Source organism: Faecalibacterium sp. An192 (assembly GCF_002160175.1).
GTDB lineage: Bacteria > Bacillota > Clostridia > Oscillospirales > Ruminococcaceae > Faecalibacterium.
The window spans coordinates 1-51549 of sequence record NZ_NFKB01000022.1; the positions used below are offsets into that span (position 1 = coordinate 1).

The 51549-nt window shown below is 60.0% G+C and carries 40 protein-coding genes; 21 read left to right on the plus strand and 19 right to left on the minus strand.

The genetic code is table 11. The annotated features are described in order from the left end of the window. Positions 1-47 precede the first annotated feature (47 nt). From B5F27_RS08205 to B5F27_RS08215, 3 genes are all read left to right on the plus strand, one after another. Positions 48-725 carry a helix-turn-helix domain-containing protein gene (locus tag B5F27_RS08205; RefSeq protein ID WP_087366350.1) on the plus strand — a complete coding sequence of 226 codons (678 nt, stop codon included), beginning with the start codon at positions 48-50 and terminating at the stop codon, positions 723-725. Between the two features lie 32 nt (positions 726-757). Then, on the plus strand, positions 758-1624 hold the full coding sequence (locus B5F27_RS08210; RefSeq protein ID WP_275533110.1) for an IS3 family transposase: 867 nt from the start codon (positions 758-760) through the stop codon (positions 1622-1624). 1758 nt (positions 1625-3382) lie between these two features. Next, complete coding sequence (locus B5F27_RS08215; protein WP_158098219.1) at positions 3383-4192, plus strand: helix-turn-helix transcriptional regulator; 810 nt, start codon at positions 3383-3385, stop codon at positions 4190-4192. Positions 4193-4863: 671 nt separating this feature from the next. Here B5F27_RS08215 and B5F27_RS08220 read toward each other — a convergent pair. The 8 genes from B5F27_RS08220 to B5F27_RS08255 all read right to left on the minus strand — a co-directional run bounded on the left by B5F27_RS08220 (position 4864) and on the right by B5F27_RS08255 (position 17264). Further along, entirely contained in the window at positions 4864-5697 is an 834-nt protein-coding gene (locus B5F27_RS08220) for an HAD family hydrolase (protein ID WP_242962130.1), read from the minus strand. A 12-nt stretch (positions 5698-5709) separates the two neighbouring features. Then, positions 5710-7458, minus strand: a complete 1749-nt coding sequence (locus B5F27_RS08225; RefSeq protein ID WP_087366362.1) for a glycoside hydrolase family 3 N-terminal domain-containing protein — start codon at positions 7456-7458, stop codon at positions 5710-5712. Between the two features lie 25 nt (positions 7459-7483). Beyond that, positions 7484-8809, minus strand: coding sequence for a carboxylesterase family protein (locus tag B5F27_RS08230; protein ID WP_087366365.1), 1326 nt, complete (start codon positions 8807-8809; stop codon positions 7484-7486). Positions 8810-8825: 16 nt separating this feature from the next. After that, positions 8826-11051, minus strand: a complete 2226-nt coding sequence (locus B5F27_RS08235) for a glycoside hydrolase family 2 TIM barrel-domain containing protein (protein WP_087366368.1) — start codon at positions 11049-11051, stop codon at positions 8826-8828. Between the two features lie 73 nt (positions 11052-11124). Next, a complete protein-coding gene (locus B5F27_RS08240; protein ID WP_158098221.1) occupies positions 11125-12753 on the minus strand; it encodes an extracellular solute-binding protein in 1629 nt (542 codons plus the stop codon). A 196-nt stretch (positions 12754-12949) separates the two neighbouring features. Then, a complete protein-coding gene (locus tag B5F27_RS08245; RefSeq protein ID WP_087366374.1) occupies positions 12950-15232 on the minus strand; it encodes a helix-turn-helix domain-containing protein in 2283 nt (760 codons plus the stop codon). Between the two features lie 135 nt (positions 15233-15367). Beyond that, positions 15368-16261, minus strand: coding sequence for a carbohydrate ABC transporter permease (locus B5F27_RS08250; RefSeq protein ID WP_087366377.1), 894 nt, complete (start codon positions 16259-16261; stop codon positions 15368-15370). A 28-nt stretch (positions 16262-16289) separates the two neighbouring features. Next, positions 16290-17264 carry an ABC transporter permease subunit gene (locus B5F27_RS08255; protein ID WP_242956899.1) on the minus strand — a complete coding sequence of 325 codons (975 nt, stop codon included), beginning with the start codon at positions 17262-17264 and terminating at the stop codon, positions 16290-16292. Between the two features lie 279 nt (positions 17265-17543). Here B5F27_RS08255 and B5F27_RS08260 point away from each other — a divergent pair, with 279 nt between their 5' ends. The 5 genes from B5F27_RS08260 to B5F27_RS08280 all read left to right on the plus strand — a co-directional run bounded on the left by B5F27_RS08260 (position 17544) and on the right by B5F27_RS08280 (position 24103). After that, positions 17544-20003 carry a glycoside hydrolase family 3 N-terminal domain-containing protein gene (locus B5F27_RS08260; protein ID WP_087366383.1) on the plus strand — a complete coding sequence of 820 codons (2460 nt, stop codon included), beginning with the start codon at positions 17544-17546 and terminating at the stop codon, positions 20001-20003. 299 nt (positions 20004-20302) lie between these two features. Next, complete coding sequence (locus B5F27_RS08265) at positions 20303-20680, plus strand: helix-turn-helix transcriptional regulator (protein WP_087366440.1); 378 nt, start codon at positions 20303-20305, stop codon at positions 20678-20680. Continuing rightward, positions 20677-22683, plus strand: coding sequence for a recombinase family protein (locus tag B5F27_RS08270; RefSeq protein WP_242962131.1), 2007 nt, complete (start codon positions 20677-20679; stop codon positions 22681-22683). Before B5F27_RS08265 ends, B5F27_RS08270 begins: the two co-directional genes overlap by 4 nt. Then, positions 22628-22873, plus strand: a complete 246-nt coding sequence (locus B5F27_RS17195) for a hypothetical protein (RefSeq protein ID WP_242962132.1) — start codon at positions 22628-22630, stop codon at positions 22871-22873. Before B5F27_RS08270 ends, B5F27_RS17195 begins: the two co-directional genes overlap by 56 nt. A 186-nt stretch (positions 22874-23059) precedes the next feature. Then, positions 23060-24103 carry a hypothetical protein gene (locus B5F27_RS08280; protein ID WP_144066501.1) on the plus strand — a complete coding sequence of 348 codons (1044 nt, stop codon included), beginning with the start codon at positions 23060-23062 and terminating at the stop codon, positions 24101-24103. A 95-nt stretch (positions 24104-24198) separates the two neighbouring features. Here the strand turns inward: B5F27_RS08280 and B5F27_RS08285 are convergent, their stop codons facing one another. Next, positions 24199-25230 (minus strand): SpoIID/LytB domain-containing protein, encoded by a 1032-nt coding sequence (locus B5F27_RS08285; protein WP_087366389.1) that lies wholly within the window; start codon positions 25228-25230, stop codon positions 24199-24201. Between the two features lie 308 nt (positions 25231-25538). On the opposite strand from B5F27_RS08285, the gene B5F27_RS08290 reads away from it, so the two are divergent. From B5F27_RS08290 to B5F27_RS08305, 4 genes are all read left to right on the plus strand, one after another. Beyond that, positions 25539-26903, plus strand: a complete 1365-nt coding sequence (locus B5F27_RS08290) for a citrate synthase (RefSeq protein WP_087245413.1) — start codon at positions 25539-25541, stop codon at positions 26901-26903. 6 nt (positions 26904-26909) lie between these two features. Then, complete coding sequence (locus B5F27_RS08295) at positions 26910-27674, plus strand: hypothetical protein (protein ID WP_087366392.1); 765 nt, start codon at positions 26910-26912, stop codon at positions 27672-27674. Between the two features lie 173 nt (positions 27675-27847). Further along, positions 27848-28879, plus strand: a complete 1032-nt coding sequence (gap, locus tag B5F27_RS08300; RefSeq protein ID WP_087245417.1) for a type I glyceraldehyde-3-phosphate dehydrogenase — start codon at positions 27848-27850, stop codon at positions 28877-28879. Positions 28880-29120: 241 nt separating this feature from the next. Next, positions 29121-30752: a hypothetical protein gene (locus tag B5F27_RS08305; protein WP_087366396.1), complete on the plus strand. Its 1632-nt coding sequence runs from the start codon at positions 29121-29123 to the stop codon at positions 30750-30752. Positions 30753-30829: 77 nt separating this feature from the next. Here the strand turns inward: B5F27_RS08305 and B5F27_RS08310 are convergent, their stop codons facing one another. Then, positions 30830-31741, minus strand: coding sequence for a sugar phosphate nucleotidyltransferase (locus B5F27_RS08310; protein ID WP_087366398.1), 912 nt, complete (start codon positions 31739-31741; stop codon positions 30830-30832). A 410-nt stretch (positions 31742-32151) separates the two neighbouring features. On the opposite strand from B5F27_RS08310, the gene B5F27_RS08315 reads away from it, so the two are divergent. The 3 genes from B5F27_RS08315 (at position 32152) to gpmI (ending at position 35817) form a co-directional block, all read left to right on the plus strand. Continuing rightward, on the plus strand, positions 32152-33360 hold the full coding sequence (locus tag B5F27_RS08315) for a phosphoglycerate kinase (protein WP_087245423.1): 1209 nt from the start codon (positions 32152-32154) through the stop codon (positions 33358-33360). Positions 33361-33474: 114 nt separating this feature from the next. Continuing rightward, positions 33475-34245, plus strand: coding sequence for a triose-phosphate isomerase (gene tpiA / locus B5F27_RS08320; RefSeq protein WP_087245425.1), 771 nt, complete (start codon positions 33475-33477; stop codon positions 34243-34245). 39 nt (positions 34246-34284) lie between these two features. Continuing rightward, positions 34285-35817: a 2,3-bisphosphoglycerate-independent phosphoglycerate mutase gene (gpmI, locus tag B5F27_RS08325; RefSeq protein ID WP_087366401.1), complete on the plus strand. Its 1533-nt coding sequence runs from the start codon at positions 34285-34287 to the stop codon at positions 35815-35817. Between the two features lie 404 nt (positions 35818-36221). On the opposite strand, the gene B5F27_RS08330 is transcribed toward gpmI, so the two are convergent. From B5F27_RS08330 to B5F27_RS16525, 6 genes are all read right to left on the minus strand, one after another. Beyond that, positions 36222-37163 carry an ATP-binding cassette domain-containing protein gene (locus B5F27_RS08330; RefSeq protein ID WP_087245429.1) on the minus strand — a complete coding sequence of 314 codons (942 nt, stop codon included), beginning with the start codon at positions 37161-37163 and terminating at the stop codon, positions 36222-36224. Beyond that, positions 37156-38202, minus strand: a complete 1047-nt coding sequence (locus B5F27_RS08335; protein WP_087245432.1) for an ABC transporter ATP-binding protein — start codon at positions 38200-38202, stop codon at positions 37156-37158. Before B5F27_RS08335 ends, B5F27_RS08330 begins: the two co-directional genes overlap by 8 nt. Before the next feature lie 22 nt (positions 38203-38224). Next, on the minus strand, positions 38225-39166 hold the full coding sequence (locus B5F27_RS08340; RefSeq protein WP_087366404.1) for an ABC transporter permease: 942 nt from the start codon (positions 39164-39166) through the stop codon (positions 38225-38227). Then, positions 39166-40116 (minus strand): ABC transporter permease, encoded by a 951-nt coding sequence (locus B5F27_RS08345; RefSeq protein ID WP_087245436.1) that lies wholly within the window; start codon positions 40114-40116, stop codon positions 39166-39168. The genes B5F27_RS08340 and B5F27_RS08345 overlap by 1 nt, the downstream gene beginning before the upstream one ends. After that, entirely contained in the window at positions 40116-42134 is a 2019-nt protein-coding gene (locus tag B5F27_RS08350; protein ID WP_087366408.1) for an ABC transporter substrate-binding protein, read from the minus strand. Before B5F27_RS08350 ends, B5F27_RS08345 begins: the two co-directional genes overlap by 1 nt. A gap of 182 nt (positions 42135-42316) precedes the next feature. Then, positions 42317-42607, minus strand: coding sequence for a hypothetical protein (locus tag B5F27_RS16525; RefSeq protein ID WP_144066502.1), 291 nt, complete (start codon positions 42605-42607; stop codon positions 42317-42319). On the opposite strand from B5F27_RS16525, the gene B5F27_RS08355 reads away from it, so the two are divergent. Genes B5F27_RS08355 through B5F27_RS08365 form a run of 3 tightly spaced genes read left to right on the plus strand, consistent with a single transcriptional unit; the run spans position 42606 to position 46500 of the window. Next, complete coding sequence (locus B5F27_RS08355) at positions 42606-43028, plus strand: hypothetical protein (RefSeq protein WP_087245439.1); 423 nt, start codon at positions 42606-42608, stop codon at positions 43026-43028. The genes B5F27_RS16525 and B5F27_RS08355 overlap by 2 nt on opposite strands. An 11-nt stretch (positions 43029-43039) precedes the next feature. Next, positions 43040-45616, plus strand: coding sequence for a TetM/TetW/TetO/TetS family tetracycline resistance ribosomal protection protein (locus B5F27_RS08360; RefSeq protein WP_087366411.1), 2577 nt, complete (start codon positions 43040-43042; stop codon positions 45614-45616). A 2-nt stretch (positions 45617-45618) separates the two neighbouring features. After that, positions 45619-46500, plus strand: a complete 882-nt coding sequence (locus B5F27_RS08365; RefSeq protein WP_087366415.1) for an NAD(P)H-hydrate dehydratase — start codon at positions 45619-45621, stop codon at positions 46498-46500. Positions 46501-46542: 42 nt separating this feature from the next. Here B5F27_RS08365 and B5F27_RS08370 read toward each other — a convergent pair whose 3' ends face one another. Further along, a complete protein-coding gene (locus B5F27_RS08370) occupies positions 46543-47004 on the minus strand; it encodes a methylated-DNA--[protein]-cysteine S-methyltransferase (protein ID WP_087366420.1) in 462 nt (153 codons plus the stop codon). Between the two features lie 80 nt (positions 47005-47084). On the opposite strand from B5F27_RS08370, the gene B5F27_RS08375 reads away from it, so the two are divergent. From B5F27_RS08375 to B5F27_RS08385, 3 genes are all read left to right on the plus strand, one after another. Further along, positions 47085-47822, plus strand: coding sequence for an NAD-dependent protein deacylase (locus B5F27_RS08375; protein WP_087366423.1), 738 nt, complete (start codon positions 47085-47087; stop codon positions 47820-47822). A 75-nt stretch (positions 47823-47897) separates the two neighbouring features. Beyond that, on the plus strand, positions 47898-48524 hold the full coding sequence (locus B5F27_RS08380) for a hypothetical protein (RefSeq protein ID WP_087366427.1): 627 nt from the start codon (positions 47898-47900) through the stop codon (positions 48522-48524). A gap of 84 nt (positions 48525-48608) precedes the next feature. Beyond that, positions 48609-49571, plus strand: coding sequence for a D-2-hydroxyacid dehydrogenase (locus B5F27_RS08385; protein ID WP_087366430.1), 963 nt, complete (start codon positions 48609-48611; stop codon positions 49569-49571). Positions 49572-49660: 89 nt separating this feature from the next. Here B5F27_RS08385 and B5F27_RS08390 read toward each other — a convergent pair whose 3' ends face one another. Then, the gene (locus B5F27_RS08390; protein WP_087366433.1) at positions 49661-50848 is read right to left on the minus strand and encodes a hypothetical protein; all 1188 of its coding nucleotides are present in this window, start codon (positions 50846-50848) and stop codon (positions 49661-49663) included. 3 nt (positions 50849-50851) lie between these two features. Then, positions 50852-51337, minus strand: coding sequence for an RNA polymerase sigma factor (locus B5F27_RS08395; protein WP_087245454.1), 486 nt, complete (start codon positions 51335-51337; stop codon positions 50852-50854). Positions 51338-51549: the final 212 nt, after the last annotated feature.

Here is a 51549-nt window from a genome sequence, read left to right on the forward strand (position 1 = left end):
TGATATGCTCCCTATAACAGAGACACTGAAATAGGGAAAGGGTTAAAATGAGCAAACGAAAAGAGATTGATCCAGAGTTTAGAATCTGGCTCATTGAGGAATGTCTTGCAGGACGAATGCGAGGACGGGAGGCTGCCAGACGAGCAGGTGTTTCTTTCACCGGAATGCGAAAGTGGATCAGCTTGTACAAAATGGATGGGCCTGCAGCGTTTGCATCTTCAAATGTCAAGAGGACTTATAGCGAGGAAATCAAGAAAAAAGTCGTAAAAGATTATCTGAATGGGAAAGGCAGCCTCCAAAAGCTCTGCGAAAAATACCATCTTCGTAGTCCTGACTTGGTCAATCAATGGGTAAAGTCGTATAATGATCATAAAGATTCCAAGAAAGACTCAGGAGGTTTCTTTATGACAAAACGAAAATCTACGATTGATGAGCGGCTTGCTGCCGTAAAAGAATATACAGAAACCGGAAAGCCTTACGAACAAATTGCAAGAGAAGGAGGATTCTCTTATCGGCAGGTCTATGAGTGGGTACGAAAATACCGTAAATTTGGGATAGCAGGTCTGGAAGACCGGCGTGGAGAGCGGAAGATCTCTCAAATGCCTCGTTCCAAGGAAGAAGAACTTGAAAAGCGTATCGCAGAACTGGAACATGAAAACCATCTGCTGAAACTGGAATGTGAACTGCGAAAAAAAGTGGAAGAACTGGAAAGGGGGAATCGCTGAGACAGTTTCATCTGGAAAGGCAGTACGAAGCTATTCGTATCTGTACGGCTGACAATCTTGGTTCCGTTCGGGAAGCTTGCCGCTGCTTGTTGGTGTCTCCTTCTGCCTATTACAAATGGAAGTCGGGAAATTCCGGCCAGAGGTTTCAGGAAAACAAGCACATTGCTTCGCTGATCGAAAAAATTCACATGGACAGCCCGGATAAAGGGTATCGCCGGATCCACGATGATCTGAAACGCTTTCACAATGTCCACAGCAACGACAAACGCATTCTGCGGATCTGCCGCAGTCTTGGAATCCAGTCAACCGTTAAGTTTCATCCGGCAAGCTGCACCAGACAGGCGAGAACACCACAGCATTACTCTGAAAACATTTTGAACCGGGAATTTCATGCAGAAAAGCCAAACGAAAAGTGGCTGACAGATGTGACGGAATTCAAGTATTACGAAGGTCCCAGAGTTAAGAAAGTTTATCTGAGCGCTATCCTTGACTTATATGACAGACGTATTGTTGCCTTTGCGATTCGGGATACAAACGACAACAAACTTGTGTTCGACACTTTTGCAAAGGCAGTCCAGAGAAATCCTGATGCGCATCCTATCTTCCACAGTGACCGTGGATTTCAATATACCAACCGATACTTCTACCAGCGGTTGGTCAATGCTGGCATGATACAAAGTATGTCTCGTGTTGGCCGCTGCATTGACAATGGCCCTATGGAAGGATTTTGGGGCATCTTGAAGCGAGAGCGTTATTATGGAAAGCGTTTCACGAGTCGTACTGAACTGGTGAAAATGATTCGCAGTTATATCCATTATTACAATACGAAACGTCTCCAGCGTAACCTTGGCGTTTTGACACCGATGGAAAAGCATGACCTTTATTTGAAGGCAGCTTGAGATGATTTTTGTTGATTTATTTCGTTGTCCTCTTGACGGGGTGCACACCAAAATGATAACTTGATCCAACGGGCACAGTATGGTAGAGTTGCTGTCCGAACTTTAAAAGAGTGAAGTGGTCGGATTCGTTTTGAATCCGACCACTTTAACGTACTGATTTGCTCTTGAGATGAAACCACCTAATTTTCAGTAAGTCAAAATAGGGACTTGATCGAAACCCGATGGTCTGGGTCATTTTGACCCAGACCAGTTCAGTACTATAAAGGATTGCGTATATAGCACGTTTTGGGAGTTTCGCTATGTACGTGCGTACGGAGTTGGGACATGTACATAGCAGTGGAAGGTGAGTATCTCGGAGTTTCGATAAATTAACGGATAAAATCTGTCTGTTGATTCTTTCACATCCAGCTCGAACTTCTATTGTGCAAGATCAAGTGGTCAAAATGACCACTTGATTACAGGGATTGGAATCAACGCAGATGCACTTCCTAAAAGGTTATCTAATAAAAAGACCGTGGACATTTTGTCCACACCTAGTTCAGAGCATTAAAGTTTTCAGAGATCTTCAGTGGCACTGGACATTTTGTCCAGCGCCATCAAAATCGAGTTGTCACCGTGACAACTTGGGTTGGTGCTGGTCAAATTGACCGACACCACTTTATCGTCATGAAGAATCGCGTATATAGTGCGTTTTGGGGTTTTCGCTATGTACGTATGTACAGGTTCTGTACGTACGTACATAGCAAAAGGGTGAAATTCTCTCATCTATCGGATTTTGGCTGTTCCCAAAGTGGGAACAGGCAATTCTGCTGTTTAGTTCAGAACTCAGGCTGTGGATTTTATAGGTGTGTTCAAGTTGAACACACCTACTTTGGACCCATAAAGCGCTGTGCCTGGAGGATATTTGCCGTAGCCATTGTACGAATCTCGTACATAGGTACACAGCAAAAAGGGCAAGTTCTCCCATTCTCCCACATAAAGGAAATCCTCTGTAAAATGATGGGGTCGGTGATTCGCCGTCCCCTTTCTGGCAGGGTAAGAATGTTGTGCTTCACGACTTCCATCTAATCCGGAACAGTGGGGGTGATTTTTCAATTGGTTGTGACCAAATTGGTCACAACCAATTCAAGGGAGTAACAAACGGTTACACCCTCTGGAGCCTTTCACCAAATAGGTTTGTACTGACCTTGTACATACGTACATAGCGAAAAGGCCAAGTTTTCCCCTATACAGAATTACCGGCCTCAGGATGGGAGAGTGGGCTTCGGCTGGACTAGGACTTCGATTCCCAGATAGCCGCATACGCGGCGGCCTGTGGCATCGGAAAAGAGAAGGTGTACCCTGATTCGGGGTACACCTCCTTTTGTGTCTGGATGGGGTTGTGCCGGTCCTGTCAGGTGCGTAACGTTTCGTTAGATACCTCCTTTTCATCAATCTCTGCCGGTCTCCCTCATCGCTTCTGACAGGCAACCGCTCATTTCTGAGGGCGCTGTGCCATCCCTTTCGGGCGCTCGCTCCGGGTGGAGGTCGTCGCGGTTTTGGCGGTAAGGACGGTCATTCACTTATCTGTGAAGGCTATTATAGCAGGAAAATTCTGATTTCCTGATTTTTCCATAAATTAAAATAAAGGCGCTCTGATAGCCGTTTTCCACGATTATAGACAAGACGGATATGTGTTCGAAACATCGGGGAATTCGTTCTTTCGACCCCGTTCGACAGGTCGAATATGGTAAAATAAAAAACAATGGAGGTGAAGCAATGCAGACGAAACTGACCACGGGAGAACGACTCACCGATCTGAGGCGGGAGCATAACCTGACTCTGGAACAGGTATCCGAGCAGACGGGGCTTGTAAAGTCCACCCTCAGCAACTACGAAAACGACAAAAAGCCGGATATCAACCTGGGGGCATTGGAGAAGCTGGCGGCGCTCTACGGCGTAGGCTTGGATTATCTGCTGGGATTGACCGAAAACAAAAAACACTCAGGGACAAGTCTTGCAGACCTGCACCTGAGTGATGACGCAGTGGATGTACTGAGCAGTGGAAAGATTAACAACCGGCTCCTGTCGGAGCTGATTGGCCACCCTGAATTTGCCCGGCTGATGGCCGATATGGAGATCTACGTGGATGGCGTAGTGTCCATGCAGATCCGCAATCTGAACAGCTTGCTGGAATCCGCCCGAACTGCCATTCTGGAGAAGTACCATCCCAAAGAGGACAACACCCTATTGACTTTAAAGGCCGCCCAAATTGACGAGGATGAATACTTTGCCCGTGTGGTCAGCGACGATGTGGAGCGCATCCTAAAGGATCTGAAACAGGCACACAGTGGAGACCAGGGGAGTGCTGCTGCGGATGATGCCGCCTCGCTCAAAGAGTACATTGAAACCATTTCCGGGACAGAAGGCAGCGATTTCCAGAAATGGATTATGATTTTCTGTAAGCAAATTCGCCTGCCTTACAATAAGCTAACCGACACCGAAAAGCAGTGGCTGATTCAAATCAGCCGAAAATCGAGCCTCCTAAAAAGCGGGACCAATCAGAGAGGAAAGCACCCAAGAAAGTAATAGGTGAGTACTTGGCACGAGAGAGCCTGCTGCGGCGGGGCTTTATATACCTTTGTTCCGCAGACAGCAAAAGGCTGGCAGCCTGTGCTTTTAGGCACAAACTGTCAGCCTTTCTTTGTCGCTTATGCTGCCCCTCAAGGGCTCCTTGTGCGCCAGGAAAGCAGGGCGGAACCGCCCTACGCAGCTGCCATCTGCTGCACAAAGGTATAACACACTAGACTTTGGTTCCAAAGTCGTGTGCCAACAGGGCTGCTGCTCGCCCCTATTGGAAACCCAGAGTCAAAGAGGGGACACCCCTCTTTGAAATCACCCTGGCCTTTTCGTATTCCAGATCAAGCATCGAATACACAAAGCCCTCAGCACCGGTCAATGTATTTTTCCGGTGCTATTCTGTGCGGGCACGAAATCCAGATTGCCCATATCTCCACCCATTCCCATTCATGCTCAAAAGTGCGGTGTTGTTGCAGAAGTGAAACCAAATAAAAAACCCGGACTCACCCAAGGCAGGAAAGGGGAGTCCGGGTTTCTCTGTTTTGAGAACAGAATGGGGATGTGTCCTCAGTCAGAAAGAGAAGAAAAAAGGATAAAAAGAGTTGAGAAAATGTCAGAAGGAGCCGGTCTCCGCCGGCGGGCGGTGCAGCCTGCCGGCCATGGGTGAGAAAAGGAGAAGATTACAGCAGGTTCTTCTCAAAACGCCTGGCCATTTCCTCGCCGTAGGGGCCATAACCGCCGCTCAGCAGGGCGGGCAGGGCTTTGGCGGTGAACTCGGCCCAGCTGTCCGCCTCGTGGCGGGCCAGGATGGGGTAGAACAGAACCCCGTTTTTCTGGGCGGCGGCCTGGTCGCCGGGGGCGTCCCCCACCATCAGGATGTGGGCGGGGTCATAGCCCTTGGCTTTCAGCTGGGCAATGCAGGCGGCCTTGGAGCCGCTGTCCTGGCAGCAGAGCACGTCCACCGAGGGCAGCAGGCCGCAGCGGGTCCATTCTTCTTCCACAGCTTCCCGGTTGGCGCTGGACACAATAGCCACGTCCGCCGCTTGATGGGCGGCAGCCAAGGCTTCGGCCACCCCGGGGAAAGGCTTCTTATCGCTCTCGGGCAGGGCGTCGATGGCGGCATTGACCTTTTTGGACCAGGAGAGGGCCTTGGCCAGGCAGGGCCCCTTGGCGGTTTTGGCGGCCTCGGCGATGGCCTGGTTGGACATCTCAGGGGCATGCTCGGCCCAGGCGGCCAGCTCGGCCACCCCTTCAATGGGACGGTAGACCTTGTCGATCTCGGTCAGGGCCATGGCCAGACCCTTGAACCGGTTGATGCCACGGGTGCCGGAATAGAGGTTAATGGCGTTCCAGCGGTTCAGAATGGGTGTAGCCCATTCTTCCAGCCCCCATTCCTCCACCATGCAGGGCCCGAAGCAGCGGAAATGCTTGATGTCCATGGTATCCATGGCGCAGCCGTCCGAGTCCACGCAGATCAGGTAATCTTTTTGTTTGGCAAATGCTTGCAGGGTCACAGCGGTTCCTCCTTACAGGCGGGTGTCCCAGCGGTCACAGAACACGTTGTCCTCGGCGGTGCCGCGGAATTCGCTCTGGCCGGTGATCTTCTCGATGGCGGCCCGGATGTGGTTGCGCTTGGAGCCGTAGGCATTGATGAAGGTGTGAATCTGGGGCAGGTCAATCAGATGGTTGGTATAGTTGAGGCTGATGGCCACAGTGGGGATTTCTTCATTATACCACGGCAGTTCCAGACTGTGGTTGCAGCTCCACCGAACCCGGACATCGTTTTCCTGGGCATAGCCCTTGACGTTGACCACAATCAGGGCCCAGTCGTGAGTCTTAATAAATTCCTCCCGGCTGGAATGGCCCAGCATCTTGACAAAGTTCATGGGGGAGACGCCGTTTTCTACTTCCAGGGCGTGGAAGTTGGGGCACAGGTCCACCTCAAAGCCGGCCTTTTCCAGTTCCTCCTTCACCACCTGTTTCACGGGGTCGCCCTTGTAGCCCTTGGAGGTGGGGGTGGAGCCCACGTACACCAGGAACACCCGCTTTTTCTCGGCGGGGTTCACCGGCAGGGTGCCGCGGGTATCCTTCACCAAGGTGATGCAGCTGTCGGCGGCCTGGTCGCTGTAGGCCTGGTGCTCGGCGCAGCCGATGCAGTCCAGGCCGGCCTTGTCCGGGATGCGGACAGCCTCCTCATAGAGGTGCAGGTGGGCTTTCAGGCCCAGAATCCGATGCAATGCATCGGACAGCCGCTCCTCGGTGAGGTCGCCCTTGTCATAGGCGGCTTTCAGGTAGGCGATGTCCTCGTCGATGTCGTTGGCAAACAGGATCATGTCGCAGCCGGCGATGATGGCGCCGGGGATGGCATCCTTCCGCTTGGCGGTGGCGGTCATGCCCACCATGTGGGTGGCGTCGGTGATCACCACGCCGTTGAAGCCCAGTTCCCCCCGCAGCAGGCCGGTGATCAGTTCGGGGGCCATGGTGGCGGGCTTGATGTCCTTGTCCTGGATGCCGGGGCAGAGCTTCCGGCTCATTTCAGGCAGGGCGATGTGGCCCACCATGACCGATTCCAGGCCGTCCTCGATGAGAGCCCGGTAGACCTTGCCAAAGGTGGCCTCCCAGTCCTCCACGCTCAGGTTATTGACCCCCATGGCCAGGTGCTGGTCCAGCTCTTCTACGCCGTCGCCGGGGAAATGTTTGGCGGCGCAGGCCATGTTGGGGTTGGCGTCCTTGATGCCCTGGATGTAGGCTTTGGCGTTGGCGATGACCTGGTCGGGGTCGGAGCCGAAGGACCGGGTGTTGACGATGGTGTTCCGCCAGTTCATGTAAACATCGCACACCGGGTTGAACATCCAGTTTGCCCCCAGGGCGCTGGCCTCACGGCCGGCCACCAGGCCCACATGATAGGCGTTTTCGGTGCCCTGGCCGGCGCCGCACTCCACGGCGGTGGCCACAAAGGTACCCTCGGGGGCGGCGCCGTTGCCGCCGTCGTCACAGTTGGCTGCGATCAGAAGGGGGATTTTGCTGTGCTTCTGGAAGGTGGTCAGCTGATTGTAAATCTGCTCTTTGTTGCCGCCGTTCTGCCAGCGCAGGCCGCCCATGTGGGACTGGTTCAGCAGGCCTTCCACCTGCTTTTCCCCAAAGCCAGGCTGTGCCTGCAAAATCACAAACAGCTGGCCCAGTTTTTCCTCCAGGGTCATGCCGGCAATGGTATCTTCCACCCACTGGATTTGTGCATCGGTCAGATAAAAGGGTTTGGCTTTCAGGTCAACCATAAGGGTGCGCTCCTTTCCGTCATCATTACCATCCAAAAACGTTGGCTTTCGCTTCTTTGCCCAGGCCGGCCATGGCAGGGGCGGGGACATCCAGCCGCAGTACCTGGCCGCTGTGCCGGGCGGTTTCCCACACCGGCAACCCGGCGCCGTTGGGATTGCCGGAGGCGGCAAAATGGGTCAGGTAGGATACCATGGCGCTGGACAGGGCCCGGTCCCCATCGTTGAAAGGCCGCCAGCTGTTGGTCAGGGTGCCGAACCAGTACCACAGATCGGCGCTGTGCCAGGCGCCCTTGTCGTCGCCGGGCAGCTGCCGGGCGAAGCACCAGGCGTAGCTGTCCGCCGGCTGTTTCTGACACCACCGAAGGGCGTCGGCGGTCATCTCAGGCTTCATGTCCTGGGTGTTGCCGCCGGCCAGATAGGGGATGGGCAGGGTGAAGCCTTCGCCGGGGAACAGGGCGGTGTCCCACACCGGGCCCATGTTGGCCATCACGGTACCGAAGCCCTGGGTGGCAAACTGCTTGCCCATGGCACCCAGCAAGGCCTGGGGCGGCAGAGCCCGCAGCTGGGCCAGGGTGGAGGCCTCGGTGGCCTCCTTCCAGGCGGTCCAGAAGGGGTATTTGTGTTCCATCACCCAGTCCCCGGCAAAGAGCACCGAATCATCCCCGGCGCCGCTGGACATGACGGCTTTGGCGATCAGGCCCTGGGCGGCCCTGGTACTGCACAGCATCTGGACGCTGTGGGCGCCGGCGCTCTGGCCCATCACCGTGATGTTGTCAGGGTCGCCGCCGAAAGCGGCAATGTTGTCGTGTACCCACTGTAATGCACACAGCTGGTCATACAGACCGTAGTTGCCAGTGTGGCCGGCCTCGGCGGCCAGCTCGGGCAGGCAGGCGTAGCCGAACAGACCCAGCCGGTAGTTGAGGGTGACGCCGATGACCCCCTTCCGGGGCCAGGCCGGTTCGTCAAAGGCCTTGTCCCAGCCGGAACCGCTGAGGAAGGCGCCGCCGTGGATGTAGACGATCACCGGGGCCTTTTCGGCGTTGTCGGGGGCCCAGATATTCAGATACTGGCAGTTCTCGCTGTAGCTGTAGTCCAGCCCTTCCCGAAACTCGTGGTAGTAGAAGGGGGAGCGGCCGTTTTGGTCTTCAGGGGTGAAGGCGGCATCCTGCATGGCGTTGGGGCCGAAGCGGGAGGCATCGTAGACGCCCTCCCAGTGGGTGACCTGCTTGGGGTATTCCCAGCGGCCGGCCTCGGCATAGCGGATGCCCTTGAAAGCGGTGACGCCGGGGGCGGCAGCCGCTACGCCCTGGATGTCGCCGCAGGGGGTGGAGCAAACATGCTGTTGTATCATGGAAAATCGCTCCTTTTCAGTCTTCGTCCCTGGAGATCAGCTCCTGGGGCTTGGGGATGGCGTTGAGCTTGCGGTTCAGCTCCTTGACGAAGTCCTCGGAATACTGGCTGCTCTTGGTGTTGATCTTGCGCAGGAGGGTGACGTAGGTCAAAATCCGGGTTAGAGGGTCGGATGTAATGCGGGGGACTTCCTGCTCCAGCAGGGCCCAGGCCTCAGGGCTCTTCATCAGATCGCCCATCTCGTCCATGATGGAGTAGTGATCGGCGGGGAACAGATCCTCCTTGCTCTCCTGGAGGGTGAACCAGTTTTTCACATTGAAGCCGGGGTTGGGATCGTCATAGATGTAACTTTGTTCCGGCTGTGCCACACGGGTCAGAGTAATGGCATCGGTGAGACTGCCCGCCGAAGCGGCAATCCGGTTGTCTCCTTCGGCCAGAGGCACCTGGTCAAAGACAAAGACCCGCTTTCCTTCCTGAGAGCCGAAGACCTGCCCGTTGACGATGAGGGTGACGGAGGGCGCGTTGGAGTACACCTTGACGGTGGTGGTCTCGCCGCAGCGGCGGGCATAACGCCGGCCGGTCAGATAGACAAAGGGCTCCTCGCTCCAGCAGGCTTTGTAGAAATAATAGGCATCCTTGCAGACCGAGCGGTCATAGGTGACAAGGCCTTTGCAGTTGCGCCCTTTGGAGGTGGCCATCGCCCGGTTGGCGCTGCCGAAGTCAAACATATTCCATACAAAGCTGCCCCACACAAAGTCCCGGGCCTCGATCTGGGGATAGGCTGTTTCGTGCCAGCGGCACTGGAATTCCTCGGAGCAGTCGCCGGGCCTGGGGTCATCCCGGTGGAGGGTAATCAGGCTGTCTGCGCCGTACTCGGACAGGCAGAGGGGCATGTCGGGATTTTTTTTGTGGAAGCGGTCAAAGAAGGGGCCGTAGTCGGTGGCTTCACCGTAGTACCAGCCGAAGTAGATGTTATAGCCCACGGCGTCGGTCAGATGGTTGAGCTGGCTGTTCAGCTTGACGGCGTTGATGTTGGCCAGGGTGGTGAAGCGGGTGGGGTCCAGCTCCTTGGCCAGCTGGTGCAGCTGGCCGATCTTGCGGTACATTTCCAGGCTCTCGCCCGCCATCGAAATCTCGTTCTCTACCCCCCAGAAGCAGATGGACGGGTGGTGATTGAGCTGCAAAATCAGCTCGGTGAGCTGCTGTTTGGCGTTTTCAAAGACGGCCTCGTTGCCATCCGGCAGGGCCAGCAGCGGGATCTCGGCCCAGACCACAAGGCCTGCCTGATCGCACAGGTCATAGGTCAGGTCGGGGTGCTGGTAGTGGGACAGGCGCACCGCGTTGGCCCCCATCCCGCAGAACAGCTGGATGTCCTGCCGCTGCTGTGCCTCTGAAACCGCGCAGCGGCAGCCCTCCCAGTCCTGATGTTTGGCGGCGCCCCGCAGCTTCAGGTGCTGGCCGTTGAGGAAAAAGCCCTGTTCCGGGGAGAGTTCGATGGAGCGGAACCCGAAGGACAGGCTTGCCTCATCCAGACAGACGCCGTCCCGCAGGAGGCGGGCCCGGCAGGCGTAGAGATAGGGGTCTTTGCGCCCGTCCCAGCTGTGGGGCCGGGAGACCTGGAGGCAGGCCTGGGAGGCCGAGGCGGGGCAGGTCACGCAGGCACAGGCCTCTCCCTGGTCCAGTACCTCATACTGGATCTGGACGCCCTCCGTCGGGCCCGCAATGCGGGCGCTGACCTGTACCTTCCCGTCGGGGCCGGGCTCCACCGTCAGGCCGGAAGTGCCGTAATAGAGAAGGTCAAAGTGGGTGGCCCCGGTCTGGATCAGGTGGACAGGGCGGTAGATGCCGCCGTAATTGTTGAAGTCACCGCCCAGGGGAATGTAGTCCCGATGGGTGTTGTCGGCCAAAACCAACAGCTCGTTGCTGCCCGCCCGGGCACCGGTGAGGGCAAAGCGGAAACGGGCATAGCCGCCCTTGTGGCAGCCGAGATAGCAGCCGTTCAGCCAGGCGTGGCAGATGCCGGCCACCGCGCCGAAATCCACAAACGCAGGCCGGGCGGCATCCGCCAGGGTCAGGGTGCAGCGGTAGAGCCTGGGCCCTTCCTGTTTGGGATCGTCCCCGTTCCACACATGGGGCAGGGTGACATCCACCCAGTCCTGGCCGGTGGGAAGGGTCTGGGGAGTGCCGTCCCAGGAGCAGCTGCTGAATTGCCAGCCCTCCCGCAGCAGAGTAACAGTGCGCATAAAAACCTCCTTGGGTCTGTAAAAATAAGTGCCTGCAGGAAAACCTGCAGACACTGCCGGAATGTAAAAGAAATCAGCGCTGCTGGAAAGCGTTGTAAGCGTCGGTCACATACTGGGTGGCTACATCCAGGCCCATGCCGTTCAGGGTGTTGACATAGGTGTCCCAGCTCTCGTCGATGTTGGACTGGCCGGTGACAAAACGGATCAGCATTTCCTGCACGTAGGTGTCCACCTCGTTCATAATCATGTTGTAGTCGTTCTGGTGTTCGGGCGCGATGGTCAGCTGGGGCAGGCAGACGCCCTGGTCCAGGCTGTGCCACAGGGTGCGGGCTTCCACCTGCTCGGGCATGGTGAGGGTGATCTGCATATAGGCGTCCTCGTCCATGGGGTTGACGAAGCCGTAGGAGGGCAGGGCGTAGGCCAGGACAGCCTCAGAGGGGGTTTTGCCCTCGGGGTTGTTCATGACGGCATCGGTGAAGGTCTTGCTGCCGTCTGCATTGACGGTGTAGCTTTCCCCTTCGATGCCCCAGCACAGCAGGTTGTTGCCCTCTTCCGAGAAGAAGTAATCCAGCACCTGGGTGGCCAGAGCGGGGTCGGCACAGGAGGAGGTCACCACAGCCTGGACGCCCACCTGGGCAACGCCGCCGTCCAGGTGGAAGCAGGGGGTGTCCCCCTCGTTCAGCACCGGCCAGGCCACGCCCACCAGTTCAAAGTCGGGGTTATTGGCCCGTGCGGTGGTGGTTACGTTGCCAATGCCGCTGTTGAGGGAGAGGACGGAAGCAATGCTGCTGCCGTTGACCAGCTTGGCGTTGTTGGCGGCGCTGTCGTTGGACATGAACTCGGGGTCCAGCAGGCCCTTGTTGTACCAATCGTTCAGCTTGGTGACAAACTGGCGGTAGTTGTCGGTAGAGGGACCGAACACCACGCCGCCGTTGCCGTCAGAGCAGAACTCGGTGCTGGTCTTATAGGCGGGCAGAAGCAGGTTGAGGTTGGCGTTGCCAATGTAGTTGCGGTAGGTGGTGAAGGGATAGGTGACGCCGGGCTCGTTGTCCCGGATGGTGGTCATGACGTTCTCCCAGTCGTCCACCGTGACGGGGACATCCAGGCCGTACTTTTCCAGCAGGTCGGCGCGGATGGAGGGGCCGGAGGAGACAGGCACGCCCAGGGTAAAGCAGTAGATGCCCTGGTAAGTGCCGCTGTTGGAGAGGACTTCCTTTTCGTGGGCAGGGGTGTCCACCGCCGCCAGATAGTTGGGGGCGTACTGGCGGATGCAGCTGTCCATATCCATCAGGACGCCTTCGTCGATCAGTTCATCAACGCCCATGGGGCTGGTGCTGTAGGACCAGATGATGATATCAGGGTACTCGCCGGAGGCGATCATCAGGTTGAACTGGTCGGACTCGCTGCCCACGGCGGGATGGGTAAAGGTCAGGTTGACGCCCAGCTTTTCTTCTGCGACCTGGAAGGCTTTGATGTCATGATAGTTCTGCACCACGCCGGAGGTGGCATTGCGGATATAAATGTTCAGGGTCTTGTCCCCGTTGGCCAGGGGATAGGTGGCGGTGACGGCTTCACCCGTAAACTGGGATGCAGCGGTGGATGCGGCGCTTTCCGACTCGCTGCCGCCGCAGGCAGCCAGGCCGAGAGCGGCGGCGCCTGCACCGACGATTTTCATAAAGTTGCGGCGGGAGATGCGTTTCATAGGGAAATCCTCCTTCTTCGTGCTGGAATTCGTGGGGTTGAGCGTTGCGCTCTTTCTGGTCATTATGATACACGACCCGCCGGAGCTTGTATATCTGCATTATGTTGGAAAGCACCGCGGTTTTGTGTTTTGCGCCGAAAAAGGGCCTATGCAAAAATTACGCCCGTCACACAATTTTGTGCGACGGGCGTAAATATTACGAATGAACGCTGCTTTCCCGGTACTGGGTGGGGGTGACATGCTCGATTTTTTTGAACGCGCGGGTGAAGCTGTTGGCGCTGGCATAGCCCACGCGCTCGGAAATTTCAGTGATGGAAAGGCGGGTGTCCCGCATCAGGCGTTTGGCCTCTTCCAGCCGCAGCCGTGTCAGGTAGTTCAGGAAGGTATCATGGGCATTTTCCTTGAAAAAGATGGAAAGGTAATTGGGCGTCAGGTTGAACTGGTCGGCCACACGGGTCAGGGTGAGATCCACATCCCCGTAATTTTCCTGCATATAGGCCTGAATTTTCTGGATGAGCTGGGAAGCGGGGCTGGTGCGGTTCTCCTCCACATAGTGGCACAGCTGGCAGATGAGGGTTTGGAGGAGTTCTTCCAGCTCGTTGATGTTCCTGCGCTGGAAGATCTGCTGTAAGGGCGGGGCACCCTCCACCCGCAGCACAGCGGGGTCCTCCACACGGTAGGCTTCCAGGATGATGTTGAGCATGCCAATGCAGTAGCCCTGGGCCTGGTACAGCTCCACCGTGCGGCGCCGCAGGTTGGCGTCCAGGTTCTCGTGCAGCAGCGCGGAAGCCTGGGCGGCGTCGCCGGTGGCAATGAAGTTCTGCAGCTGAGCCGCAATGCTGTTCAAGCTGCGATCCATGGGCCAGACGTCCTTTTCCTTTTGCAAGTACCGGATGCCGCCGCCGGGCTGCTGGGCCTGGGTCTGGGTCACGGCATAATATCCCTGGGGTACCGACTCCAGGCCCTGGTCGATCCAGCTGACATAGAGCCACAGCAGCTGGCCGTATTGCTCCCGCATGGTATCCTGCAGCCGGCCCAGGATGTCCTGGGTGTCCTGGTCGAAGCGGGCTCCGCTGCCGTTTAGAATCCACACGATGCTGTCATTGTCCAGGGTCACGGCGGTGTAGGTGATGCCGCCGGGCACAAGCTGGGACAGCTGGTCCCGCAGCACAATATTGGTGAGAGCCTGCTCGGACAGCTCATGGGATTCGCTGGGCACCTGCCGGGCCAGCACCACCCGGAACTGCTGGTAGGGGAAGAGGATGCCCACCTCCTCAAGCAGTTTCCGGTAGGTTTCATAGTTGCTCACGTCATTTTTGAGCAGCTGGAGCAGAATGCTCTCCTGAATGCGGGGGATTTCCTGCCGCAGGGCTTCCTGCACCTCTTTCATCGAGTGCTGCATATCTGCCACCGACTTTTCAATCAGCCGGAATTCGTTGAAGCCGGTCCCTTCGGGGCTCTCCAGAATCACAGAGCGGCGGCGCAGCTCGGCCAAAAGATGCTCCACCGGGCGGTAGTTGCGCCAGGTGAGGTAATAGACGATGCAGGCGCCCACCACCAGTACCAGGGCCAGGGCCAGCAGGCTCAGGTTGCGGGCAACCCGCAGCTCGCTCTGCATCCGGTGGACCGGTTGGATGGACAGATAGGACCAGCCTTTTAGATTGGAATCCGCCCGGGAGACGGTGTAGCTGGCCCCGTGCCAGTCCTGAATGGGCTGGCCGCTGACCTGGGGCACAAAATCCAGCATGGCCTCGCTGCCCGCCCAGACGGCCGGCGTGCCGCTGGGGTCCAGCAGACAGACAAGGCCGGATTGAAGTTCCTCCATATCCCGGATGGTGGAGAACAAACCATCGCCGTCAATCCGCAGGCAGATGGTTCCATAGGAGGCAGCGCCGGAGCTCCACAGGGGAACGGAATGAAGCATCACCAGCTGGCTGTGACCCTGGCTGTCCCCCAGCAGATAGAACTGGCAGTAGGACCGCTCGTTTTGCAGCAGCTCCAGCAGGCTGCGGTTCATTTCCTCCGACGGCATCCGAAGGCTTCCTTCGGATACGCGGTAGTCAACGTAACTGCCGCTGACCATGCAGTCGTACAGCCGGGAGTAGATGGTGGTATCGCAAAAGCTGCCGGCTGTGGCGCTGTAGCTCTGGAGATGCCGGGACAGCTCCCATAACTCGAAGTTGCCCTGGCTGTCATCGGCCTGCCGCTGGCTCAGGGTGGCATTGAGGACTGTATCATTGCTCAGGTCAATGGCATAGAGCTGGATGGTCTGCAAACGCTCATCCATCGACATCTGTGCCTGGGTGAGCACGGCGTTCTGATAGTTGATATTCTCTTGCTGCAGCAGGCCGCGGGCATAAAAATAGTTGGCCAGCACAAGGACCAATGGCAGGATAAGCATCACAAAAAACGAGGCCAGCAGCTTATAAAAAGACTGTTTCCGGGCCAGAATCTGCCGCAAAGCAAAACGCCGGGTCATTTGCACGCACCATCTCTCCTTCGTCACAGTTTATTATAATATACCAGATCTTGCGGCATTCGTCAAAGATCCAGGGGCGCGAAAAGCCGCCGCAGTTGCCTGCGGCGGCTTTGATTCACAGGGATCGGAGCGGGGTCAACCCTTGACGGCGCCGACGGTCACACCCTTGGCAAAATACTTTTGCAGGAAGGGATACAGGCACAGGATCGGCAGGGTGGTGACGATGATGGTGGCATACTTGATGGCGTCGGCCATTTCCTGGGTCATGACGGCGCCGTCCGACATGGCGGCGTTGGAGCTGGAAAGGATGATTTCACGGGTGATCAGGGCCAGGGGCCACAGATCGCGGCTGTTGGGCAGATACAGCATCTCGCGGAACCAGCTGTTCCAGTGGGCCACGCCGTAGAACAGGACCATCACGGCCATGGTTGCGCCGCTGATGGGCAGGATCACCCGGGTGAAGATGGTCCAGTGGTTGGCGCCATCCAGCTTGGCGGATTCTTCCAGCTCGGCCGGCAGGGATTCAAAGTGGGTGCGCATGTTGATGAAGTTGAACACCGATACCAGGCCGGGCAGCAGGACGGCAACGCGGCTGTCCAGCAGGCCCAGGTCCCGGATCACCAGATAGGTGGGGATCATGCCGCCGTTGAAGAACATGGTAAAGGTGACAAAGACGGTGAGCGGCTTTTTGAACAGCAGGTTTTTGCGGGACAGGGTGTAGGCCAGCATGGCTGTGAGGATCACATTGAGTGCGGTGCCCACGACGGTATAGAAAATGGTGTTCAGCAAACCGCGCCAAATTTCAGCGTCGGCGAACACCCGCTTGTAGGCGTCCAGGGTGATGTCCTGGGGGAACAGCAGGATGCCGCCTGACCCCGCCACGATGGTGGGGTTGGTGAACGAGGCACAGAAGACATACCAGATGGGATAAAAGCAGACGAAAATCAGAATTGCAATGACCACAAAGGACACGCCGTCAAAAACGCGGTCTTCGGTGGTGGATTTGATTTTGTTCTTGGTGCGGGCCATATAGGACTTCCTCCTTTTTGCAGATGGTTTACCACAGGCTGGTTTCGGCCAGTTTGCGGCTGACCTTGTTCATGATAAAAACGATGATCAGATTGATGACGCTGTTGAACAGGCCGATGGCAGCTGCCGAACTGTAGTTGGCACCCAGCACGCCCTGGCGGTAGACAAAGGTTGCAATGATATCGGCGGTCTCATAGGTGGCAGGGCTGTAGAGGTTGAAGACCTTTTCAAAGCCGATGCTCATCACATGGCCCAGCCGCATCAGAAGGATGGTGACGATGGTGGGCAGGATGCTGGGCAGAGAGATGTGCCAGATGGTTTGCCAGCGGGAAGCGCCGTCCAGTTTGGCGGCCTCAAACTGCTGGAGGTCGATGGAAGAAAGGGCTGCCAGGAAGACCACGCTGTCCCAGCCGAAATTCTGCCAGATTTCGGAGGCCACATAGATGGGCCGGAACCAGGCCGGGTCGGACAGGAAGGCGATGGGTTCCCCGCCAAAGGCCTGGATGATGGTGTTGAACAGGCCGTCCAGGCTGACAAAGTCCACCACGAGGCCGCAGATGACCACAATGCTGATGAAGTGGGGCATGTAGGTGACGGTCTGGGCCAGCTTTTTGAAGCCGCGGCTGCGGACCTCATTGAGGACAAGAGCGAAGATGATGGGAATGGGGAAGCCGAAGATCAGGGTCTCCAGGCTCAGAACCAGGGTGTTGCGGATCAGTCGGCCAAAGTAGTAGCTGTTGAAAAAGTCAATGAAATATTCAAGGCCGACAAATTTTCCTGAGAAGAGGCTCCCGGTGATTTTGTAGTCCGAAAAGGCAATGTACAGGCCGGCCATGGGGGCGTAGCAGTACACCACAAAGTAGATCAGGGCCGGCAGGGCCATCAGGTAAAGAATCCAGTTGGACTTCAGGTCGTTCACCAGCCGTTCCCGGAATGGTTTTTGCGGCATGGCCAGCGCAGCGGCCGGCTGGTCTTTTTTGTGCAGCATTTTTGGTAGAGTCATCTTGTTTTCCTCCCGCTTTGATTGTCGTTCTCCTCTGCAAGATGGGGGTCTTGCGTTGCTGCCACCAGTATAGTCCTGCGGCGGGGGGCTTTCCATCTGCACTTCGTTGGATTTGGCGGCGGGGGCGGTTTTTGAACCCTGCATTTTTTTGGCTGGCTATTCCTTTTTTGTGGCAGGGTACCGGCGTTCTATGCAAAAAACTTGTAGATTTATCGGTCGGCGCGCCCTATGGTATCCTTTTGCTGAAAAGAATACAAAAATGGTAAGGAGGAAAGAACCATGGATTATCGCAACCCCAACCTGACCGTCCCCCAAAGAGCGGAAGACCTGATCGCCCGGATGAATCTTCGGGAGAAGGTGGCACAGCTGTGCTGCTGCACCCTGCCCCATCCGCTGGATGACGCCGCGCTGGACAAGCTGCTCCGCTACGGGATGGGCACCGTCAGCTATCTGAATTCCGCCCTCAGCGGCGACCAGCAGCAGGATGTGGATACCTTGCAGCAGGTCCAGGCCTATCTGCGGGAACACACCCGCTGGGGCATCCCGGTTCTGGCCCACAGTGAGGCCATTGCAGGGGCGCAGATCCCCGGGGCCACAACTTTTCCCCAGTCCCTGGGGATGGCAGCCACCTGGCAGCCCGATCTGGCCCGGGACATCGGCAGCGCTGTGCGGGCACAGCTCAAAAGCTACGGTATCTATGGGGCCCATTCCCCGCTGCTGGATTTGGGGCGCGACCCCCGCTGGGGCCGGGTGGGGGAAACCTACGGCGAAGCGCCGCTGCTGACAGCCCGGATGGCCACTGCTTTCATCCAGGGTCTGCAGGGCCGGCAGGAAGTCATGGCCACGGCCAAGCACTTCCTGGCTTACGGCAACGCGCTGGGCGGACGAAACGGCGGCCAGGCGGATTGCTCCGAGCGCACCCTGCTGGATGAATACTGCCTGCCCTTTGAAGCCGCCATCCAGGAAGGCGGCGTGATGGCGGTCATGAATTGCTACGGCACCCTGAACGGGGAGCCTGTGGTCACCTCCTATCATCTGCTCACCGAAATCCTGCGGGACAAGCTGGGCTTTGCCGGACCGGTGGTCTCGGACTACGGCAGTATCGAGCGCACCTGCAACTGGTTTGGGACGGCTGTGTCGGAAATGGACGCCGCAGTCCAGGCTCTGCAGGCCGGCATGGATGTGGATCAGCCCAGCGGGACCTGCTTCTCCCACCTGGTTCAGGCTGTGGAGGAAGGGCTGGTGAAAGAATCGGCAGTGGACCAGGCGGTGCGCCGGGTGCTGACCCTCAAATTTACCCTGGGCCTGTTTGAGAACAGCGCCCCCCAGGGGGACTTTGCAGCCCTCACCGCCGACCCGGCGGTGCAGCAGCTGTCCCGAACCAGCGCTGAGAAAAGCATGGTCCTGGCCAAAAACGATGGGATTCTGCCCCTGTCCGACGGATGCAGGATTGCGCTGGTAGGGCCTTCTGCGGATGCGAAGGTGGTCTTTTTTGGGGGCTATTCCAGCGTGGGAACGGTAAACGCCACCAGCCTGGATTTCAACCGCAGTGAGTTTGACCAGTTCCGCCGGATGATGCTGTCCATCTATACCACCCAGCGCCGGGAGGAACTGCGGGAAAAGGGCATTGTCTGGGAGGATGCGCCCACACCCGCCCAGGAAGAGCAGATTCTGGCCATTGTCAAAGAGAACTTTGCCCGGCAGGACAGTTATAAAGTCTACCACGGCCAGGAGGAATTTATGGACCGTTTCTATCCCGGCTGCAAGACGGTGCGCCAGGCCCTGAAAGAGGCGGTGGAAAAGGACCATGTCCTGTATGCGCCCGGTTGTGAGATCAAGCGCCCGCTGGAGGGCGGCATCGAGGCAGCCGTGGCGGCGGCCCGGCAGGCGGATGTGGTGGTAGCCGTTGTGGGAGGCCGGGAGAGCATGCGCTCGGCAGATGCCACCTGCGGTGAAAACAAGGACAACGCCAACATTGGCCTGGAAGAGCCGCAGCGGGCTTTGCTTCGGGCACTGTTTGCAGTCGGCAAACCGGTGGTGACCGTCCTGGTGGATGGGCGACCCCTGGCGCTGACAGAGGAGGACGCCCACAGTGCCGCCGTGCTGTATGGCTGGCTGCCCGGGGAACAGGGTGGGCAGGCCATCGTGAACGTCCTTCTGGGAAAGGTGAATCCCGGCGGCAAAATGCCGGTGACGGTGCTGCGCCATGCCGGCCAGATCCCGCTGCGCCACGATTTGCAGCCCCTGTTTGAAAGCAGAACCGCCATGGCGGAATACCTGGACCGGCCCAGCAACCAGCCCCTGTATCCCTTTGGCCATGGGTTGTCCTATACCAGCTTTGCCTACAGCAGCCTGCAGGTGACGCCGGAGACGCCCTGCGGCGGGAACATTCAAATTCGCTTTCAGGTAAAGAACACCGGCGCAGCAGCCGGCGACGAAGTGGCGCAGCTCTACTGGCATGACTGCCAGGGCACGCTGGTGCGGCCCATGCGCCAGCTGGGGGCCTTTGTGCGGCTGACGCTGCAGCCCGGAGAAGAACGCACCGTGCAGGTGGTACTGGACAGCCACCAGCTGGCCTATCATGGGGCGGATATGCAGCTTGCCATCCAGCCCGGCAGACGTGAAGTGATGGTCGGCTCCTCCGCCGCCGATATCCGCCTGGAGGGCAGCTTTACCCTGACCGGGCCGCGCCTTGTGGTGGAGCGGCGGACATTCCACCCGCAGATCACCCTGTTCTGAGCAGGCAAATGAGAGATTCCAAAGAGATGCTTTTGGAGAAAATTTTATAGAATGAATCAAAATCCTGGAATACGTTCATGAAAGGGCTTCCTGCAATGAATGGACGTGTTCCAGGTATTTTTATAGTTTGATAGGGGTAATTCAGAAATGAGAAGAGTACGGAACTTTTATTTTTACAAGCGAAGGGCTTTTCGATAGTCCTATGAAGATACTGCGTGATATTTTTATTCTACAAGTCACATGATGAGTTGAAAATAATTCGATATATGGTATAATGGGCGTGGAAGGAGGCGATGGCGTTGAAAGAAGTCGGCAAACGGCTGCGTACACTGCGGGAGAGCCTGTCCCTGTCCCAGGCAAAGTTGGCGGAGCTTTTAGGGATCACCCAGTCCAGCCTCAACCGATACGAAAACGGGCAGTCAACCCCAACGGTGGAAGTGTTCCGAAGGTACGCGGACTTCTTTGATGTCTCGATGGATTACATCTTTGCCCGGTGCGATGCGCCCCAGGGGAAGCTGTACCACTATCAGCCGAAGGTGTGGAAAAATGGCGCCGAAATGGAGCAGTTCGTGGAGATGTGCTTTGACCCCAAGTCGCCTTATTACAACCGCATGAAAGAATCTGTCTTACAGATGTTTGCAGAAAAGGCAGATGAGGAAAAGGAGGTGACAGAATGAATGCTGTAATCTATGCCCGCTACTCCTCCGACAACCAACGGGAAGAGTCCATTGAAGGCCAGCTCCGGGAGTGCATGGAATACTGCAAAAAGAACGGAATGGTGGTAGTCAAGGAATATATCGACCGCGCCTTTTCTGCCAAGACGGATCACCGCCCTGATTTCCAGCGGATGATTAAGGACAGCGCCAAAGGGCTGTTTGATGTGGTTGTGGTGTGGAAGCTGGACCGCTTTGCCCGCAATCGCTATGACAGCGCCCATTACAAGGCAGCTCTGAAAAAGAATGGCGTGCGGGTGGTGTCGGCAAAGGAAAACATTGCTGATGGGCCGGAGGGCATCATCCTGGAGTCCATGCTGGAAGGTATGGCAGAATATTATTCTGCGGAACTGTCCGAAAAGGTGATCCGCGGGCATACCGAAAATGCACTCAAGTGCAAGTATAATGGCGGTACACCTACCTTTGGTTTCCAGATTGACGCGGACAAACATTACCAGCCTGATCCGATCACAGCTCCTGTTGTGCTGGATATCTTTAAGATGTACGACACGGGTTCCACCATGAAAGAGATCGTGGACCATCTGAACGGGCTGGGGGTTACAACGGTGCGTGGGAAACCGGCAGATATGAATTTTATCTCTGGGATTCTTCACAACCGGAAGTATATCGGTGAATACAAATACCGCGATATCGTGGTGCCGGATGGTATTCCGGCTCTGGTCCCGACGGATTTGTTCGAGCGGGTGCAGAGCAAGATGCAGAAAAACAAAAAGGCCCCGGCCCGTCACAAGGCCGAGGACGATTACCTGCTGACCACCAAACTCTTTTGTGGTTCCTGCAAGGCAATGATGGTGGGGGAATGCGGGACAAGTTCCAGCAAAGGCCAGGTCTACCATTATTACCGCTGTGTCAACAGCAAACGGAAAAAGACTTGCAATGCCAAACACAAAAGCGTGCGAAAGGAGCCTCTGGAGCGCGCTGTGGTTTCTTCCGTGATGCGGAATATCATGGACGATGCCTTTGTGGAGTATTTTACTGATCAGGCACTGGCCGTCCAGGGGCAGGAGAGCAGTGAGCTGCCCGCCCTGCGCCGACAGCTGGCAGATACCGAAAAGGCGATCGACAACCTGCTGAACGCTATCCAGGCCGGCGCTATCAATGCATCTGTCAAGCGTCGGCTGGATGAGATGGAAGAAACCAAAGAAAAGCTGGAGCTGAGCATCGTGAAGGAAGAAATCAGGAAGCCTCAGTTCACCAGAGAGCAGATACAGTTCTATATCCTCCAGTTCCGCAAAGTGGATCTCAACACCCTGGAGGGTCGGAGGAGGCTGATTGACAGTTTTGTCAACAGCGTGGTGGTGTATGATGACTACCTGCTTGTGACCTTCAACTATAAGGAAGGGGCAGAGCAGATCACCTTTGACCAGATTGAACGTTCGGATTTGTCCTCCCTCGGGGGACCAGAATCCGGGCTGTATCTCGCAGGAGATGCAGCCCGGATTTTTTTATTTTCCACACAGAAAGGATTCACCAACGTCTATGAAATGGTTTGCTTGTCTCCGGGCTTTGCTGGGGCCGGACCTTGCCCGGGAGAAAGGGGAGAGAGGAGAAAATCAGGTGGCGGCCCGCCTGGCCGAAAAAGGCTGGTTCCGGGTCAAGGGCCTGTGCCTGCGCAATCTGTACCTGCCGGCGGGGGAGAACGCCACCACCGAGGTGGATATGATCTACCTGACCCGGAAAGGGATTTACGTCATCGAGAGCAAAAACTACACCGGCCGGATCTACGGCGACGAGGACCGGCCCCAGTGGACCGCCGCCGTGTATGCGGGCCGGGGCTGGCTGGGCCGGGTCAAGACCGAAAAGCACAGCCTGTACAACCCCATCTGGCAGAATGCAGGGCATATGCGGGCCTTGTCCCGCCTGGTGGGGCCGGAGGTGCCCCTGTGGTCGGTGATTGTGTTTTCGGGCCGGTGCCGCCTGGCGGATGTCCGGTGGGACCGGGATGACACTGCCGTCTGCCGGGTGGAGGAGCTGCCCCGGGTCCTGCGGAAGCTGGGCCGCGGCAAACCCCTGTCCTGGCGGGAGGTGGAGGACCTGTACCGGCGTCTGGAGCCCTATACCCAGGTGTCCTGGTTCCAGAAACAGGCCCATATCCGCCAGGTGAAAGAGAAGGAGCGGGCCCGCCGCGGGCGGTAAAAAGTACGCCTCTTTTTCACAGCGTGGAGAAAAAGACCTATATTTTGGACAAGATGCATAAAAATTGCACGACGCCGTTCGACAAATGAGAAAATCCGGTGAAAGTTTGTCCTCAAACTATTTACAAATCGGTAACAGCTGCGTTAAACTAATCACAGAAAGTTCACCGGAAGGGATGAGGCAAACTTGGAAACACAGTGCAGATGGCGCCGCCGGATTGCGGCGCTGATGTTGACCGTCGTGCTGCTGGTCACCTGTATGCCGGGTGCATGGGCAGCCGACCTGAACGTAGACGCGGGCTTTTACATGAAACAAAGCCAAAGCGGAACCTGCACCCTGACGGCGGCGGCCATGATGCTGCGCCGCCGGGCCTACCTGGACGGCCTGTCCGACTGGGTGGATGTGACCGAGAACTCGGTTCGTCCGGCTGCCTGGTCCAATGGCCTGGCCCACAGCTTTACATACAAGTCCATGAAGGTGCTTTACGCCACCCTTCCCTCGGACAACACCGTCAAAACCCAGACCCTCATCAATCTGCTGGCCGCACACCCCGAGGGAATCGTCCTGTATGACCGGACCGAGCCCCACGCGGTTCTGCTGACCGACTACACCAACGGGGTGTTTTATTGCTCCGACCCCGCCGGCAATATCTCGGCCGGCCGGGTGCCCCTCTCGGAGGCCATGGTCTCCCTGGCAGATGCCTCCTGCTACTGGTACATCGCCGAGGATCAGAACGCCGCCGCAGCCGCGCCCCAGACCGGGGAACTGCAGCTGGTGGGGGTCACATATCCCGTCAATGTCCACGCCGGTTCGGGCCTGAGCCTGAACGGCACTGTCACCGCCACCGCAGGCAGCACCCTGGCGGAGGTGGCCGTCCTGGTGGAGGACGCCGCCGGCAACACCGTCCTGAGTGCCTCCGCCAACCTGACCGGCGCCGAGAGCAGCTGGTCGGTGCGGGAAGTGGACAGCCAGATTCCCTTCGGCATCCTGCCCGCCGGCAATTACACCTATCTGGTGATTGCCGAGGACACCACCGGCGCAAGCCTCTGCTTCACCAGCAGCTTCACGGTGTCGGATGCCGCCGCCAGCAGCGGTTCCTATTGGTCCGTTCAGGACCCTGACGGCTCCATGCTCCAGGAGGAGCCTGCCGCACAGCCCGCCGCCGACAGTTCCAGCGGCAGCCTGATGGGCCTGGAAGATCTGTTCGGACTCTTTGGCTCTCTGTTCTGAGTTTTTCCTGAAATAAGACATGGCCCCGGCGCTGTCTTGAAACGCCGGGGCCGTTTTGTTCCTGAAAAAGGGGAATCCTAAGTTTAATCCTAAGTTTAAGGATCAAGGGTGGTGCCGGGAAAGTAGTGGGCCAGAATCTCGATCCAGCTCTTGCCCTGCTTGGCCAGGGCCTTGGCGCCCCATTGGCTCAGGCCCACCCCGTGGCCGTAGCCCCGGGTGGTGATGGAAAATGCATCCCCCTGGGCCTGGATGGTGAAACAGGCGCTCCGCAGCCCCAGCGCCGACCGCAGAGCGGTGCCCTTCACCATCTGGCCGCAGACCGGCAGGCTGTCCACATAGCCTGAGGGGGTGTAGCTGGGGGTGCCGAACCAGGCCGACGGGTCGATGCCGTCGGTGGAAATCCCCAGGGCCGACCCCAGCGCCCCGCTGACCTGCTCGGCCGACAGGGTCACCGTCACCTCATAGTCCTGGGCGGTCAGGTCGGTGCTGCTGTCCACCGCGGTCAGATAGGGAAGGGCAGTGTCCCAGACGTTTTCGCTGGCCTCGGTCATGCCGTTGGAGATGGCGAAGTAGCTGGCTCCTGCCGGGGCCCCGTCGTAGTACAGCACCTGCCCCACCACCTGGTCGATGAGGGCGGACAGCCGGGCGTAGTTGGCCTCGTAGGCGGTGCCCCAGTAGCTCCGCAGCACCGTGTCGGTCAGGCAGCCCTGACGCCGGGCCGGGTCCACCGCCAGCCAGGGGCCGTCGGGATCATCGCAGTGGTCCCGGCAGTAGAGAATGTAACTGTGGCAGGCCACCGCCTGGGCCTTGAGGGCCTCGTCCGGCCAGCTGACCGGCATTTCGGACGCCACCGCCCCGATGAGATAGTCCCGCATGGACAGGGTGAGGGTCTGGCCGCTGTTTTCGTCCTGCAGCAGGACGGTGGTGTTGTCGCCCTCCGTGCCGGCGCCGGCCAGACCCGCCAGGCCTCCCGGCTCCTGGGACTGGGGCGCCGGGGCCGCCCCGCTGTCCGCCAGACCGGGGGCGGAAGCCCCCAGCAGCTGCTCCATCACCAGATAGCTGGCCAGGGGCAGCGCCGTGCCCAGCGCCAGCAGCAGGGCCCATAATAGGATAATCGCTTTTTTCAAGCCGGAACAAGCCTCCTTTCTGGGGTACAGGATACCACCGAACCCTCGCGGGAAAGGCCGAAACGCGCCTGGATCTGTGCGCGCCCCAGCGACGAAATGTGAATAAAATCCGAATATTCTTAAAATATTTCGTATTTCGGGCCGGGTTTGGACCGTTTTGACTTGAATTTATTTAACAAAAGCGATATCATAAGCACATCCATCGCATTTTAGTGGAAAGGGGATCTTTGCACACCAGAGAGGCAAAACAAACGATACCGGCCGCGGGTGCTCTCTGCGGCCGTATGGAGAAGGGAAGGGGATTCGTCATGATGAATACAAATTCGGGAACCAAAGAGCACGAGGCCATGAAAACCCTCTGTGAGGAGTATCTGGCCAACAACTACATCGACCCCGAGACCAGCGAGCGGCTGGGCGTCAAGCGCGGCCTGCGCAACCCGGATGGCACCGGTGTTCTGGCAGGCCTGACCAACGTCTGTGACGTTGTGGGCTACAAAAAGGATCAGGAAGGGCACATCATCCCGATTCCTGGCCGTCTGATTTACCGCGGCGTCAACATCAACGAAATCGTGGAGGAAGCCTACCGCAACGACCGCTTTGTGTTTGAGGAGGTCATCTGGCTTCTGCTGTTCGGCAGCCTGCCCACCAAAAAGCAGCTGGAGAACTTCCACGACATTCTGGCCGAACACCGCGACCTGCCGGAGGGCTTCATGGACACCATGAACGCCCCCTCGCCCAACATCATGAACAAAATGCAGCGGTGTGTCCTGGGCATGTACTCCTACGACGAGAACCCCGAGGACCTGAGCCTGGAGAACCTGCTGCACCAGAGCATCGCCCTCATCGGCGGCATGCCCACCATGATGGTGAACGCCTACCAGATGAAGCGCCGCTTCTACGATAAGCAGAGCATGTTCTTCCACCTGCCCCAGCCGGGCCACTGCACGGCGGAGCATATCCTCAGCACCTACCGCCCGGACCAGAAGTTCACCCACGAGGAAGCCAAGCTGCTGGACACCTGTCTGCTGCTCCACGCCGACCACGGCGGCGGCAACTGCTCCACCTTTGCCACCCGCGTGGTGTCCTCCTCCGGGTCGGATACCTATTCGGCCATTGCGGCGGGCATCGGCGCTCTGAAGGGCCCCAAGCACGGCGGCGCCAACCTGGCCGTCAACCGCCAGCTGAAAGATATCCTGGCCCACGTGGAAAACTACGACGATGACGATGAGGTCCGCGAGTACCTGCGCCGCATCCTGCGCAAGCAGGCCGGCGACGGCAGCGGCCTGATCTACGGCATGGGCCACGCCGTCTATACCATCAGCGATCCCCGTGAGGTGATCCTGAAGGAGCGCGCCCGCCATCTGGCCTACGAAAAGGGCTTTGAGGCCGAGTACAATATGCTGTGCAGCATTGAGCGCCTGGCCCCGGCCATCTTCGCCGAGGAGAAGGGCAGCTCCAAGCCGGTCTGCGCCAACGTGGACCTGTTCAGCGGCCTGATCTACCAGATGCTGGGCATCTCGGAGGACCTGTACACCCCGCTGTTCGCCATCGCCCGTCTGCCGGGCTGGTGCGCACACCGCATCGAAGAAGTGGTCTTTGCCAACCGGATCATCCGTCCGGCCTATAAATATCTGGGGGTGCGTCAGCGCTATAAGCCCCTCGAGGAGCGTTAACCGAAGATGAAAGCAAAGGTAATGGCATACCTGGCCGCCGGGGCGGTGTTCTGCGGCATCCGCTGGGCGGACCTTGCCCTCTGGACCGACCCCGAGACCGGCCTGGTGACCGCGGGGGCCGTGTGGCAGCGGTATCTGGTGCTGGCTGTGTTCGCGGCGGCCGCCCTTCTGGTGGGACGGCTTGCCGGCGGCAGCCCGGCGCCCCTGAACCGCCGCCAGCCTCTGGCCGCCCTGCCCGCTCTGGCGGGGGCTGTCCTCTGCCTGTGGCAGGGGATCGCCGGCCTGCTGGGAGCCGCCGGTGTGGCCGCGGCAGTGGAAAGCGTCCTGGCTCTGGCCTGCGGGGCCTGGCTGGGGTATCTGGGGGTGAGCTGGCTGGCCGCGCCCCGCAAAAATCCGCCTCCGGCCTGGTTCGGCGTGGCGGGCAGCCTGCTCTTTGTGTGGGAGATTCTCCTGAGCTTTATGACCAACGGCTCCAGCTGGCACCGCACCGTCCCCACCTCGGCGGTCTGGCAGCAGCTGGCCGCTCTGCTGTTCCTGGCGGCTTTGCTGCGGGCGCTCTGCCTGCCCGATGCGGCCGACGGCCGGGCGCTGGGGGGCTATGGGCTGCTGGCTTTCTGCCTGTGCCTGTGCTGGCAGCTGCCCCGGTGCGTCCTGTGGACCGCCGGCCCGGGAGACTGGGCTCTGGCCGCCATCGGCCTTTTGGGCGGCGTCTGCGCGGTGCTGTGCGCCGCGCCGTCTCCCCACAGCAAAGGCTCCCACACGGCGGGCTGATTTGCCAAAAGTACTAAAAACGTTTGAGTGAAATGATATAAAATCTATAAAAACGAAAAACCGCTTGTTATTTCTTTGTCGGGCACTTGAAGGTTTGGCGTTTTTGGTCTATAATAAAGACACCGTGAGATTTATCCTATTTCAAAGGGTAAAAATTTTAGGAGGTATATAAAATGGCTGTAAGAGTTGCTATCAATGGTTTTGGCCGCATTGGCCGCCTGGCTTTCCGTCAGATGTTCGACGCTGAGGGTTACGAGGTTGTCGCTATCAACGATCTGACCAGCCCCAAGATGCTGGCTCACCTGCTGAAGTACGACACCGCTCAGGGCTCCTTCTGCGGCAAGATCGGCGAGAACAAGCACACCGTTTCTTCCACCGAGGACTCCATCGTTGTCGATGGCAAGGAGATTAAGATCTACGCCATTAAGGACGCTAAGGATTGCCCCTGGGGCGAGCTGAACGTCGATGTCGTTCTGGAGTGCACCGGCTTCTACACCAGCAAGGATAAGAGCATGGCTCACATCGAGGCTGGCGCTAAGAAGGTCGTCATCTCTGCTCCCGCCGGCAACGACCTGAAGACCATTGTCTACTCCGTCAACGAGAAGACCCTGACCGCTGAGGACAAGGTCATCTCCGCTGCTTCCTGCACCACCAACTGCCTGGCTCCCATGGCCGACACCCTGAACAAGGCATTCCCCGTTGTCTCCGGCATCATGACCACCGTTCATGCTTACACCGGCGACCAGATGATCCTGGACGGCCCCCAGCGCAAGGGCGATCTGCGCCGTGCACGTGCTGGCGCTCAGAACATCGTTCCCAACAGCACCGGCGCTGCCAAGGCCATCGGCCTGGTCATCCCCGAGCTGAACGGCAAGCTGATCGGCTCTGCTCAGCGTGTGCCCGTTCCCACCGGCTCCACCACCATCCTGGTGGCTGTTGTCAAGGGCAAGGACGTCACCAAGGAAGCCATCAACGCCGCTATGAAGGCTGCTGCTTCTGAGTCCTTCGGCTACAACGAGGACCAGATCGTTTCTTCCGACGTCATCGGCATGCGTTACGGCTCTCTGTTCGACGCTACCCAGACCATGGTCGCTAAGATCGACGACGACACCTATCAGGTTCAGGTCGTGTCTTGGTACGACAACGAGAACTCCTACACCTCTCAGATGGTCCGCACCATCAAGTACTTCGCTGAGAACTGCTAAGTACTGAGGGTACTCCAAAGGGCTTATCAGGGGCCGCCAGCTTTCGGGCTGGCGGCCCCTTTTTTGTTTGCCGTGCCGCTGTTTTGGGCGGGAGCCGGGGAAAACGCAGGCCCTATCCGGCCAATCCGTCCGGGCCGATCAGCACCCTGATGCGCACTTTATTTTTCCCGCAGGCTGGACATTTGTTGGTTAAAAGAGTTTAATAAGATTATCTCCACATTTCCAGGGAAGGGGCGATTGTATGCCAGAGGGACCGCAGGGCGCCGGGCGGGAGAGTTTCCGCCTGTTGTATCCGCCGTATAAGCCAGCCAGAGGGGCCGCGCTGCCCGATTCCAGCTTTTTCCACACCCTCCAGATTGACCAGATGGTCTCGGTGCGGCGGGAGAGCTGGCGGGGCCTGCCCGACCTGCGCCTGGAACAGTTCTACACCACCGACACCGACGTCCTAGCCTGGCGGCTGGACGTGGTGGCGGACCTGGTGGCCAGCCAGGACCTGCGGGATTTGATCCGGGACGCCCTGCCCATGCTGCGGGACGCCGCCGAGATGCGCAAAGTCCTGAACAGTTCCTCTTCCTCGGTGGAGAGCAGCCTGGCCTCGGTGCGGTATCTGGAGATTTACCTGGAACTGGTGGAACTGTTCCACAGCCGCCTGGCGTCGGCCCCCATCCAGAGCGAGGGCTTTAGCGCCCTGCGGCAGGAGGTGGAAAAACGGCGCACCAGCGATTCCTACCAGGCCCTGACCCGCCAGCTGGAACAGACCGAATACCAGATCGGCCATATCAAGAGCATCGCCCTGGGCATCAACCTGGACGGCACCCTGCGGGTCACCGACGTGGGCCTGCTGGCTTTGAATACCGACAAATACCGCCAGGGCAGCGTCCTGGACAAGCTGCTGGGCCGGGATAAAAAGGACCCCATGGTCTGCATCTCGGGCTTTGCCAACCTGGCCAAGACCGCCCGGGAGGAGGAAAAACACGCCCTGGACCAGGCGGTCTGCCGGGCGCTGGACACCGCTTTTGCCCGCACCATCCGCAGCTGGGAGCCGGTCATCGACCAGTATTTCCGGGACGAAACCGCCTTTTTCATCGGGCTGCTGGATGATTTCCGGTTCCTGTCGGCGGCGGTCAGCTTTTTGCTGGAACTGAAAAGCCAGGGCTGCGCCCTCTGCCGCCCCGCCATCCGCCCCATGGAGGAAAAAGCCCTCCACCTGAAAGACGTCTACAACCCCATGCTGGTCCTCCGCAGCGAGGACAAGGGGACGGTGGTGGCCAACGACTTTGGCTACGACGCCAAAGGCCGCTTTTATCTGGTCACCGGCCCCAACCACGGCGGCAAGTCCATTTTCTGCTACTCGGTGGGGATGGCCCAGGCCCTCTTTCAGCTGGGCCTGCTGGTCCCCGCCAAAGAGGCGGTGATGAGCCCGGTTCGGTGTATCTTCACCCACTTTCCCACCTCGGATGAGGACAACTACGGCAAGGGCCGTCTGGAGAGCGAGTGCGCCCGGATGAGCCAGATTCTCCACCTGCTGACAAAGGAGGACCTGCTGCTGATGGACGAGAGCTTCAGCTCCACCAGCCTGCTGGAGGGCGGCTATATCGCCGGGGAAGTGCTGTCGGCCATTGCGGTGATGGGCTGCGGCGGGGTCTATGTGACCCATATCCATGAGCTGACCCAGGAGGTGGACCGCTTCAACGCCACCCCCGGCCGCACCGGCTGCATTGACAACCTGGTGGCCCAGATGGAGAACATCGCCGACGGCACCCGCAGTTACCGGGTGATCCGCGCCACCCCCGACGGCCTCAGCTATGCCAAGGACATCGCCCGCAAATACGGCCTCAGCTGTGAGGAAATTCTGGCCGCCCGCCAGGGCTGAACAAGACAAAAAGAAAACCGCGCATCTCCCGCCGCCGGACGGTGAGGGATGCGCGGTATTTTTATGGAGTGGAAAGGTTAGAACTGAACGGGGTAGAGGCCCTCCTCAGTCAGACGGGCCAGAGCGGCCATGACACCGGGCTTATCCTCCCGATAGGTGACGCCGTACCACTTGTCGGTGCTGTGGAGCATCCGAACCTGGGCTTTGCCCTCGCCGATCAGATCGGAGATGATGGTGGGCAGGAAGTACTCGCACTTCATGGGATCCTTGGGCAGGCTCTCGGCCAGGAAGCCGGAGAACCGGTCCTGTGCCTCCTGCATGAAGCTGGCGGTCAGGCCCCAGATGCCCATGCTCACCAGGGTGTCGCCGGGCAGGTCTACCCAGCCGTCCCCGTCGGCGTACCGGATGACGCCGTCCTTGTCCTGGACGATCTTGGTCCGCTCGGTGACGCTCTCCAGCATCCCGTCGCTGCCCACGACGCAGACGCCGCGGGAGACGCTGCCGTTCTTGGTGACGGTGTTCTTGACCTGGTAGCCCACCATGCAGTACTGGTACTGCTGGGTGTCGGCGTGGGTGGACAGGTACTCATACATCACGCGGAAGGCCTCGGGGCCGTAGTAGTCGTCCGAGTTGATGACGGCGAAGGGTCCGTGAATCAGGTTCCGGGCGCTGAGCACCGCCTGGCCGGTGCCGAAGGGCTTGGTGCGGCCCTCGGGGGCGGTGTAGGGGGCGGGCAGGTCGTCCAGGGACTGGTAGGCGTACTCCACCTCCATCAGGCGGGACAGACGGTCCCCGATGGCCTTGCGGAAATCCGCCTCGAATTCCTGCCGGATGATGAAGATGACCTTCTCAAAGCCGGCCCGGCGGGCGTCAAAAATCGAATAGTCGATGATCAGCTGCCCGGAAGGACCAACCGGGTCCAGCTGCTTCATGCCGCCGTAGCGGCTGCCCATACCGGCAGCCAGTACGACCAGAACGGGTTTATCCATACAAGTGTTCCTCCTTTGTATGCCAGCCTGTCAATATTCGGCTTCGCCGCCGGCCCGGTCAGCATCCGCATACAGGCCGGCCACCGACAGGACATTCCCGGCAGGAGGTAGGGCCGTAAGGCTGAGCGCGCGGTTTTGCGGTGCGTGTGTCGTTCGTCCGACACGCTGGATGTGGAGCCGGCTGCTTGAGCCTATTATAGACCCGGAGCTCCGTTCTTGACAAGTCTGTTTTTCCCAAAAGCACCCAGAATGCATTTTTTGCTCCATTGGAGCATGTTTGCCAATGAATTATCAAAGAACTGCTTGCTTTGGGCCGCTGAATTGTATATAATAGAACTATCCACGGGGAGACCCGACGATGACAAAACTCACTTCAGGCAAACAAAAGGATTTGAGAGGAGTTTAGAACAATGGGTTTAGGTAAGAAGACCATCGACGATCAGAATTACTGCGGCAAGAAGGTTCTTGTCCGCTGCGATTTCAACGTCCCCATGAAGGACGGCGTCATCACCAATGAGAACCGCATCAATGCGGCCATGCCCACCATCCAGAAGCTGGTGAACGATGGCGCAAAGGTGATCCTGTGCAGCCACCTGGGCAAACCCAAGAACGGCCCCGAGGCCAAGTTCAGCCTGGCCCCCGTCGCCAAGGCTCTGAGCGCCAAGCTGGGCAAGGAAGTTGTCTTCGCTGACGACGACAACGTCGTGGGCGAGAACGCCAAGGCCGCTGTCGCTGCCATGAACAACGGCGACGTGGTCCTGCTGCAGAACACCCGCTTCCGCAAGGAGGAGACCAAGAACGTGGCCGCCTTCTCGGAGGAGCTGGCCAGCCTGGCTGACGCTTACGTGGACGACGCCTTCGGCAGCTGCCATCGCGCACACTGCTCCACCGCCGGCGTCACCGACTACATCAAGGATACCGCTGTTGGCTACCTGATGGAGAAGGAGATCCGCTACCTGGGCAACGCCGTGAACGATCCTGTCCGTCCCTTCACCGCCATTCTGGGCGGCGCCAAGGTGGCCGACAAGCTGAACGTCATCTCCAACCTGCTGGAGAAGGTGGATACCCTGATCATCGGCGGCGGCATGGCTTACACCTTCATCAAGGCTCAGGGCTACGAGATCGGCCAGAGCCTGTGCGATGACTCCAAGATCGACTACTGCAAGGAGATGATGGAGAAGGCCAAGGCCAAGGGCGTCAAGCTGCTGCTGCCCATCGACACTGTCTGTGTCAAGGCTTTCCCCGATCCCATTGACGCACCGGTTGAGACCGCTGTCTTCCCGGTCACCAACATGCCCTCCGACATGGAAGGCTGCGACATCGGCCCCGAGACCATGAAGCTCTTCGCCGACGCCGTCAAGTCCTCCAAGACCGTCGTCTGGAACGGCCCCATGGGCGTGTTCGAGAACCCCACCCTGGCAGCCGGCACCCTGGCTGTGGCCAAGGCTATGGCTGAGAGCGAGGCTACCACCGTCATCGGCGGCGGCGACAGCGCAGCAGCCGTCCAGCAGATGGGCCTGGGCGACAAGATGACCCACATCTCCACCGGCGGCGGCGCCTCCCTGGAGTACCTGGAGGGCAAGGATCTGCCCGGCATCGCGGTCATTCAGAACGCATAAGGCAGTCGCTTTTCACAAAGATGTGATGGGTGCGGCGGCGACACGCCGCCGCGCCCTTTTATTTTTGGGCGGCTTTTGGAGGCCGACCCTGGGAAAGACAAGGAGAATACGATTATGGATAAGGCAAAGCGCAAGGCTATCATTGCCGGCAACTGGAAGATGAACAAGACCGCCACCGAGGCTGCTCAGCTGATCGACGAGCTGATCCCCGCCGTCAAGGATGCCACCTGCGAGGTGGTCATCTGCACCCCCTTCACCGACCTGGTGACCGCCGTGGCCAAGACCAAGGGCACCAACATCCACGTGGGCGCCGAGAACGTCCACTTTGAGAAGTCGGGCGCCTTCACCGGCGAGATCAGCGCCGACATGCTGGTGGACCTGGGCGTGGAGTACGTCATCGTGGGCCACAGCGAGCGCCGTCAGTACTTCGCAGAGACCGACCAGACCGTCAACAAGCGCACCCTGGCCGCTCTGAACGCCGGCCTGAAGGTCATCGTCTGCGTGGGCGAGAGCCTGCAGCAGCGCGAGGAGGGCGTCACCGAGGAGCTGGTCCGTATGCAGACCAAGATCGCTCTGCGTGACGTTACCGCCGAGCAGATGGCTAACGTGGTCATCGCCTACGAGCCCGTCTGGGCCATCGGCACCGGCAAGACCGCTACCTCGGACCAGGCCGAGGAGGTCTGCGCCCAGATCCGCAAGGTCATCGGCGAGCTGTACGGCGAGGCCGTGGCTGAGGCTACCACCGTCCAGTACGGCGGCAGCATGAACGCCAAGAACTGCGAGGAGCTGGTCAGCAAGAAGAACGTGGACGGCGGCCTGATCGGCGGCGCCTCCCTGAAGGCTGCCGACTTTGCAGTGATTGTCAACGCTGCTTCCAAGGGCTGAGCCCCGGACAAATCAATAGAAACTGAGGAAGAAAAAACTATGGCAAAGAAACCCATGATGCTCTGCATCCTTGACGGCTTCGGCTGGGTGCCGGACGAAGTGGATGGCAACGCCATCGTCGCCGCCAAGACTCCCTATATCGACCACCTGTTTGCCACCTGCCCCAACGTCACCATCGGCGCATCGGGCATGAGCGTCGGCCTGCCCGACGGTCAGATGGGCAACTCGGAGGTGGGCCACACCAACATTGGCGCCGGCCGCATCGTCTACCAGCAGCTGACTCTCATCACCAAGTCCATCCGTGACGGTGAGATGCAGAAGAACGACGTCCTGGTCCGCAACATGAAGGCCGCCATCGACGCCGGCAAGGCCATCCACTTCATGGGCCTGATGGGCACCGGCGGCGTTCACAGCCACGAGGAGCACCTGTTCGGCCTGCTGGAGATGGCTAAGGCCATGGGCGCCAAGGACGTCTATGTCCACGCCATCATGGACGGCCGTGACACCGACCCCCACGACGGTGAGGGCTTCCTGCAGAACGTCCAGAACGAGCTGGACAAGCTGGGCATCGGCAAGATTGCCACCGTCACCGGCCGCTACTACGCCATGGACCGCGACAAGAACTGGGATCGCGAGGAGAAGGCCTACGCTGCCTTCGTCTACGGCGAGGGCGAGAAGGCCAACGGCTGGAAGGAATGCATCGAGCGCAGCTACGCCAACGGCGTGACCGACGAGTTTGTGGTGCCCTGCGTCACCTGCGAGGGCGGCCGCGTCTCGGAGGGCGACACCGTGGTGTTCATCAACTTCCGCCCCGACCGTGCCCGCCAGATGACCCGCATCTTTGTGGACGACGCCTTCGACGGCTTTGAGCGCCGCTATGGCCGGTTCCCGGTGCACTACGTCTGCATGACCGAGTACGACGCCACCATGCCCAACTGCGAGGTGGCTTATCCTCCCGTGGACCTGACCAACGTCATGGGCCAGTATATCTCCGACCTGGGCATGACCCAGCTGCGCATCGCCGAGACCGAGAAGTACGCTCACGTCACCTTCTTCTACAACGGCGGCCGCGAGGAGCCCTTTGCCGGCGAGGATCGCTGCGTGATCCCCAGTCCCAAGGTGGCTACCTACGACCTGAAGCCCGAGATGAGCGCCCCCGAGGTTGCCGAGGAGTGCGTCAAGCGGATTGAGAGCGGCAAGTACGACGTCATCATCCTGAACTTCGCCAACTGCGACATGGTGGGCCACACCGGCGTCTTTGATGCCGCTGTCAAGGCTGTGGAGGCCGTGGACCAGTGTGCAGGCAAGGTCATCGACGCAGTTCTGGCCGCCGGCGGCAAGGTCATCCTCACCGCCGACCACGGCAACGCCGACAAGATGAAGAACCCCGACGGCACCCCCTTCACCGCCCACACCACCAACCCGGTGCCCTGTGTGGTGATCGGCGCCGGCAACGACTTCACCCTCCGGGAGGGCGGCGTCCTGAGCGATCTGGTTCCCACCATGTTTGAGCTGATGGGCATTCCTCAGCCCAAGGAAATGACCGGCAAGAGCCTGATCGTCCGGAACTGATAAAGTCTCCCGCATCCCCGCATAAAATACAGCACAGAGCCCCGCAGGCCTGCGTCCAGCGACGCACCGCCCGCGGGGCTCTTTTGTGCTTGGTGAGAAGGTTCCGCCCGCAGGGCAGGGGACCGCCCGGGGTCAAAACCTGCCAGGCAGAGCCTGCATTGCAGCAGACGAAAGTATCAAGGGGAAGGGAAGCCTTCGCACAGCGCCTCCTGGGGGCGTCCTGCGCTCTTTGCCCCGGCCCCGGAAAAAGTTTATGCCCTCCCGCAAAAAAACTCTGTAGGGCCTCCATTGGCCCCCATGAGGGAGGCGCCCGCCGCAGCACAGCAAAAACCCCGCAGCTCCCGGTGAATACCGGAGGCCGCGGGGTCTTTTTGTGCTTATGAGGCTTTCAGGGGGCAGGGGAATCAGCGGGTAGCTTCATACTCCTTGCGGTAACCCTCCAGCTCCTTCTCGTTGCCGTAGACGAAGTGACCATTGGCAATTTCCTGCCAAACGGGCTTGTCGGTGCTGTAGTCGTGAATCGACGGATCATACACCAGCAGCTTTTTCTTCTTCTCCAGGCTGGGGTCCGGGATGGGCACAGCCGACAACAGGGCTTTGGTGTAGGGGTGCAGCGGATGACGGAACAGTTCTTCCGTCTCGGCCAGCTCCACGATACGGCCCTTGCTGATGACGGCGATGCGGTCCGAGATGAACCGGACCACCGACAGGTCGTGGGCGATGAACAGGTAGGTCAGCCCGCGGGACGCCTTGAGGTTGTTCAGCAGGTTGAGCACCTGAGCACGGATCGACACGTCCAGCGCCGAGATGGGTTCGTCTGCCACGATGAACTCAGGCTCCATGATCAGAGCACGGGCAATGCCGATGCGCTGGCGCTGGCCGCCCGAGAACTCGTGGGGGAAACGGGATGCAAACTCAGGCAGCAGGCCCACCTCGTGCAGGGCAGCCATGACCTTTTCATGCAGGTCATTCTGGTCCTTGTACAGGTGGAAGTTCAGCAGGCCCTCGGCAATGATATACTCCACCTTGGCGCGCTCGTTCAGCGAGGCCATGGGGTCCTGGAAGATCATCTGGCATTTGCGGATGACTTCCTGGTCCAGCTCCTTGGGGATCTTGCCGTTGATCTTGCGGCCCTTGAACAGGATGTCGCCGGCCGAAGTGGGATTGATGCGGGTGATGGCGCGACCGATGGTGGTCTTGCCCGAGCCGCTCTCACCCACCAGGGAGAAGGTCTCGCCCTTGTAGATGTCGAAGTTGACGTGGTCAACGGCCACGAACTTCTTGCGCCCCGAGCCGAAGGAGATCTGGAGGTCCTTGATCTCAATGAGCTTTTCTCTCTCAGCCATTGGTGTGGTCCTCCATCATTTTCTTGCGCAGGTTCTGGATCGAGTGGGGACGCTCCACTTTGGGGGCCCGGGGATCCAGATACCAGGTCTTGGCGGCGTGGGTGGGCGAAACCTCAAAGAAGGGAGGCTCCTTGACAAAGTCGATGGCCAGAGCCTTCTTGTTCCGGGGTGCGAAGGCATCGCCGTGAATCTCGTTGAAGAGGTTCGGCGGGGTGCCGTCGATGGTGGGCAGAGCCTCGCCCTTGACGCCCAGCTGCGGCAGAGCCTGCAGCAGAGCCCAGGTGTAGGGGTGCCATGCGTCGTAGAAGATCTCCTCCACGGTGCCGTACTCCACAATCTGGCCGGCGTACATGACGGCCACACGGTCGGCCACGTTGGCCACAACGCCCAGGTCATGGGTGATATAGATGACCGACATGCCCAGATCCTTCTGCAGATCACGGATCAGCTGCAGGATCTGCGCCTGAATCGTCACGTCCAGCGCGGTGGTGGGCTCGTCGCAGATCAGGACCTGCGGCTTGCAGGCGGCGGCGATGGCGATGACCACGCGCTGCCGCATGCCGCCCGAAAACTCATGGGGGTACTGATTGTACCGGCGCTCGGGGTCGGGGATGCCGACTTTGCCCAGCATCTCGATGGCGGCCTTCTTGGCGGCTTCGCCCTTCAGGCCCTGGTGCAGCTCGATGCTCTCCTGAATCTGCTTGCCGATTTTCTTCAGCGGGTTCAGGCTGGTCATCGGGTCCTGCATGACCATCGAAATTTTCTTGCCGCGGATATTCAGCCATTCCTTTTCGGTGAACTTGGCCATATCGCGGTCTTCAAACATGATGCTGCCGCCGGTGATCTTGCCGTTGGCGTCCAGCATGCCCACAAAGGTCTTGGTAAAGACCGATTTGCCCGAGCCGCTCTCGCCCACGATGGCGAGGGTCTCGCCTTCGTACAGGTCCAGGGAGCACTTGCGGATAGCCTTCAGCGTCCGGCCGCGCAGGCTGAACTGAATCTCCACGTCACGGGCAGAGATAATCGCTTTTTTATCCATTGTTGTTTATCTCTCCCATCTGTTAAACGTGATTGCGCGGGTCGGCTGCGTCCGAGAATGCGTTGCCCATGATATAGAAGGAAACCGAGATGATGGACACGATGGACGCGGGGAAGATCAGCAGGTACGGATAATCCAGGAAGAAGGTGCGAACCTTTGCCAGCAACAGGCCCAGCGACGGGGTCTCGATGCCCAGGCCCAGGCCCAGATAGGACAGGGTGGACTCCATGTTGATGGTGTAAGGGATGTTCAGCGCCGTCTGCAGGATGATGACCGACACCAGGTAGGGCAGGATGTTCTTGGTCAGAACACGCCACAGCGGGGTACCCAGGCACCGGGAAGCCAGGTTGTACTCCCGGTCACGGTACATAAACACCATGTTGCGCACCCGGCGCGCCGTCTGGAACCAGCCGATGAAGATCATGGACACAGCCATGATGGTGAAGCTCTGGCCCACCATCAGGGCGATCAGGGTCATATAGATGATATAGGGAATGCTGTCGAACAGGTTGTAAATTTCGGTGAACAACCGGTCCAGCTTGCGCACATAACCCCAGATCAGACCGAAGATGACGCCCACAATGCACTCGCCGGTGGCCACGACCAGGGCCAGGCGGATGGAAATCTGGGTGGCGTACCACACCTGGCACCAGTAGTCACGGCCCAGGTTGTCGGTACCAAACCAGAACTCCGAGTTGGGTTTGGTGAAAGCCGGCGCAGTGTCCGGGATCAGAGTGGCGTAGTCGTACTTGCCGATGGCCAGTGCGATGAAGGAGAACACCACCAGAGCCAGGAACAGGATCAGGAAAAACACTGCAACCTTGTTTTTCAGAAAGTTGCGGAACACCGAGCCCCAGTAGGAATAGTTGGAGTAACCGATGCGCTCGGCCTCTTCGGGCGAGTACTCCACGACGTAAAACAGTTCGTCGTCGGTCTTGCCCGCAAAATCCGATGCTTTTGCCATCAGCGGTTGCCCCCTTTCTCTGCGATGGTGATGCGCGGGTCAACGAGCATCATCAGAATGTCGCCAAGGAAGATGCCCACGATGCTCAGCGCGGCGTAGAACATGACCAGAGTCTGGACGACGCTGGTGTCGTACCGCTGGATGGCATCGGTCAGCAGGGGACCCATGCCGGGAACGGAGAAGAACCGCTCCATCAGCAGCGAACCGCTGATGGTCAGCAGCAGGGACTGAGGCATGAACTGGACCATGGGCACCAGTGCGTTGCGCAGCACGTGGCGGAACATGATCTGGCTGTAGCTCAGGCCCTTGACCTTGGCCAGTTTGATATAGTCACGGGTCAGCTCGTCCACCATATAGCGGCGCATCCACAGCGCATAGCTGGCCGTGGAAGCCATGGATAGACAGATGACCGGCAGCACGCTGGACGGCCCCAAGTTTCGGGTGGAGTACAGCGTGGGCATGCCAAACACCGTGGAGCCGATGACCAGCACCAGGGAGTACATGACCAGCGCCGGGACGGCGTTCACCAGGACGGTGTACACCGTGCCCAGCCAGTCCACAAACTTGCCCTTGAAAGCGGCCTGCGCCACACCAATGATGATGCCGCAGACCCAGGAAATGCAGAATGCGATTGCGCCCAGACGCAGGGAAACGCCCAACCGGTCGCCGATGACACGGGTGACAGCGATGCCGCTTTGAATTCTCCGCGAGGTACCGAAGTCCAGGTGGAGTAACTGCCCATAAAAGCGGACCAGCTGTTCCCCGATGGGGTCCAGAAGACCGGCGGCTTCCAGTGCTGCGTTCTTCTGCTCCGGGGTGAACTTCATCAACTGGTCTTCAGTGAAGTAGTAGTCCGTGGGCAGCATCCGCAGCAGCAGGAAGACGACGGTAACGGCGATCAGAATGGTGATAAACGACTGAAACAGCCGTTTAGCGGTGTATTTCAGCATTAAGCCTTCATGGCTGCCTCATAAGCAGCCGCGAGTTCTTCATACTGCTCCGTGGTATAGGCTTCCTCGGAGGTCTCCCAGTCAACGTACTTGTAGTTGCAGATGCCGTACATAGCGTTGATCTTGGAGTAATCGTTGACGTGAGTCAGGCAGAGCAGAACTTCGTACTGAGCCGGCATGGTCAGGCAGTTCTCCAGCATATAAGCCTCGGCGGTAGCAAAGGCCTCGTAGCGGGCGTCGATGTCGTCGACGATGGCGTCAGCCTCGCGGACCAGGCGCTCAAACTCCTGATAGGTGGCGATCAGGTCAGCCTGCCAGTCGGCGGGGCCTTCCTTAAAGACCTTGGCGATATAGCTGTAGTTCCAGCTGTAGTAAGCGTTGTCGTCGGTCAGAATCTCCTGGCCCAGGAAGTTGATGGGATCGCCGAAGTCAGCGCCCCAGCCGTTCTGGATATAGCTGTGACGGTGAGCGTTGACGACCTCCTTGGTGACGCTGGAGACGTACTCGCCCACATCCAGGACGATGAAGTCGTCGCCGAAGCAGTCGGTGAAGGCCTGCTTCATGACGGCAGCGCTGTCCTGAGCGGAGGTGTTGCCGGACAGGATATAGTTCCAGCAGTGGACAGGGAAGGTGACGCCGATGGCGCTCAGCTCCTCCATGGCCTGCTTCTTCAGAGCGGAGATGTCGCCGCCGTTGTCGCGCAGACGGATCATGGTCTCGCCGTCGTACTCGCCGTAGCCCATCTTCTTGCCCACCAGGCTGGTGTACTCAACACCCTGGGTGTTGTAGCAGACGCCGCGCATGGTGTAGTAGTCGTTCTCGCACTTCAGGGGGTTGATGGGGTTGGTACGGGCGTAGTAACGGGTCAGATCCAGGCCCTGCATGAAGCACTTACGGAAAGCGGTGTTGGCGATGGCCTTGTTCCAGTTGTCGTCGGGAGTGCCGTCGTCGTTGAAGCGCTGATAGTTGAAGTGGAACTGATAGCTGAACTTCTTGGGCTGGCGCTCGCACAGCTGGTGGTTGAACTCGTTGCTGGAGTCGTTCTGGATCTGGGTCACGGTGGACTCGGTCAGCTCGATCTCGTCCAGCTCACGGTTCTGGTACAGCTGGTAGCCGGTGACCATATCGGTCAGCATGGTGACGACCACGCGCTCGAAGCGGCTGTGGTCGTTGGCGCCGTACCAGTTGGGGTTGGGGATGAAGCTCTTGGTGTTGGACTGAACGAACTCCTCGATCAGGTACGGACCGCAGTACCACATCTCAGCGTAGGTGGCGGCGCGGAAGCCCTCGATGCCCAGCTCGTTGATCAGTTCCTCCGAAGCGGGGTAGAAGCAGACATAGCCTGCAACGGTGTCGAAGTAGGGGCAGGGATTCTTGCAGGTGAAGACCAGGGTGTAATCGTCCGGAGCCTCAATGCCCACGCCGTGGTCCAGCATGTCCTGATAGGTCAGGTCAGCAGCGGCATCGCCCTGCTCCACGGTGTACTCATAGTACTCCTCAGCGCCTGCGATGGTCTGCAGGGGCATGGAGGTGTTGAAAGCGGAGTTCTTGAACTGGTTCAGAACCCACTCGGAGCCCACCAGGAAGTCCTTGGAAGTGATGTGGCCCTTGACCTCACCGTTGACGTCGCACCAATCCACATCCTCGCGCAGGTGGAAGGTCCAGACGGAAGCGTCCTCGTTGTGCTCCCAGCTCTCGGCGATGGCGGCCACGGGCTTGCCGTAGCAGTCGGCGCTCAGCAGGCCGTCCACACAGTTGGTCAGGACGTTGAAGTCGGAAGCGTTCTGGCTGTACAGGACGTTCCAGCTCTCGATCTCACGGACGTTGGACTCGTAGCTGTACACCTCAGTCAGGCCGCCGGTGGTGGCAGTGCTGCCCGAAGCAGCGCCCGAGGTGCTGCCCGAAGCAGTGGAGCTGGAGCTGCCGCATGCGGCCAGCAGACCAGCGGCGCCCACAGCGCCTGCGCCCTTCAAAAAGGAGCGGCGGCTAAATGCATGAGGTTCATAGTTTGCGTTCATGTGTTGTATCCTCCCTGTTATTCTTCGTGTCACGGCAAGAGTTGCAGATTTTGCCTGTTCCCATTCCTGCGGCGGCTGCAGAGTCAGTGTATTGCCAACGAATACAAAAAGGCCCAAATACAGACCTCAGCGTCTGTATCTGTGCCCCGCCGCAGAATCCTTAACACACAGGTATTCTACCATCATAAAGGGCGGATGTCAAGAAAACAGGCGGCGCTCAAGCCAACAAATTGCCCCTTCAGGGCGAAAAAGAGTGAAAAAAAGGTGAAAATGAGTGAGCTGCTTTCATCTTGCACCTGTAAAATGTGCAAAAGAATCGTGCTTGATGCACGAGGACAAAATGTGCGCCCGCGGCGCACAGGACGGCGAGTGACTATCTTTTTGGCGCAAAACGTGTTACAATACAGACATTGCCGCTGTGGTGCAGGCCATTGCCCGGGCTGCAAAACCAAGGATGAGGTACGATTGGTCATGAAGAAACTTTTTTCCATTTATAAAAAGGATATGTTCCGCGCGATCCTGTATAAAACGGTGACACGCGCATCCGTCGCCCTGTGCGTCTGCCTGCTGTGGGAACGTTTTTTAAGCGACGGACACTTCACCATCTGGGAAGCCCCCTGCCTGGCGGTGGGGGCGATCTTCCTGGGGTGGGCCTGGCTCAGCTACCTGCGGCTGGACGGGGTCCGGGTTCCCTTCCTGGACCGGGACAAGCTGTCGTCGGAACGCGGACAGCGCCGCAGCCACGCCAGCCACACCATGGCGGACTTTGCCGACGAGAAGATCGTCTCCTTTGACGAGCTGTCCCCGGAGGAAAAGTCCTTTTGCAGCATGCTGTCCAGCCTGATCCTGGGGGTCCCCATGACCGCCATCGGGCTTCTGGCCGGCGTTCTGTGAGGAGGGCGGCCATGGCAGACAAGACAAAGCGCCTGGTGGTGGGGGTGCTGGCCCACGTGGACTCGGGCAAGACCACCCTGTCCGAGGCCATGCTCTACCGGGCCGGGGCCATCCGCAAACTGGGCCGTGTGGATCACCGGGACGCCTTCCTGGACACCGACAGCCTGGAGCGGGCCCGGGGCATCACGATTTTTTCCAAACAGGCCCTGTTCGAGACTGAAAACGCCCGCATCACCTGGCTGGATACGCCGGGCCACGTGGATTTCTCGGCGGAGGCCGAGCGCACGGTCCAGGTGCTGGACTATGCGGTGCTGGTCATCAGCGGCCCCGACGGGGTCCAGAGCCACACCGAGACCATCTGGTCCCTGCTGCGGCGGTGCCGGGTGCCTACCTTCCTCTTTATAAATAAGATGGACCTGCCCGGCCCCGGCCGGGATGCCCTGCTGGACCAGCTGCGCCGGCGGCTGGGGGAGGGCTTTGTGGATTTCGGCGCCGATGAGGATCAGTGCAATGAGGCCCTGGCCCTCTGCGATGAACATTTGATGGACGCCTACCTGGCCGGGGAACCCCTGGCCGAAACCGACATCGTCACTGCCATTGCCCGGCGGCACGTCTTTCCCTGCTGGTTCGGCTCAGCCCTCAAGGTGGATGGGGTGGACGCCCTGCTGGAAGGCCTGGACCGTTGGACCCGGCCTGCCCCGGCAGGAGAACACTTCGGGGCCAAGGTGTTCAAGGTCTCCCAGGACGACCAGGGAGCCCGCCTCACCTGGCTGCGGGTTACCGGCGGCGTCCTGAAAGTCAAGGATACCCTGTCCGGCGGCCCCGAGGGAGAGGGCTGGTCCGCCAAGGCCGACCAGCTGCGGCTGTATTCGGGAGCCAAGTATACCCTGGCCAATGAGGTGGTTCCCGGCCAGGTCTGCGCCGTCACCGGCCTCACCGGGGCCAAGCCCGGAGAGGGTCTGGGGGCCGAGCGGGACGCCGGGGACCCCCTGCTGGAACCGGTCCTCACCTACCAGGTGATTTTGCCCCAGGGGGCGGACGTTCATACCGCCCTGGCCAACCTCCGCCGCATCGAGGAGGAAGAACCCGAGCTCCATGTGGTGTGGGATGAGACCCTGGGCCAGATTCACATTCGGCTGATGGGTGAAATTCAGCTGGAAGTGCTGCAGAGCCTGCTGTCCCGCCGGTTCGGGCTGGACGTCACTTTCGGTGAGGGCGGCATCCTTTATAAAGAGACCATTGCCGAGGCGGTGGAGGGAGTGGGCCACTATGAGCCCCTGCGCCACTATGCCGAAGTGCATTTGAAGATGGAGCCCCTGCCCCCGGGCAGCGGCATCCAGTACGATATCGACTGCCGGGAGGAAGTTCTGGCCCGGAACTGGCAGCGGCTGGTCATCGCCAACCTGGAGGAAAAGGAGCACCGGGGCATCCTCACCGGCGCGCCCCTCACCGACGTGAAAATCACCCTCATCGCCGGCCGGGCCCACCTCAAGCACACCGAGGGCGGCGACTTCCGCCAGGCGGCGCTGCGGGCGGTGCGCCAGGGCCTGATGATGACCAAAAACGTCCTGCTGGAGCCCTGGTATCACTTCCGGCTGGAACTGCCCGCCCAGAACCTGGGCCGGGCCATGAACGACATCCAGCAGATGGAGGGAACCTTCGGTCCCGCCGACCAGGAAGGAGAGATTGCCATTCTGGAAGGTTCGGCGCCGGTCAGCGGCCTGCGGGGCTATCCCCGGGAGCTGGCAGGCTATACCCATGGCCGGGGCCGCCTGACTCTCACCCCCGACAGCTACCGCCCCTGCCGCAACGCCGCCGATCTCATCGCCGCGTCGGGCTATGACCCCGAGCGGGACCTGGAAAACCCCGCCGACTCGGTGTTCTGCGCCCACGGCGCCGGTTATGTGGTGCCCTGGGACAAGGTGCGGGAGCATATGCACGTGGAAAGCGGCTGGGGCAAGGCCAAGCCTGCCCGGGCCGAGGACCCGCAGCCGGTGCGGCGGGCGGCGGCCTTCCGGGCCTCCCTGGAAAACGACGCCGAGCTGATGAAGATTTTCGAGCAGACCTATGGTCCCATCAAGCGGGACCCTCTGGCGGCCTTCCGCCCGGTCAAGAACGACCGGCCCGATTTCAACGCCGAACAGTGGAAGGTGCTGCCGGAATATCTGCTGGTGGACGGCTACAATATTATTTTTGTCTGGGATGACCTGTCCGCCCTGGCCAGGGACAACCTGGCCTCGGCCCGCCAAAAGCTGATGGACATTCTGTGCAACTATCAGGGATTCAAGCAGTGCGTGCTGATCCTGGTGTTTGACGCCTACCGGGTGCCGGGCAGCCCCGGCTCCATCGAGCAGTACCACAACATCCATGTGGTCTACACCCGGGAGGCCGAGACGGCGGATATGTTCATCGAGCGGGTTACCCATGAGATCGGCCGGGAGCGCCGGGTCCGGGTGGCCACCTCGGACGGCATGGAACAGGTGATTATCCTGGGCCACGGGGCGTACCGGCTGTCGGCCCGTCAGTTCCGGGAGGAAGTGGACGAGGTGGAGCGGGAGATCCGCGCCCTGATCCGTCAGGAGGAGTGACCATGGAGCATCTTTGTGAGGAATTCGTCTTTTCCTGCATCGCCCCCCGGGCGCAGGAGAGCCATAAGGGCAGCTACGGTCACCTGCTGGAGGTGGCAGGCAGCCGCCGCTATCGGGGCGCCGCCGGCCTGGCCGCTGAGGGCGCCCTGCGCACCGGCGCAGGTATTGTAACCCTGGCGTCGGTGGAGCCGGTGCTGGCGGCGGTGGCCGCCCGCCTGCCCGAATGCTGCCTGCTGCCCTGTCGGGAAAGCGAGGAGGGCGGCATCCACGCCGGGGAGGCGGATAACCTGTCCCAGGCCCTTCAGAAGGCCACCGTCCTCCTGATGGGGCCCGGCATGGGCAACACCGCCCACACCCAGAGCCTGGTCCGCCGCCTGGTGGGAGAGGCCAGGGGAACGGTGGTGCTGGACGCCGACGGCCTGAACGCCGCCGCGGCTTTGATGGCAGCCGGGGAACCCCTGCCCCGCCCGGCGGGCAGCCTGATTTTGACCCCTCACCCGGGGGAGATGTCCCGCCTCACCGGCCTGACCATGGCAGAAATCGCCGCCGACCCCGCCGGGACGGCGGTGCGCTTTGCGGCCAAGTGGGGCTGCACCCTGGTGCTGAAGGGCCACCGCACCCTGATCGCCGCGCCGGATGGCCGCCTGTGGCAGAACACCACCGGCAATGCGGGCCTTTCCCGGGGCGGCAGCGGGGACGTGCTGGCGGGCATGGTCAGCGGGCTGGCGGCCTGCGGCCTGCCTGCTCCGGAGGCGGCAGCCTGTGCCGTCTGGCTCCATGGAGCCGCCGCCGACCGCACCGCCAAGCGTCTGGGCCAGTATGGGATGCTTCCCCACGACATTCTGGCCGATCTGGGCGAAATCTTCGCAGAGCATGACCGATAAAACCAACAGCGTGCCGCAGAAAAACGGCACGCTGTTTTTGCGTCAGGGCTTGGGTTGTTCCAGGGCCAGCAGGGCGGCTTTGCGGTCCAGCCCGCCGGCGTAGCCGGTGAGGCGGCCCGAGCTGCCCACCACCCGGTGGCAGGGGATGATGATGCCGATGGGGTTGCAGTGGCAGGCGCCGCCCACCGCCCGGGAAGCTTTGGGCCGGCCCACCGCCGCCGCAATCTGGCCATAGGTCCGGGTTTCGCCGTAGGGGATGGCCTGCAGCGCCTCCCACACCGCCCGCTGAAAGGCGGTGCCCTCGGGGGCCAGGGGCAGGTCAAACACCCGGCGGGAACCCGCAAAATATTCTTCCAGCTGCCGCCGGGTCTCGGCCAGCAGCGGGGTGGGGCAGGGGACTTCCTCCCCGGTGAGGGGAGCGCAGAAGTTTACCGCCGCCAGGGCGTCCCCCTCCTGAACCAGACAGAGGGGACCAAAGGGGCTGTTCCAGTGCCAGAGAACCAAAAACACCGCTTCCTTTCTGGTGAAAATATGCTATACTTTTACCATAGCACAAACCACATTGTTTGGAAAGGGGCGGTTTTATGCTCAGGGCACTGGAAGCCATCATTGCAGAAAGTAAAAACATCGTCTTTTTCGGCGGCGCAGGGGTCAGCACCGAGTCGGGCATCCCGGATTTCCGCAGCGTGGACGGGCTGTACCACCAGACCTACGACTACCCGCCCGAGACCATCCTCAGCCATACCTTCTGGGAGCAGAACCCGGAGGAATTCTATCGCTTTTACCGCAACAAGATGATTGTCCGGGGGGCCAAACCCAATGCGGCCCACCTCCGGCTGGCCAAACTGGAGCGGGAAGGCAAGCTGAAAGCGGTGGTCACCCAGAATATCGACGGACTGCATCAGGCCGCCGGCTCCCAGAAGGTCTATGAACTCCACGGCAGCGTCCTGCGGAACTACTGCGTCCGCTGCGGCAAATTCTACGATGTGGAGTTCATCGCCAATAGCACCGGGGTGCCCCGGTGCACCGACTGCGGCGGCATCGTCAAGCCCGATGTGGTGCTCTATGAGGAATGCCTGGACGAGTCCACCATGGCGGGGGCCGTTGCGGCCATCCGCCGGGCCGATACCCTCATCATCGGAGGCACCAGCCTGGTGGTCTACCCGGCGGCGGGACTGATCCGGTATTTCCAGGGCCGGCACTTGGTAGTGATCAATATGCAGCCCACCGGGGCCGACCGTTCCGCCGACCTGTGCATCGCCAAGCCTATCGGCCAGGTGCTCAGCGAGGACATTGACCTGGACGCCGCCGACACCGTCTGACAAAAAGCATCCGGTCCTCTCTGGTAAAATATCCGGTGCAGGCGTCCGGCCTGCAGGAAGGGGATCGGATTCATTATGTTGCAGCTTTGTGAGCCGGCGGTGCAGCCGCGCCGCCTTTCGGCCGAGGAATTTTGTATGCTGGCCCGGCGGGAGGCATCCAGCCTGTACCGCCCCCGCAGCGAGGTGCTGCGGATGCTGGCGGTGGGGCAGGCTTTTGGGGTCTGCGGGCCCCGCGGGGAGCCCCTGGCCGCCATGATCGAGCTGCCCCTCACCGCCGACGTGGAAGCCGCGGCGGCGCTGCGGCAGTTTCTGGGCCGTCAGGGTCTGGGCCGGGGCTCGGTGCTGGCCCCGCCGGTGGGGGACCGCAGCCTGCTGCCCGAGCTTTTGGGGGCGGCGCTGGTGCCGGCCTGCCGCCATGCGGGGGCGGGCCCGGTATGGGCGGTGCTGGAGTCCACACCCGACGCCGAGGATTTATTGCCCGCCTATCTGGATGCAGGGCTGGCCCTGCGGGCGCTGCGGCCCCTGAACGGGCTCTCGCCCTGCTGGCTGTTCAGCCGGGTGCCGGGGATGAACCGGGCTGAGCCGGTGTGGGTTCCGCTGGCGGACCGGGCGCGTCTGGCGGCTCTGCTGAGCCGGGGCTGGTCAGCGGTGGGCAGCGAAACCACCGCCGGGGCCACCACGCTGGCCCTCTGCCCGGTGTAAATCCCGGCCCAAACATAGAGGCTCAGCCCCTCCCGCGGGAGAGGCAGAACATAACAACGTATCAACAAGAGGGGAAGTCAAAAGATGAAACTGGTTATTTTGGAGAGCTACGTCATGGAGCCGGGGGACCTGGACTGGTCGGGCCTGCGGGCGCTGGTGCCGGATGTCACCGAGTACGTCCGCACCCCCTACGATCAGATTGCCCAGCGGATCGGGGACGCCGAGCTGGTGGTGCTGAACAAGTGCCGGATGGACGAGGAGATTCTGTCCAAATGCCCCAATCTGCGGTGGGTGGGGATCATTGCCACCGGCACCGACAATCTGGACCTGGAAGCCTGCCGCCGGCATGGAGTCAGCGTGGCCAACGTGCCGGCCTATTCCACCTACAGTGTGGCCCAGATGGCTTTCAGCCTGCTGCTGGCCATCTGCCAGTGCCCCGAACGGCAGGATAAAGCCCTCCGGGACGGCTATTGGCAGCTGGAAATCCCCGCCGGGTATGGCATTCTTCCCCAGGTGGAGCTGTACGGCAAGACCTTCGGCGTCTGCGGCTACGGCAACATCGGCCGCCAGACCGCCCGTCTGGCCCGGGCCTTCGGGATGGAGGTGCTGGTCTGGACCCGCACCGTCCGCCCCGAGTACGCGCAGGATGGGGTGACCTTTGTGGATCTGGATACCCTGCTGACCAAGAGCGATATCGTCAGCCTCCATTGTCCCGCCACCCCCGCCACCCGGGGCCTGGTGAATGGGGAGGCTCTGGCCAAAATGAAGCCGGGGGCCATCCTGCTGAACACCGCCCGGGGCGCCCTGGTGGATGAGGCCGCCGTGGCCCAGGCCCTGACCAGCGGACATCTGGGCTATTACGCCGCCGATGCCTTTGCGGTGGAGCCCCTGCCGGCGGACAGCCCCCTGCGCACCGCCCCCCGCGCCCTCTTTACCCCCCATGTGGCCTGGGCCACCGGCGGGGCCCTCAAGCGCCTGATGGAAATCACCGCCCGCAACCTGGAGACTTTCCTGGCCGGGGCAGGGGAGAACATCGTCAACCGTTAACCAAAAAAGCCCCGCCCGCCGCGGGAGTGCGGCAGGCAGGGCCAACAGGGAGACTTTTTGCAGCGGTCCTTTCGGGGACCGCTTTTGTGTTACAGGGTGTACATGGCGGCGTTGACCGACATGGTGTCGGGATCGCTGACCTCTTCGTCCTCCTCGTCGTCGGTGATCACATGGAAGGAGCCGGTGGCCACCGCCTGCACCGCGCTCTCCAGGGCGGACTTGCAGAAGATGGAGCCGCAGTTGAACAGGGACAGGTGCTCCAGCACATCGGCGGGGGTCAGATCATCGGTCAGGGTCACTCTGGGGCAGGCCACCAGGGTCAGACCCTCGGGGAAGGCCTCCAGCAGGTTTTTGTCCACCGTCATCTTGATCTTGTCGAACAGGGGCTTGCCCGGCAGATAAAAGACCTCTCCGTCCAGCACCGTCTCGGGAATGGCGTCCAGAGTGTCGGCCATCTCCTCGGGCAGATAGACGTCGCCCTCCACCTGCAGGTATTCCAGGTCGCTCAGGGCCTCGGCACAGTCGGGGGTCAGGTACAGGTCGCCCAGCACCACCAGGCTGTCGCCGTACCGGCGCAGGCCGGCGGCGCTGAGGGTCAGGTCGTCCTGCACCACCGAGGTGCCGTCGGGCAGCACCACCATCCGGGTGTCGGCGTCAAACAGGGGAGCCAGGCTCTCGGCCAGGGTCTCGCTGACGTAGGCCTCGGGAACCATGAAGCGGACCCCCTTGCTGGCCAGCTCGTCGCCGTCCAGCTCGCTGTCCACCGCCACCAGGCGCTTGGCGGCCCAGTACAGCCGGGGCTCAGCCCGCAGAGCGAAGGATTTGTCCAGCACGGCGTTGTTTTTCAGGATGACCGCCCCTTCCGGATAGGTGTAGAGCTTGCCGTTGATGGAGGCCTTGCTGGCCAGGACGGTGGCCAGGAAGTCGGGGCAGTAGACGGTGCCGTTGATGGTCATGCCCATATACTGGCGCAGGGCGTCCCCGGCGTCGGGAGTGATGGTCATGGTGCCGTTGATGAGCAGATACTGGCGGCCGTTGGGGGTGTTGCGGCCGGTGAAGGTGGTCTTGCCGTTGATGGTGTTGAGGGTGGTCTCGTCGTCCAGGTCGATGCTCTTGGAGCAGTTGATCCGGACGTTGTGGCGGGACATCATGGCCCGGGCGTTGGGGCTGGTGATGAACAGGGCCCCGTTGATGTCGATGGATTCAAAGTTGGCCAGGGTTTCCTCCTGGACCTTGCGGGCGTCGCAGACAGCAGCATTGATGTTCAGCTTTTTCATGATTTATTCCTCCTCAAGTGAATCTTGCAGCGTTTTTCGGATGCGGTGGAGACGGGTGCGGATGGTGGCAGCGGGCTGGCCGGTGATACGGGCCAGCTCGGCGGCGGTGTACCCTGCATCGTACCGCAGGGTGAACAGGGCGCGGTCGCTGTCGGCCAGATGGGCCAGCAGGCTGGCCAGCTCCACCTGACCCATGGCGGATAAAGCGGTATCGTCGGCCGGCTCCTCGCCGGGGGGCGGGGCAAACTGTTCCAGCAGCTCCTGCTCTTTGGCCGAACGGCGGACGCTGTCGCAGAACAGATTGTGGGCTGTCTCAAACAGCCAGCTTTTCAGCTGGGGCGCGCTCAGGGTGCTCAGCAGGTCCTGGTGGCCTAGCGCCCGGAGAAAGGTCTCCTGGGCCAGATCTTCGGCCCGGTCCTCGTCGCGGGTCATCCGGCAGCAGAACCGGACCAGCTTGTCCCAGAAGTCATCGTATAATGTTTCCCACACGGGCGGTTTCACCTCCTGTCCAGGCTGTCTGCCTGTTCCTGGCCGCCTTCTGTCTGTAGGACGAACGGCAGGGGCAAAGTGTTTCACGGAAAAGAAAAAATTTCAAATAAATATCCCCCGGCATAGCCGGGGGTTTTTCATATGCGGGCATAGCCCTAGAATACTAGCCACGCGTCACGTCGCGTAAGTACGGTCTGCCAGCCGCGAAGGAT

Excerpts from the sequence above, each read along its gene's own strand:
- B5F27_RS08385 (WP_087366430.1), top strand. The coding sequence starts at position 48,609 with ATGAAACTGGTTATTTTGGAGAGCTACGTCATGGAGCCGGGGGACCTG.
- B5F27_RS08355 (WP_087245439.1), top strand. The coding sequence starts at position 42,606 with ATGAAGAAACTTTTTTCCATTTATAAAAAGGATATGTTCCGCGCGATC.
- tpiA (WP_087245425.1), top strand. The coding sequence starts at position 33,475 with ATGGATAAGGCAAAGCGCAAGGCTATCATTGCCGGCAACTGGAAGATG.
- B5F27_RS08310 (WP_087366398.1), bottom strand. The coding sequence starts at position 31,741 with ATGGATAAACCCGTTCTGGTCGTACTGGCTGCCGGTATGGGCAGCCGC.
- B5F27_RS08240 (WP_158098221.1), bottom strand. The coding sequence starts at position 12,753 with ATGAAACGCATCTCCCGCCGCAACTTTATGAAAATCGTCGGTGCAGGC.
- gap (WP_087245417.1), top strand. The coding sequence starts at position 27,848 with ATGGCTGTAAGAGTTGCTATCAATGGTTTTGGCCGCATTGGCCGCCTG.
- B5F27_RS08305 (WP_087366396.1), top strand. The coding sequence starts at position 29,121 with ATGCCAGAGGGACCGCAGGGCGCCGGGCGGGAGAGTTTCCGCCTGTTG.
- B5F27_RS08230 (WP_087366365.1), bottom strand. The coding sequence starts at position 8,809 with ATGATACAACAGCATGTTTGCTCCACCCCCTGCGGCGACATCCAGGGC.
- B5F27_RS08270 (WP_242962131.1), top strand. The coding sequence starts at position 20,677 with ATGAATGCTGTAATCTATGCCCGCTACTCCTCCGACAACCAACGGGAA.
- B5F27_RS08360 (WP_087366411.1), top strand. The coding sequence starts at position 43,040 with ATGGCAGACAAGACAAAGCGCCTGGTGGTGGGGGTGCTGGCCCACGTG.
- B5F27_RS08330 (WP_087245429.1), bottom strand. The coding sequence starts at position 37,163 with ATGGCTGAGAGAGAAAAGCTCATTGAGATCAAGGACCTCCAGATCTCC.
- B5F27_RS08350 (WP_087366408.1), bottom strand. The coding sequence starts at position 42,134 with ATGAACGCAAACTATGAACCTCATGCATTTAGCCGCCGCTCCTTTTTG.
- B5F27_RS08365 (WP_087366415.1), top strand. The coding sequence starts at position 45,619 with ATGGAGCATCTTTGTGAGGAATTCGTCTTTTCCTGCATCGCCCCCCGG.
- B5F27_RS08260 (WP_087366383.1), top strand. The coding sequence starts at position 17,544 with ATGGATTATCGCAACCCCAACCTGACCGTCCCCCAAAGAGCGGAAGAC.
- B5F27_RS08250 (WP_087366377.1), bottom strand. The coding sequence starts at position 16,261 with ATGGCCCGCACCAAGAACAAAATCAAATCCACCACCGAAGACCGCGTT.
- B5F27_RS08335 (WP_087245432.1), bottom strand. The coding sequence starts at position 38,202 with ATGGATAAAAAAGCGATTATCTCTGCCCGTGACGTGGAGATTCAGTTC.
- B5F27_RS08235 (WP_087366368.1), bottom strand. The coding sequence starts at position 11,051 with ATGCGCACTGTTACTCTGCTGCGGGAGGGCTGGCAATTCAGCAGCTGC.
- B5F27_RS08290 (WP_087245413.1), top strand. The coding sequence starts at position 25,539 with ATGATGAATACAAATTCGGGAACCAAAGAGCACGAGGCCATGAAAACC.
- B5F27_RS08340 (WP_087366404.1), bottom strand. The coding sequence starts at position 39,166 with ATGGCAAAAGCATCGGATTTTGCGGGCAAGACCGACGACGAACTGTTT.
- B5F27_RS08315 (WP_087245423.1), top strand. The coding sequence starts at position 32,152 with ATGGGTTTAGGTAAGAAGACCATCGACGATCAGAATTACTGCGGCAAG.
- B5F27_RS08295 (WP_087366392.1), top strand. The coding sequence starts at position 26,910 with ATGAAAGCAAAGGTAATGGCATACCTGGCCGCCGGGGCGGTGTTCTGC.
- B5F27_RS08255 (WP_242956899.1), bottom strand. The coding sequence starts at position 17,264 with ATGACTCTACCAAAAATGCTGCACAAAAAAGACCAGCCGGCCGCTGCG.
- B5F27_RS08345 (WP_087245436.1), bottom strand. The coding sequence starts at position 40,116 with ATGCTGAAATACACCGCTAAACGGCTGTTTCAGTCGTTTATCACCATT.
- gpmI (WP_087366401.1), top strand. The coding sequence starts at position 34,285 with ATGGCAAAGAAACCCATGATGCTCTGCATCCTTGACGGCTTCGGCTGG.
- B5F27_RS08390 (WP_087366433.1), bottom strand. The coding sequence starts at position 50,848 with ATGAAAAAGCTGAACATCAATGCTGCTGTCTGCGACGCCCGCAAGGTC.
- B5F27_RS08375 (WP_087366423.1), top strand. The coding sequence starts at position 47,085 with ATGCTCAGGGCACTGGAAGCCATCATTGCAGAAAGTAAAAACATCGTC.
- B5F27_RS08245 (WP_087366374.1), bottom strand. The coding sequence starts at position 15,232 with ATGACCCGGCGTTTTGCTTTGCGGCAGATTCTGGCCCGGAAACAGTCT.
- B5F27_RS16525 (WP_144066502.1), bottom strand. The coding sequence starts at position 42,607 with ATGACCAATCGTACCTCATCCTTGGTTTTGCAGCCCGGGCAATGGCCT.
- B5F27_RS08215 (WP_158098219.1), top strand. The coding sequence starts at position 3,383 with ATGCAGACGAAACTGACCACGGGAGAACGACTCACCGATCTGAGGCGG.
- B5F27_RS08380 (WP_087366427.1), top strand. The coding sequence starts at position 47,898 with ATGTTGCAGCTTTGTGAGCCGGCGGTGCAGCCGCGCCGCCTTTCGGCC.
- B5F27_RS08205 (WP_087366350.1), top strand. The coding sequence starts at position 48 with ATGAGCAAACGAAAAGAGATTGATCCAGAGTTTAGAATCTGGCTCATT.
- B5F27_RS08225 (WP_087366362.1), bottom strand. The coding sequence starts at position 7,458 with ATGGTTGACCTGAAAGCCAAACCCTTTTATCTGACCGATGCACAAATC.